General features: G+C 67.1%; 56 protein-coding genes (2 of these 56 running past the window's edge). 39 read left to right on the top strand and 17 right to left on the bottom strand.

The window, feature by feature from the left end; genetic code table 11:
• The 8 genes from BDK89_RS14625 to BDK89_RS14590 all read left to right on the top strand — a co-directional run.
• On the top strand, positions 1-65 hold the 3' portion of the coding sequence (locus BDK89_RS14625) for a VOC family protein (RefSeq protein WP_133869649.1). Its footprint begins 406 nt before the window's first position; only the last 65 of its 471 coding nucleotides appear in the window; its start codon lies beyond the left edge, outside the window; it ends in the stop codon at positions 63-65.
• An 86-nt stretch (positions 66-151) separates the two neighbouring features.
• Positions 152-472, top strand: a complete 321-nt coding sequence (locus BDK89_RS14620) for a ferredoxin (protein ID WP_133869648.1) — start codon at positions 152-154, stop codon at positions 470-472.
• A 132-nt stretch (positions 473-604) separates the two neighbouring features.
• Positions 605-2,005 (top strand): Fe-S cluster assembly protein SufB, encoded by a 1,401-nt coding sequence (sufB, locus tag BDK89_RS14615; RefSeq protein WP_133869647.1) that lies wholly within the window; start codon positions 605-607, stop codon positions 2,003-2,005.
• Positions 2,006-2,115: 110 nt separating this feature from the next.
• Positions 2,116-2,475: a hypothetical protein gene (locus BDK89_RS14610; protein ID WP_133869646.1), complete on the top strand. Its 360-nt coding sequence runs from the start codon at positions 2,116-2,118 to the stop codon at positions 2,473-2,475.
• Positions 2,476-2,542: 67 nt separating this feature from the next.
• A complete protein-coding gene (gene sufD, locus BDK89_RS14605; RefSeq protein ID WP_133869645.1) occupies positions 2,543-3,637 on the top strand; it encodes a Fe-S cluster assembly protein SufD in 1,095 nt (364 codons plus the stop codon).
• On the top strand, positions 3,634-3,966 hold the full coding sequence (locus BDK89_RS14600; RefSeq protein WP_133869644.1) for a non-heme iron oxygenase ferredoxin subunit: 333 nt from the start codon (positions 3,634-3,636) through the stop codon (positions 3,964-3,966). The genes sufD and BDK89_RS14600 overlap by 4 nt, the downstream gene beginning before the upstream one ends.
• Positions 3,963-4,778, top strand: a complete 816-nt coding sequence (gene sufC / locus BDK89_RS14595; RefSeq protein ID WP_133869643.1) for a Fe-S cluster assembly ATPase SufC — start codon at positions 3,963-3,965, stop codon at positions 4,776-4,778. Before BDK89_RS14600 ends, sufC (BDK89_RS14595) begins: the two co-directional genes overlap by 4 nt.
• Positions 4,779-4,932: 154 nt before the next feature.
• Positions 4,933-6,216 (top strand): acyl-CoA dehydrogenase family protein, encoded by a 1,284-nt coding sequence (locus BDK89_RS14590; protein ID WP_133869642.1) that lies wholly within the window; start codon positions 4,933-4,935, stop codon positions 6,214-6,216.
• Between the two features lie 136 nt (positions 6,217-6,352).
• Here BDK89_RS14590 and BDK89_RS14585 read toward each other — a convergent pair whose 3' ends face one another.
• Positions 6,353-7,231: a zinc metalloprotease HtpX gene (locus BDK89_RS14585; protein ID WP_133869641.1), complete on the bottom strand. Its 879-nt coding sequence runs from the start codon at positions 7,229-7,231 to the stop codon at positions 6,353-6,355.
• A gap of 44 nt (positions 7,232-7,275) precedes the next feature.
• Between BDK89_RS14585 and BDK89_RS14580 the strand changes: the two genes are divergently transcribed.
• Genes BDK89_RS14580 through BDK89_RS14570 form a run of 3 tightly spaced genes read left to right on the top strand, consistent with a single transcriptional unit; the run spans position 7,276 to position 10,435 of the window.
• Positions 7,276-8,544 carry an MFS transporter gene (locus BDK89_RS14580; RefSeq protein ID WP_133869640.1) on the top strand — a complete coding sequence of 423 codons (1,269 nt, stop codon included), beginning with the start codon at positions 7,276-7,278 and terminating at the stop codon, positions 8,542-8,544.
• On the top strand, positions 8,541-9,962 hold the full coding sequence (locus tag BDK89_RS14575) for an amidase (protein ID WP_133869639.1): 1,422 nt from the start codon (positions 8,541-8,543) through the stop codon (positions 9,960-9,962). The genes BDK89_RS14580 and BDK89_RS14575 overlap by 4 nt, the downstream gene beginning before the upstream one ends.
• Positions 9,959-10,435 (top strand): YbaK/EbsC family protein, encoded by a 477-nt coding sequence (locus BDK89_RS14570; protein ID WP_133869638.1) that lies wholly within the window; start codon positions 9,959-9,961, stop codon positions 10,433-10,435. The genes BDK89_RS14575 and BDK89_RS14570 overlap by 4 nt, the downstream gene beginning before the upstream one ends.
• Positions 10,436-10,463: 28 nt before the next feature.
• Here the strand turns inward: BDK89_RS14570 and BDK89_RS14565 are convergent, their stop codons facing one another.
• On the bottom strand, positions 10,464-11,147 hold the full coding sequence (locus tag BDK89_RS14565) for a DNA alkylation repair protein (protein ID WP_166657593.1): 684 nt from the start codon (positions 11,145-11,147) through the stop codon (positions 10,464-10,466).
• A 55-nt stretch (positions 11,148-11,202) separates the two neighbouring features.
• Here BDK89_RS14565 and ilvA point away from each other — a divergent pair, with 55 nt between their 5' ends.
• Entirely contained in the window at positions 11,203-12,732 is a 1,530-nt protein-coding gene (ilvA, locus tag BDK89_RS14560) for a threonine ammonia-lyase, biosynthetic (protein ID WP_133869636.1), read from the top strand.
• A 45-nt stretch (positions 12,733-12,777) separates the two neighbouring features.
• Here the strand turns inward: ilvA and BDK89_RS14555 are convergent, their stop codons facing one another.
• On the bottom strand, positions 12,778-13,836 hold the full coding sequence (locus BDK89_RS14555; RefSeq protein ID WP_133869635.1) for a DNA adenine methylase: 1,059 nt from the start codon (positions 13,834-13,836) through the stop codon (positions 12,778-12,780).
• Positions 13,833-14,534 carry a PaaI family thioesterase gene (locus BDK89_RS14550; protein WP_166657592.1) on the bottom strand — a complete coding sequence of 234 codons (702 nt, stop codon included), beginning with the start codon at positions 14,532-14,534 and terminating at the stop codon, positions 13,833-13,835. Before BDK89_RS14550 ends, BDK89_RS14555 begins: the two co-directional genes overlap by 4 nt.
• A gap of 182 nt (positions 14,535-14,716) precedes the next feature.
• Between BDK89_RS14550 and BDK89_RS14545 the strand changes: the two genes are divergently transcribed.
• From BDK89_RS14545 to BDK89_RS14520, 6 genes are read left to right on the top strand one after another with little or no spacing between them, the layout of a single operon-like run.
• Positions 14,717-15,367 carry a class I SAM-dependent methyltransferase gene (locus BDK89_RS14545; RefSeq protein ID WP_166657591.1) on the top strand — a complete coding sequence of 217 codons (651 nt, stop codon included), beginning with the start codon at positions 14,717-14,719 and terminating at the stop codon, positions 15,365-15,367.
• Positions 15,364-16,668 (top strand): DUF6716 putative glycosyltransferase, encoded by a 1,305-nt coding sequence (locus tag BDK89_RS14540; RefSeq protein ID WP_133869632.1) that lies wholly within the window; start codon positions 15,364-15,366, stop codon positions 16,666-16,668. The genes BDK89_RS14545 and BDK89_RS14540 overlap by 4 nt, the downstream gene beginning before the upstream one ends.
• Positions 16,653-17,864, top strand: a complete 1,212-nt coding sequence (locus BDK89_RS14535) for an acylneuraminate cytidylyltransferase (RefSeq protein WP_208294082.1) — start codon at positions 16,653-16,655, stop codon at positions 17,862-17,864. The genes BDK89_RS14540 and BDK89_RS14535 overlap by 16 nt, the downstream gene beginning before the upstream one ends.
• Positions 17,848-18,750: an N-acetylneuraminate synthase family protein gene (locus BDK89_RS14530; protein WP_133869631.1), complete on the top strand. Its 903-nt coding sequence runs from the start codon at positions 17,848-17,850 to the stop codon at positions 18,748-18,750. Before BDK89_RS14535 ends, BDK89_RS14530 begins: the two co-directional genes overlap by 17 nt.
• The gene (locus BDK89_RS14525) at positions 18,747-19,889 is read left to right on the top strand and encodes a DUF6716 putative glycosyltransferase (protein ID WP_133869630.1); all 1,143 of its coding nucleotides are present in this window, start codon (positions 18,747-18,749) and stop codon (positions 19,887-19,889) included. The genes BDK89_RS14530 and BDK89_RS14525 overlap by 4 nt, the downstream gene beginning before the upstream one ends.
• On the top strand, positions 19,870-20,904 hold the full coding sequence (locus BDK89_RS14520; RefSeq protein WP_133869629.1) for a hypothetical protein: 1,035 nt from the start codon (positions 19,870-19,872) through the stop codon (positions 20,902-20,904). Before BDK89_RS14525 ends, BDK89_RS14520 begins: the two co-directional genes overlap by 20 nt.
• On the opposite strand, the gene sufU is transcribed toward BDK89_RS14520, so the two are convergent.
• The 3 genes from sufU to sufC (BDK89_RS14505) are packed head-to-tail and all read right to left on the bottom strand — an operon-like array spanning position 20,901 to position 23,372.
• Positions 20,901-21,353, bottom strand: a complete 453-nt coding sequence (gene sufU, locus BDK89_RS14515; RefSeq protein ID WP_133869628.1) for a Fe-S cluster assembly sulfur transfer protein SufU — start codon at positions 21,351-21,353, stop codon at positions 20,901-20,903. The two genes, BDK89_RS14520 and sufU, sit on opposite strands and share 4 nt — an antisense overlap.
• A gap of 27 nt (positions 21,354-21,380) precedes the next feature.
• Positions 21,381-22,637: a SufS family cysteine desulfurase gene (locus BDK89_RS14510; RefSeq protein WP_133869627.1), complete on the bottom strand. Its 1,257-nt coding sequence runs from the start codon at positions 22,635-22,637 to the stop codon at positions 21,381-21,383.
• Between the two features lie 21 nt (positions 22,638-22,658).
• The gene (gene sufC, locus BDK89_RS14505) at positions 22,659-23,372 is read right to left on the bottom strand and encodes a Fe-S cluster assembly ATPase SufC (RefSeq protein WP_341785682.1); all 714 of its coding nucleotides are present in this window, start codon (positions 23,370-23,372) and stop codon (positions 22,659-22,661) included.
• A 110-nt stretch (positions 23,373-23,482) separates the two neighbouring features.
• Here sufC (BDK89_RS14505) and BDK89_RS14500 point away from each other — a divergent pair, with 110 nt between their 5' ends.
• From BDK89_RS14500 to BDK89_RS14490, 3 genes are read left to right on the top strand one after another with little or no spacing between them, the layout of a single operon-like run.
• Positions 23,483-24,937, top strand: coding sequence for an LCP family protein (locus tag BDK89_RS14500; RefSeq protein ID WP_133869625.1), 1,455 nt, complete (start codon positions 23,483-23,485; stop codon positions 24,935-24,937).
• A 31-nt stretch (positions 24,938-24,968) separates the two neighbouring features.
• Positions 24,969-25,724 carry a class I SAM-dependent methyltransferase gene (locus BDK89_RS14495; protein WP_133869624.1) on the top strand — a complete coding sequence of 252 codons (756 nt, stop codon included), beginning with the start codon at positions 24,969-24,971 and terminating at the stop codon, positions 25,722-25,724.
• 13 nt (positions 25,725-25,737) lie between these two features.
• The gene (locus BDK89_RS14490; RefSeq protein WP_133869623.1) at positions 25,738-26,709 is read left to right on the top strand and encodes a glycosyltransferase family 2 protein; all 972 of its coding nucleotides are present in this window, start codon (positions 25,738-25,740) and stop codon (positions 26,707-26,709) included.
• 9 nt (positions 26,710-26,718) lie between these two features.
• On the opposite strand, the gene BDK89_RS14485 is transcribed toward BDK89_RS14490, so the two are convergent.
• Genes BDK89_RS14485 through BDK89_RS14470 form a run of 4 tightly spaced genes read right to left on the bottom strand, consistent with a single transcriptional unit; the run spans position 26,719 to position 28,410 of the window.
• The gene (locus tag BDK89_RS14485; protein WP_133869622.1) at positions 26,719-27,348 is read right to left on the bottom strand and encodes an MBL fold metallo-hydrolase; all 630 of its coding nucleotides are present in this window, start codon (positions 27,346-27,348) and stop codon (positions 26,719-26,721) included.
• 12 nt (positions 27,349-27,360) lie between these two features.
• On the bottom strand, positions 27,361-27,729 hold the full coding sequence (locus tag BDK89_RS14480) for a nuclear transport factor 2 family protein (RefSeq protein ID WP_133869621.1): 369 nt from the start codon (positions 27,727-27,729) through the stop codon (positions 27,361-27,363).
• Between the two features lie 13 nt (positions 27,730-27,742).
• A complete protein-coding gene (locus BDK89_RS14475; RefSeq protein ID WP_133869620.1) occupies positions 27,743-28,147 on the bottom strand; it encodes a type II toxin-antitoxin system VapC family toxin in 405 nt (134 codons plus the stop codon).
• Positions 28,144-28,410: a type II toxin-antitoxin system Phd/YefM family antitoxin gene (locus tag BDK89_RS14470; protein WP_133869619.1), complete on the bottom strand. Its 267-nt coding sequence runs from the start codon at positions 28,408-28,410 to the stop codon at positions 28,144-28,146. Before BDK89_RS14470 ends, BDK89_RS14475 begins: the two co-directional genes overlap by 4 nt.
• Positions 28,411-28,465: 55 nt before the next feature.
• On the opposite strand from BDK89_RS14470, the gene BDK89_RS14465 reads away from it, so the two are divergent.
• Positions 28,466-29,581: an acyl-CoA dehydrogenase family protein gene (locus BDK89_RS14465; RefSeq protein ID WP_133869618.1), complete on the top strand. Its 1,116-nt coding sequence runs from the start codon at positions 28,466-28,468 to the stop codon at positions 29,579-29,581.
• 207 nt (positions 29,582-29,788) lie between these two features.
• Positions 29,789-30,241, top strand: a complete 453-nt coding sequence (locus tag BDK89_RS14460) for a hypothetical protein (protein WP_133869617.1) — start codon at positions 29,789-29,791, stop codon at positions 30,239-30,241.
• A gap of 3 nt (positions 30,242-30,244) precedes the next feature.
• Here BDK89_RS14460 and BDK89_RS14455 read toward each other — a convergent pair whose 3' ends face one another.
• The gene (locus tag BDK89_RS14455) at positions 30,245-31,576 is read right to left on the bottom strand and encodes a UDP-glucose dehydrogenase family protein (protein ID WP_133869616.1); all 1,332 of its coding nucleotides are present in this window, start codon (positions 31,574-31,576) and stop codon (positions 30,245-30,247) included.
• A gap of 88 nt (positions 31,577-31,664) precedes the next feature.
• Between BDK89_RS14455 and BDK89_RS14450 the strand changes: the two genes are divergently transcribed.
• A complete protein-coding gene (locus BDK89_RS14450) occupies positions 31,665-32,486 on the top strand; it encodes a maleylpyruvate isomerase N-terminal domain-containing protein (RefSeq protein ID WP_133869615.1) in 822 nt (273 codons plus the stop codon).
• 27 nt (positions 32,487-32,513) lie between these two features.
• On the opposite strand, the gene BDK89_RS14445 is transcribed toward BDK89_RS14450, so the two are convergent.
• Positions 32,514-33,665 (bottom strand): DUF4185 domain-containing protein, encoded by a 1,152-nt coding sequence (locus tag BDK89_RS14445; protein ID WP_166657590.1) that lies wholly within the window; start codon positions 33,663-33,665, stop codon positions 32,514-32,516.
• A 598-nt stretch (positions 33,666-34,263) separates the two neighbouring features.
• Here BDK89_RS14445 and BDK89_RS14440 point away from each other — a divergent pair.
• On the top strand, positions 34,264-34,488 hold the full coding sequence (locus BDK89_RS14440; RefSeq protein ID WP_133869613.1) for a hypothetical protein: 225 nt from the start codon (positions 34,264-34,266) through the stop codon (positions 34,486-34,488).
• Between the two features lie 9 nt (positions 34,489-34,497).
• Positions 34,498-35,259, top strand: coding sequence for an alpha/beta hydrolase (locus BDK89_RS14435; RefSeq protein WP_133869612.1), 762 nt, complete (start codon positions 34,498-34,500; stop codon positions 35,257-35,259).
• 14 nt (positions 35,260-35,273) lie between these two features.
• Here BDK89_RS14435 and BDK89_RS14430 read toward each other — a convergent pair whose 3' ends face one another.
• A complete protein-coding gene (locus tag BDK89_RS14430) occupies positions 35,274-36,011 on the bottom strand; it encodes a glycosyltransferase family 2 protein (RefSeq protein WP_166657589.1) in 738 nt (245 codons plus the stop codon).
• Between the two features lie 157 nt (positions 36,012-36,168).
• Here BDK89_RS14430 and BDK89_RS14425 point away from each other — a divergent pair, with 157 nt between their 5' ends.
• The 6 genes from BDK89_RS14425 to BDK89_RS22775 all read left to right on the top strand — a co-directional run bounded on the left by BDK89_RS14425 (position 36,169) and on the right by BDK89_RS22775 (position 44,031).
• Positions 36,169-37,017, top strand: coding sequence for an ABC transporter permease (locus BDK89_RS14425; protein WP_133869610.1), 849 nt, complete (start codon positions 36,169-36,171; stop codon positions 37,015-37,017).
• The gene (locus BDK89_RS14420) at positions 37,004-37,777 is read left to right on the top strand and encodes an ABC transporter ATP-binding protein (RefSeq protein ID WP_133869609.1); all 774 of its coding nucleotides are present in this window, start codon (positions 37,004-37,006) and stop codon (positions 37,775-37,777) included. Before BDK89_RS14425 ends, BDK89_RS14420 begins: the two co-directional genes overlap by 14 nt.
• 52 nt (positions 37,778-37,829) lie before the next feature.
• Positions 37,830-40,367: a hypothetical protein gene (locus tag BDK89_RS14415; protein ID WP_133869608.1), complete on the top strand. Its 2,538-nt coding sequence runs from the start codon at positions 37,830-37,832 to the stop codon at positions 40,365-40,367.
• 66 nt (positions 40,368-40,433) lie between these two features.
• Positions 40,434-41,744, top strand: coding sequence for a phosphoenolpyruvate mutase (gene aepX / locus BDK89_RS14410; protein ID WP_133869607.1), 1,311 nt, complete (start codon positions 40,434-40,436; stop codon positions 41,742-41,744).
• Positions 41,741-42,874, top strand: coding sequence for a phosphonopyruvate decarboxylase (gene aepY / locus BDK89_RS14405; RefSeq protein WP_133869606.1), 1,134 nt, complete (start codon positions 41,741-41,743; stop codon positions 42,872-42,874). The genes aepX and aepY overlap by 4 nt, the downstream gene beginning before the upstream one ends.
• Entirely contained in the window at positions 42,874-44,031 is a 1,158-nt protein-coding gene (locus tag BDK89_RS22775) for a phosphonoacetaldehyde reductase (protein ID WP_133869605.1), read from the top strand. The genes aepY and BDK89_RS22775 overlap by 1 nt, the downstream gene beginning before the upstream one ends.
• 34 nt (positions 44,032-44,065) lie before the next feature.
• On the opposite strand, the gene BDK89_RS14395 is transcribed toward BDK89_RS22775, so the two are convergent.
• Positions 44,066-45,397 (bottom strand): hypothetical protein, encoded by a 1,332-nt coding sequence (locus BDK89_RS14395; protein WP_133869604.1) that lies wholly within the window; start codon positions 45,395-45,397, stop codon positions 44,066-44,068.
• 352 nt (positions 45,398-45,749) lie between these two features.
• On the opposite strand from BDK89_RS14395, the gene BDK89_RS22590 reads away from it, so the two are divergent.
• The 5 genes from BDK89_RS22590 (at position 45,750) to BDK89_RS14370 (ending at position 52,569) form a co-directional block, all read left to right on the top strand.
• Positions 45,750-48,203: a glycosyltransferase gene (locus BDK89_RS22590; protein ID WP_133869603.1), complete on the top strand. Its 2,454-nt coding sequence runs from the start codon at positions 45,750-45,752 to the stop codon at positions 48,201-48,203.
• Complete coding sequence (locus BDK89_RS14385; RefSeq protein ID WP_133869602.1) at positions 48,200-49,003, top strand: sulfotransferase family protein; 804 nt, start codon at positions 48,200-48,202, stop codon at positions 49,001-49,003. The genes BDK89_RS22590 and BDK89_RS14385 overlap by 4 nt, the downstream gene beginning before the upstream one ends.
• A gap of 325 nt (positions 49,004-49,328) precedes the next feature.
• Positions 49,329-50,750, top strand: a complete 1,422-nt coding sequence (locus BDK89_RS22685) for a stealth family protein (RefSeq protein ID WP_133869601.1) — start codon at positions 49,329-49,331, stop codon at positions 50,748-50,750.
• A 3-nt stretch (positions 50,751-50,753) separates the two neighbouring features.
• Entirely contained in the window at positions 50,754-51,623 is an 870-nt protein-coding gene (locus tag BDK89_RS14375; protein ID WP_133869600.1) for a glycosyltransferase family 2 protein, read from the top strand.
• Positions 51,624-51,636: 13 nt separating this feature from the next.
• The gene (locus tag BDK89_RS14370) at positions 51,637-52,569 is read left to right on the top strand and encodes an FkbM family methyltransferase (RefSeq protein WP_133869599.1); all 933 of its coding nucleotides are present in this window, start codon (positions 51,637-51,639) and stop codon (positions 52,567-52,569) included.
• Here the strand turns inward: BDK89_RS14370 and BDK89_RS14365 are convergent.
• Both BDK89_RS14365 and BDK89_RS14360 read right to left on the bottom strand, forming a co-directional pair.
• Positions 52,539-53,522, bottom strand: coding sequence for a glycosyltransferase family 2 protein (locus BDK89_RS14365; protein WP_133869598.1), 984 nt, complete (start codon positions 53,520-53,522; stop codon positions 52,539-52,541). The two genes, BDK89_RS14370 and BDK89_RS14365, sit on opposite strands and share 31 nt — an antisense overlap.
• Position 53,523: 1 nt before the next feature.
• The gene (locus tag BDK89_RS14360) at positions 53,524-54,930 is read right to left on the bottom strand and encodes an exopolysaccharide biosynthesis polyprenyl glycosylphosphotransferase (RefSeq protein ID WP_133869597.1); all 1,407 of its coding nucleotides are present in this window, start codon (positions 54,928-54,930) and stop codon (positions 53,524-53,526) included.
• 77 nt (positions 54,931-55,007) lie between these two features.
• Between BDK89_RS14360 and BDK89_RS14355 the strand changes: the two genes are divergently transcribed.
• Both BDK89_RS14355 and BDK89_RS14350 read left to right on the top strand, forming a co-directional pair.
• Positions 55,008-55,325, top strand: a complete 318-nt coding sequence (locus BDK89_RS14355; RefSeq protein ID WP_133869596.1) for a hypothetical protein — start codon at positions 55,008-55,010, stop codon at positions 55,323-55,325.
• Positions 55,325-56,548: the 5' portion of a glycosyltransferase gene (locus BDK89_RS14350; protein ID WP_133869595.1), read on the top strand. 1,332 nt of this gene lie beyond the right edge of the window; the window shows 1,224 of its 2,556 coding nt (coding positions 1-1,224); it begins with the start codon at positions 55,325-55,327; the stop codon falls past the right edge of the window. The genes BDK89_RS14355 and BDK89_RS14350 overlap by 1 nt, the downstream gene beginning before the upstream one ends.

Genomic DNA, 56,548 nt, shown 5'->3' with positions numbered 1-56,548 from the left:
GCAACATGATCGAGTTCTCGTACGACCAGGGCGTCTACGAGACCGCTCGCGACAAGTGGAGCTGAGTTCCTCCTGAACGCACTCTGAGAACGCCACCGACACCGGGCGCCGACGTGGGAACGGAACGGCGCCCGGTTAGGTTGGCTCGAACATGCGTGTCTGGATCGACCAAGACCTCTGCACCGGCGACGGTCTCTGCGTCGACCACTGTCACGACGTGTTCACCCTGCTCGAAGACGGCATTGCGTACGTCGTCGAGGACGGCGAGGCCCAGAACGACCCGGGCGGGTCGGGCAGTCTGGCCGCCGTCGCACCCAAGCACGTCGAGTCGGTGATCAAGGCCGCCGAGGTGTGCCCCGGCGAGTGCATCTTCATCGAGATCGACGCACCGGTCGATGCCGACATCGACTACGACGTCGACGTGCGCATGGCCGGGCGCATCGACGTGCGCGACGACGAAGCCGCTGCGTGATCGCAGCGTCGAGGACGTCCCGAAACCCTGCGTCGCCCGTCGTCAAACGGGCCGCCGGATTGTTACTATGGCCGTAGTGGAAATCCACCAGACCCCCTCGTCCGCCACGGACGACACGGAACGGAGTGACCGATGACGACGTTCGATCTCGACTTGTCCAAGTACGACCTCGGTTGGAGCGATGAGGTCGAGTACGCCTTCACGCCCGAGAAGGGCATCAACCAAGGCGTCGTCGAGCAGATCTCGTGGTGGAAGGGCGAACCCCGCTGGATGACCGACATGCGGTTGCGTTCGCTGCGGTTGTTCGACCGCAAGCCGATGGCCGAATGGTTCGCGGTCAACATGCCCGACATCGATTTCCAGGACATCTACTACTACCTGCGCCCCAAGGGCGACCAGGTCTCCGAGTGGGACGAGCTCCCCGAGGAGATGATGAAGACGTACGAGAAGCTCGGTATCCCCGAAGCCGAGCGTCAGTACCTCGCCGGCGTCACGGCGCAGTACGAGTCCGAGGTCGTGTACCACAAGAACCGCGAAGACCTCGAGGCCCAGGGGATCCTCTTCTGCGACATGGACACCGCCCTGCGCGAGTACCCGCACCTGGTGAAGGAGTACTTCGGCACGGTCATCCCGCCGGGCGACAACAAGTTCGCCGCGCTCAACACGTCGGTCTGGTCGGGTGGCTCGTTCATCTACGTGCCGCCGGGCGTCGAATGCGAGATGCCGCTGCAGGCGTACTTCCGCATCAACTCCGAGAACGCCGGCCAGTTCGAGCGCACCCTGATCATCGCCGACGAAGGCTCCAAGGTGCACTACATCGAGGGCTGCTCGGCGCCGGTCTACTCGAGCGACTCGCTGCACTCGGCTGTCGTCGAGATCGTCGTCAAGCCGCACGCCCGTGTCACCTACACCACGATCCAGAACTGGTCGCCGAACGTCTACAACCTGGTCACCAAGCGGGCCAAGGTCGAAGCGCACGGCCACATGGAATGGATCGACGGCAACATCGGGTCGAAGCTCACCATGAAGTACCCGGCCGTCTACCTGGTCGGCGAGGGTGCCACCGGTGAGGTGCTCTCCGTCGCCTACGCAGGCGAGGGTCAGCACCAGGACGCCGGGGCCAAGATGGTCCACGCCGCGCCGAACACCTCGTCGAAGATCGTGTCGAAGTCGATCAGCAAGGACGGCGGCATCACCACCTACCGCGGACTCGTCCGGGTCGACGAGGGTGCCCACGGCTGCAAGAGCCACGTCGAGTGCGACGCCCTGTTGCTCGACGAGGACTCGGTGAGCAAGACGCTGCCCTACATGGAGGTCGGCGAACGCGACGCCCAGATCGGCCACGAGGCGACCGTCTCGAAGATCGCCGACGAGCAGATCTTCTACCTCACGAGCCGCGGCCTCTCCGAGGAGCAGGCGATGAGCATGGTGGTGAACGGCTTCATCGAGCCGATCACCCGCACCCTGCCGATGGAGTACGCCGTCGAATGGTCACGGTTGATCGAGCTCCAGATGGAAGGTTCCGTGGGCTAGATCGGGTCGGGTGTCGTAGCGGACGGCGACGGAGTCGACGTTCAGGGAGATCTTCCGACCCCGGATGCGGTGCTCACCGCGTCGCCTCACGCGTCGCTAGCCTGACCCGCATGCCGATGCGGACGGAGTGCAAGAACTTCGAATCACGGACGTACCCCAACGGCGACACGGTCCGGAAGTGCAACCTCGACCTGGCGCCCGACGCGCCGTGGCGGTGCCCCGAGAACTGTCCCAAGTACGAACGGCGTCTCGCCGACGTCGCCTGGACCCACGGATCGCTCGTCGTGCCGCCGACCCCGCCCGAGCCGAGCAGCCTCGACGACGGCACCGCCGCCGCCTTGCTCGACGAGGCGGAGGACATCCTCAACCAGGCCGGCGACCGCATCAAGGCCGAGGTCGACGCCGAGCGCGAAGCGGCGTCCAAGAAGCGCAAGGGACTGAAGCGCTTCTTCCGTCGCCGCGGCTCCTGACGCGGGTCGATCCGGCGCCCGATTCGACCGACCTATTTCCACTATCCCGATAGTAGAATTGGGTCCGATGTCTGTTGCTGCTCCGTCCCTCGACCTGAGCCGGCTCGACCAGATCGAGCTGCCGACGACCGACCAGGAGATCTGGCGCTACAGCCGGATCGGCGACCTCGACCTCGCCCGCTTCACGCCGGGTGATCACGAGGTGTCGATCCGCAACGGCGACGGTTACGTCGCCGACGACGGCGTCGTGTCCCTGTTCGACGGTCCGCCTGACGTGTTCGCCGAGATCAGCGCCGCTCGCGGTCAGGCCGTTCACCTCGTCATCCCGGCAGGCACCGTCGTGCCCGAGCCGATCGTCGTCACCCACTCGATCCCGGGCGGCGGCGCCCTGACGACGCCCCGTCTCCTGATCGACGCAGGCGCCGACAGCGAGGTCACCGTCATCGAGATCTTCCGGTCGGCGAGCGGCGGAGCGGCGCTCACCCTGCCGGTGCTCCACACCCGGGTCGGCGCCGCCGCGCGGGTGAAGTACCTGACCGTCAACGAGTTGAACGACGAAGCCTGGTCGATCGGACACCAGCGTGCGGAGAGCGACCGCGACTCCACGCTGCTGCTGTCGACGGTGTCGCTCGGCGGCGACTACGCACGCGTTCGCACCGAAGCCCGCTCGATCGGACGCGGCGCCTCCACCAAGCAGGTTGCGCTCTACTTCGCCGACGGCACCCAGATGCACGACTTCCGCGTGATCCAGGATCACGTCGCACCGCACACGAACAGCGATCTGCTGTTCAAGGGCGCCGTGCAGGACCGGTCGGCAAGCGTGTACACCGGCCTGATCGCGATCGGCGAGGAGGCGCGCGGCACCGCCGCCTACCAGACCAACCGGACGCTGACCCTGAGCGAGGGTGCGTGGGCCGAGAGCGTGCCCAACCTCGACATCCGCACCAACGACGTCAAGTGCGCCCACGCGTCCGCCGTCGGCCCGATCGACGAGGACCAGCGCTTCTACCTCGAGAGCCGTGGCGTGCAGCCCGAGATCGCCGAGCGCCTCGTCGTGCTCGGCTTCTTCGACGAGGTCATCTCGCAGCTGCCGTCGGCCGAACTGGCCGCCGACCTGCGGGCCCGTGTCGCCGCCAAGCTCAAGATCGGAGACGACTCATGACGACCAGCCACGCCCTGTTCGAACTCGACGACCTCGAGCCCGGCACCGCCCGCAAGGCCGACATCGGCGGCGTCAAGGTCGCCATCGTCCGCATCGGCGACGACGTCTACGCCATCGGCGACACGTGCACCCATGCCGACGTCTCGCTGTCGGAGGGTGAGGTCTGGTGCGACGAGCTCGAGATCGAATGCCCGAAGCACAGCAGCGCGTTCAGCCTCACCACCGGTGAGCCGCAGACGTTGCCGGCGACCCAACCCGTGCCCGTGTACGACGCGACCGTGATCGACGGTCACGTCCACGTGACGATCACCCAGGAGGCCGTACAGTGAGCACCCTGACCATCTCCGGCCTGTCGGCCACCGTCGCCGGCAAGCAGATCCTGAACGGCATCGACCTCACCGTTTCCTCCGGCGAGGTGCACGCCATCATGGGCCCGAACGGCGCCGGCAAGAGCACCTTGTCGGCCGTGCTCATGGGCAAGCCGGGTTATGAGGTCACCGGTGGCTCGGTCGACCTCGACGGCACCGACGTGCTCTCGCTGCCGGCATGGCGGCGTGCCGCTGCCGGACTCCACCTCGTGATGCAGTACCCGACCGAGGTCCCGGGCGTCATGCTCGACGACATGCTCGGCGAAGCGCTCACCACGCGTGGCCGCACCACCGACGGCCTCCGCGATGCACTGGCGGCCGAGGCCGCGAAGATCGGTTTCGAGGAGCGATTCCTGCACCGTCCGCTCAACGTCGACCTGTCGGGCGGCGAGAAGAAGCGCAACGAGACGTTGCAGCTCGCGGTGCTCCGACCGACGTTCGCGATCCTCGACGAACTCGACTCCGGCCTCGACATCGACGCGCTCCGCGACTGCTCGCGCCGCGTCGAGGAGATGTCGAACGACGCCGAGTCGCCGCTCGGCGTGATCGCCATCACCCACTACAACCGCCTGCTCGAAGAGCTGAAGCCCGACCACGTGCACATCCTGGTCAAGGGCCGCATCGTCGAGTCGGGTGGCCCCGAACTGGCCGAGGTCCTCGAACGCGACGGCTACGCAGCCTTCGCCCCCGAAGCCGATCTCGCCGACGACGCCGACGAACCCGCCGGCCCCCGAGCCCAACCCGGCTCCCTCGACGACCTCTTCTCGATGTAACCCGTCGGTTGGGGTCAGACCAGAAGGGGTCAGGCACCTTCTGGCGATGCAGTGCATGGTCGCCGTGACCCGTCGGCCAGAAGGTGCCTGACCCCTTCTGGCCCGCAACCCTTCGACTCTTGACCGGCGGGTCAGGTCTGGCACGATGCGTCGCATGGCTGACGTCATCGACGAACTGAAGAGCTGGCTCGACGAGAACTGGGATCCCGACCTGACGGTCGCGGAGTGGTGGGAACGCCTGGGTCTCGCCGGCTGGGCCGCACCGGCCCTGCCGACCAACGCCTACGGGCGCGACCTCTCCCGCAACGACGCCGTCAAGGTCGCCGAGACGATCGGCGAACACGGTGCGCTCGGTGCACCCGGTGGCCTTGGCCTGCTGCTCGCGGCACCGACGATCGCGATGCACGGCACCCAGGAACAGATCGATCGGTACGTCCGCGACATCGTCACCGGGCAGAAGGCCTGGTGCCAGCTGTTCTCCGAGCCGGTCGCCGGTTCCGACCTCGCCGGCCTCCAGACCCGCGCCGTCCAGGACGGCGACGAGTGGATCGTCAACGGCCAGAAGGTGTGGACCTCCGGTGGCCACTACGCCGACCTCGGCATGTTGATCGCCCGCACCAACTCAGACGTGCCCAAGCATCAGGGCATCACCTACTTCGCGCTCGACATGCACCAGGACGGCGTCGACATCCGACCGCTCAAGGAGATGACCGGCCGAGCACTCTTCAACGAGGTGTTCATGTCCGACGCCGTCACCACGACCGATGCCATGATCGGCGGCCAGAACAACGGGTGGGCCGTCACCAACACGACCCTGGCCTTCGAACGCGCCGGTCTCGGGGCGGGCGGTGGCAGCGCCGCCTCGAGCGCGGCGATCCGGGGCACGGTCGCGGGGCACCTCGACAAGCGAGCCGGCGACTTCGTCCAGAGCCGCCGCTCGGGCGGTGGCGGTGCTCAGTTCCGCGGCGCCGGCAAGATGCTGATCGAACTCGCCAAGCAGACCGGTGCGATCGACGACCCGACCATCCGCCAAGACCTGATGCGGCTGCACACCCTCGCCGAGATCGGTCGGATGCAGACCCTCCGGCTCAAGGCGCTCAAGGCGTCGGGTGGCGACATCCCCGGCTTCGGCAACATCGGCAAGCTGTCGATGTCGGACATGATGCGGCTCCAGCGCGACCTGGGTCTGCGCATCCTCGGACCGGAGGGCATGCTGCACGCCTACGAGAGCGACGCGAAGGCCGTGCTCGACGAAGCCGTCGGCAAGCCGATGAACGGGTTCGTCACCGAACTGGCCCTGTTCGCGCAGGCCCCGCCGATCTACGGGGGCACCGACCAGGTCCAACGCAACATCATCGGCGAACGGGTCCTCGGCCTCCCGAAGGAACCCGGGCCGGAGAAGAACACCCCCTTCAAAGACCTCCCCAAAAACGGCTGAGTCGGTTGATGTCAGACATCAACCGACCGACCGGATCCTGAAGCGTCGAGCCGAGCTGTCGGTTGATGTCTGACATCAACCGACCTCTGGAGGCTTCGAGCATGCTCGTCGGTTGGGGTCTGACCCCAACCGACGGCTACACGATGGGGCTCGGGTTCATCTCTCTCAGGCGGCGGATGCGTTCGGCGGTCGGGGGGTGGGTGCTGAACATCTTCGACATGTTCGGACCGCCCTGGCTCGACCGGGCCTCGGCGAGCGGGTTGTGGATGTACATCGACGCCTGAGCGGGCTGCACGGCCATCGGTCGCTGCTTGGCCAGCACCTCGATCTTCTCGAGCGCACTCGCGAGCGGCTCGCCCGTGCCGATCAACTCGGCGGCGCCACGGTCGGCCTCGTACTCGCGAGAACGCGAGACCGCCATCTGGATCAGCGTCGCAGCAACCGGGGCGAGGATCGCCACGGCGAGCATCGCGACCGGGTTGCTGTCTCGACGGTCTCGGCCGCCGAACATCTGCGAGAACATCGCCATCTGCGCCATGTACGAGATCGCCGTCGCGATCGCAGCGGCGACGGATCCGATCAGGATGTCGCGGTGCTTGACGTGCATCAGCTCGTGCGCCATGACACCCTCGACCTCGTCGCGGCTGAGCGACGACAGCAGGCCCTGGGTGGCGCACACGACGGCGTGATTCGGGTTGCGGCCCGTGGCGAAGGCGTTGGGTTGCGGGTTGTCGGCGATGGCGACGGTCGGCATCGGGAGGTCGGCCCGCTCGGCGAGGCGGGCGATCATGTCGTAGAACTCGGGGGCTTGTTCGCGGGTGATCGGGCGCGCACCGCCCGCCTTGAGGGCGAGCTTGTCGCTGAACCAGTACGACCCGCCGACCATCACGAGCGCCAGAACGACGCCGATGGTGAGCGAGGCACTGCTCCCGCCGCCGAGGATGCCGGCGACGGCCACGATCAGACCGCCCATGCCAGCGAGGAGGACTCCGGTCTTGAGCGTGTTGGTGAACATCGTACGACTCACGATATCGACGCCCCGATCGGTACCGTTCGGGCGTGGGCGGGACTGCTGAACCAGAACTGAGAAGCGAGCGCTTCCCCGGCTGGTGGGTGGTCACCGGCGCCTTCCTCGTCCTGATGACGTCCTCGGGCCTGGGCTTCTACGGATTGGCCGTCTACCTCAACGCACTCAGCAAGGAACGAGGCTGGGAGGTCTCGTCGATCTCGCTCGCGACGACGTTCTTCTTCTTCGTCGGCGGCATGGTCGGGGTGCTGGCCGCACGCCTGATCGGTCGCTACGACGTCCGCCACGTCATCGCGGCCGGCGGTGTCATCGGCAGCGTGGCGTTGTTCGGCCTCGGACGGGTCACGGCCCCCTGGCAACTGTTCGTCGTCTACGGCGTCTTTGCGTTCGGGTTCGCCTTCGCCGGGCTCGTCCCGGTCACGACCGTGGTGACCCGCTGGTTCCACCAACGCCGCGGTGTCGCCCTGTCGGTGGCCTCGACCGGGTTGTCGGCCGGCGGCATCGTCATCACACCGGCCGCCAAGTGGCTCCTCGATCGGGAGGGCCTCGAAGCCGGCACGCCATGGCTCGCGATCGTGTGGGCCGTCGGGATCATCCCGGTCGCGTACTGGCTCATCAAGCCCGACCCCGCAGCACTCGGCTGGCTGCCCGACGGGCTTCGAGCGACGCCCGGCGTCGCCGCAGCTGCGCCGGCCGGCACCCCGTTCCACGAAGCGGTGCGATCGCGCTTCTTCATCGCCGTCACCGCCGCCTACGTCCTCGCCCTGGGTTCGCAGGTCGGCGGCATCCAGCAGCTCGTGAAGCTGGTGGAAGAACGCACCACCGCCGACACGGCAGCATTGGCGACGCTGGTGCTGGCGGCCACGTCGGTCGTCGCCCGTCTGGTCGGTGGGCGCGTGGTCACCTCGGTGCCCATGACCGGCTTCACTGCCGTACTCGCCGGGCTGCAGGGCGTCGCTATGTTCTTCCTCGCGTTCGCCGACACGACGACCGCCATCTTCATGGCGATCATCCTGTTCGGCGCAACGGTGGGCAACATCTTGATGCTGCAGCCGCTGCTGATCGCCGAACGCTTCGGGGTCCGCGACTATCCCCGCATCTACAGCCGTGCCCAGCTCTACGTCTTGATCGGTACGGCCGGTGGGCCGTTGCTGCTCGGCTGGCTCCACGACCTGTCCGGCGACTACGAGCTGTCGTACATGATCGCCGGACTCTGCTCCGCCCTTGCACTGTTCGTCTTCCTGATGGCCGGACCGGCGAACGAGCCCGAGCCGGCTCCCGCCGAACCCGAGTACGCATGAGCGACCTCTGCGATCACTCGGCCGTCGAGCTGGCTTCGATGATCCGGCAGCGGGAGGTATCGGCACGCGAGCTGCTCGACGCATGTCTGGCACGCATCGACGCCGTGAACCCTCGGCTCAACGCCGTCGTCACCCTCGTCCCCGACCGGGCCGCCGAGCGGGCCGACGAGGCCGACGAAGCGGTCGCACGCGGCGACGAGCTCGGTCCGCTGCACGGCCTGCCGATCGCCCACAAAGACCTCGAGCCGACCGCCGGGATCCGGACCACGATGGGGTCGCCGATCTTCGCCGACTGGGTTCCCGACATCGACGGGCTGGTCGTCGAGCGGCTGCGAGCCGCCGGCGCGGTCACGATCGGCAAGACGAACACGCCCGAGTTCGGCGCCGGATCGAACACGTTCAACCCGGTCTTCGGCGCCACCCGCAACCCGTACGACCCGTCTCTCACGTGCGGCGGCTCGAGCGGAGGAGCGGCGGTCGCGCTCGCGACCGGCATGGTGCCGATCGCCGATGGGTCCGACATGGGCGGTTCGTTGCGCAACCCGGCGTCGTTCTGCAACGTCGTGGGCCTCCGGCCGTCGGCCGGACGGGTGCCGTCGTGGCCGAACCGTGCGCCCTGGTCGCCGCTCGCCACGGCCGGGGCGATGGCTCGTTCGGTCGACGACCTGGCGTTGCAGATGCAGGCGCTCGCCGGGCCCGACCATCGCATCCCGATCTCGCTGCCGCAGTCGGGCGACTCGTTCGCCGAGGTGCTCACGCAGCAGCCCGCCGACCTGACCGGGCTCCGCGTCGCTTGGACGCCCGACCTCGGCCTGCCGGTCGATCGTGCCGTTCGCGACGCGCTCGCATTCGTGCCCGACCGACTGGGCGAACTGGGGTGCGACGTCGTGGACGACGCACCCGACCTCGGCGACGCCGGCGAGATCTTCCAGGTGCTTCGGGCCTGGCACTTCGAACTGGCGGCCGGCGAGCTGTACGACCGGGTGTCCGAGCAGCTGAAGGAGACGGTTCGCTGGAACGTCGAACTCGGTCGCTCGTTCACCCTCACCGATCACGCCCGTGCCGCCGCCGGCCACGCCGACCTCGTCGAACGAGCTCGCCGGTTCTTCGGGTGCTACGACGTGCTGGCGTTGCCCGCCGTCCAGGTCGTGCCGTTCCCGGTCGAGACCGAGTGGCCCACCGAGATCGACGGCACGACCATGCCGACCTACGTCGACTGGATGCGCTCGTGCTCCGACATCACGCTCACGGGCTGTCCGGCGATGTCGATGCCGGCCGCCTTCACACCGGACGGGCTGCCGGTGGGCGTCCAGTTCGTGGGGCCACCCCGGAGCGACGTCGAGTTGATGCGTTTCGCCAAGGCCTGGGAACTGGCTGTCCCGGCGGGCGAGCGGCGGGCTACGTTCGGCGCGATATGAGCGAGTGGCACAAGAACGTCCAGCGGGTCGTCGAAGCGGGCGAACAGCTCGGGATCGAGGTCGTCCCGCATCATCAGCCAGACGGTGCCAAGACCGCCGCCGATGCTGCGGCGGCGATCGGCTGCGATGTCGGCCAGATCGTGAAGAGCCTGATCTTCGGTGTCGACGGTGAGATCGTGCTGGCGTACGTGAGCGGCTCGAACCAGCTCGACGAGAAGAAGCTCGCCGCTGCCGCCGGCGGGGCGAAGTGCGGGCGTGTCGACGCCGACGCGGTGCGGGCCGCCACCGGCTATCCGATCGGTGGTGTGCCGCCGTTCGGTCACACCAGCGAGCTGCCCGTGTTCGTCGATCCCGACCTGCTCCAGTACGAGGAGGTGTGGGCAGCCGCCGGCACCTGGCACGACGTGTTCCCCCTGACACCCGACGACCTGGTCCGCGTCAGCAACGGCACCGTCACCGACCTCAAGAAGTAAAGAATCCGACCCAGGTCGAGCCAGCGGGTCAGGTTCGGGCCAGGCCTCGTTCGGCTTCTCTGACCGCGACTCGGTTGGGTTCCGGATGCGTGTCGAGGAACCGGCGGACCGCCGGTGGGTCGAGGCGAGTCAGGTCACGCAGGGCCCAGCCGATCGCCTTCGCGACGAAGAACTCGCGGTTCGACCAGTGTCGATCGCACAGTTCGAGGGCCCGAACGATGTCGGTGTCGTCCTTCCAACCCCGTTGGTGTTGGATCGCCGAGCGCACCAGCCAGATGTCGCCCGACTCCGACCACCGATCGATCGTCGCCGTCACGTCGTGGTCGCGTCCGAACGGGCACACGATCGAACTGCCGAACCCGTCGACGGTGTCCCACCACGGCTTCGTGGTCAGCAGGCGCTCGGCCCATCGATCGAGGAAGTCGGCGTCGGCAGCGCGTCGAAATCGTGCCGTCAGGTCGGTCGCCGCATAGTGGAACTCGCGTTCGTCGAACGTCATCAGCTGCGTCGACGCATCACCGAGCTCGTCGCTCGTCGGCGTGCCGAGGCCGGCCCACGCTGCTCGGAGCAGCGAGCGTCGCTCGCCGGCCGTCAGACCCAGGAACGGAGCGACGCCCTTCATGTAGTGCTCGGCACCCGCCGCCCGTTCAGGATCGCCCTGCCCGTCGAGCGCGGCCTCGGTGCGCTCGATCACGTCGTCGACCCAACCCACGATCGTCACTGTACGGGGCGAGGTGTCAGCGGTGCTGATCTGCCAGCATGCAGACATGTCCGACGGCCACGACGCCACCGACTACCTCAAGCGCATTCTGACCTCTCGTGTATACGACGTCGTCGACGAGACCCCACTCGAACCCGCACCGACGTTGTCGGAACGGATCGGGAACCGGGTGCTGTTGAAGCGCGAAGATCTCCAACCGGTCTTCTCGTTCAAGATCCGAGGCGCCTACAACAAGATGGCGAACCTCACCGAGGAGCAGCGGAGCCGCGGCGTGATCGCCGCGTCGGCCGGCAACCACGCGCAGGGCGTCGCGTTGGCGGCGAACGAGCTGGGCTGCCGAGCCGTGATCGTCATGCCGACCACGACGCCCGAGGTGAAGATCGACGCCGTGCGAGCCGCCGGCGCCGAGGTGGTGCTGGCCGGTGAGTCGTACACCGACAGCCAGGCCCGTGCCTCGGAGCTGATGGAGGAGCGTGGCCTCACGTTCGTCCACCCGTTCGACGACCCCGACGTCATCGCCGGTCAGGGCACGATCGCCATGGAGATCCTGCGACAGCACACGGGCGCGCTCGATGCGGTGTTCGTCGCGATCGGCGGAGGCGGACTGATCTCGGGTGTCGCCTCCTATGTGAAGGCGCTCCGCCCCGAGGTCCGGGTGATCGGTGTCCAGACCGAAGACTCCGATGCGATGGCCCGATCGGTCGAGGCCGGTGAGCGGGTCGAGCTCGACAACGTCGGCTTGTTCTCCGACGGCACCGCTGTGCGGCTGGTCGGTGAGCAGACGTTCCCCATCGTGCAGCGCTACGTCGACGAGATCATCCGGGTCGACACCGACGCCGTGTGCGCAGCGATCAAGGACGTCTTCACCGACACCCGGGCGATCCTCGAGCCGGCCGGAGCGCTCGCCGTCGCCGGCCTGAAGGAGTACGTCGCTCGGACCGGCGCACACGATCAGACGTTCGTCGCCGTCGCATGCGGGGCGAACATGAACTTCGACCGCTTGCGGTTCGTGTCGGAGCGGGCCGAGATCGGTGAGCAGCGTGAGGCGGTGTTCGCCGTGACGATCCCCGAGGAGCGGGGGAGCTTCCGCCGCTTCATCGAGATCATCGGGCCCGACCGATCGGTGACCGAGTTCAACTACCGGATCGGCGACAGCGCCGAGGCGCATGTCTTCGTCGGGATCCAGGTCGCCGACCGTGGCGAGGCCGATGCTCTGGCCGCCGAGTTCCGCCGTGCCGGCCTCGACACGCTCGACCTGACCGACGACGAGCTCGCCAAGCTGCACATCCGGCATCTCGTCGGCGGCCATTCACCGCTGGCGCACGACGAGCGGCTGTACCGCTTCGAGTTCCCCGAGCGGCCGGGTGCCCTCACTCGGTTCCTGACGAGCATGTCGCCCGACTGGAACATCTCGTTGTTCCACTACCGCAATCACGGGTCCGACGTCGGCCGCGTCCTCGTCGGCATGCAGGTGCCCGACGACGACCACGACGCGTTCACCGCCTTCCTCGCCGATCTCGGCTACCGCCACTGGGACGAGACCGCCCACCCCGCCTACCAACTCTTCCTCGCCTAGGGGGCGGAGACGTTTCGTCGCGACCGACGAAACGTCTCCGACCCTTCAGGTCACGCGATTGGCGGCGAAGGGGTGGGTCATGTGGGCGACCTGGTCGGTCGGACCAGCGACGAGGACGTACTCCTGGTTGCGCAGTTTGCCGACCTGGCCGACCCGTTCGCCGGTCGGCCCGTGGATGCCGATCTGGGCGCCGACGTAGCGTTTCGAGTCGAACGCCAAGGCGACGACATCACCGTGGACGGAGCACATGTCTCGCAGGTCGTCGAGCGATACCCACGACTCGTCGTTGTACGACACGACGACGACGTCGGCGTCGACCGACGCGATCGTTCGGCGCAGGGCGTCGGGCATCTCTCGCTTGCGATTGAACACCGACTTAGTGTCGTCGTCACGGCTGTCGACGCGCTTGCACGCCACGCCGTAGTGCTCCGGGTGATCCCACGCGACGAGCGTCTCCCACACGTGGTAGTTCGTGAAGTAGCGGTGCTGGTTGTACGGCGGGTCGAGGTAGGCCAGATCGAACCGGCCGAGTTCGGCGGCGATGGTCGAGGCGTCGCCTCGCACCGCACGGCCGGTGCCGGGCAACAGCGCCGGCACCTGCAGCTCGAGTGGCTTGTAGGAGCGTGGCGCCCACTCCTTCACGTACGCCATCTGGAGCCCGGTCGTGGAGTCGACGCGATCGGCGGCCAGCAACAGGCTCGTCAGCAGGATCGGTTCGAGCACCGTGCCGGCGTGTTCGTCGGCGATCGCCTGTCGGATGGCGTCGATCCGCTCACCGTTGAACGGCTGGAAGAAGCGCGACGACCGGCAGAACGTGTCGGTCACGTAGCCGTCGAGGCCCGGGAGGGCGTTCAGCCGGTCGATCTCGGCGGACAGTGCGTCGAGATCGAACGACTCGCCGTCGGTCTCGATCCAGGTCCGGGCGAACACCTCGCTGTAGCGGGCGGCGTCGACCGCCGTGATCTCGCCGCCGGCCGCTTTGAACGCCTGCGCGACCCGGGTCGTGCCGGTGAACAGGTCGAGTGCCGTGCGTGCCTGCGAGCGTTCGAACAGCTCGGTCAGCGCCGGGACGAGCCGCCGCTTCGAGCCGAGGTACTTGATCACGCCGTCGGCGAGGACGATTCGTCGGGCGGCGGCGGCCGCTCGGCGGTGAGGCGGGCGAACATCTCCGGATCGACGGCGATGAACGTCGCCTTGGCAGTGGCGATCAGGTTGCCCGACGACCGCTCGGTCAGCTCGCCGACGAGATAGATCTTGCGCCCGTCCTGGTGGTCGAACCGGACGCGGCACGCCAACTCGCTGAACAGCGGGGTCGCAGCGTGGTAGCGAATCGTGAGCTCGCCGGTGAAGGCCGATTGCTTGATCACACCGAGCACGAATCCGAACACGTCGTCGAACAACGCCGCGACGACTCCGCCGTGGCTCCGACCGGGTGCGCCCTCGTGGGCGGAACGGAGGGTGACGAGGGCCTCGATCTCGTCGCCGACCCGATGGAGCTCGAGATCGAGCCCGTACGGCGAGGCCGTGCCCGACACGGGACGGTCGTCGAAGTCGTGGGTGAACCGACCCTGCGGGTAGTCGATGTCTCGTTCCCGGTCGAACGCGTCGAAGCGCGAGCGGTGGTCCTGCGGCCAGAGTTCGGCGGTGATTCCCTCGAGCACCTCCGACAACCGGTCGATCTGTTCGACGGACGCGTGTCGTCCGATGAACGCGTGGCTGAGGTCGCGGATCGCGCGTCCGGCGCGTTGGCGTGATTCGCGGACGTCGTCGGACGATGGCGGGGGGTCGGCAGTCTCCGTCACGAACCCGACTGTTTCACGCCGGGTCTCGGTTCGCTGAATCGTGCGTGCAAGGGTCGCGGAGATGGACGTTCGGTGAACCGCTCATGGCCGTCGAAGACAACTCGGCGGACGACATCTGAACGGTGGCGGAACAGTCGCCGACATCCCTTGCGGCGATCGCACGGCGGCCGCAACCTGAGGCCGTGCACGCTGCGCGAACCGCCGCCCAACCGCTCGAACCCGCCGCCAGGATCCGAGAACTCGAGTTGCTCGAGCAGGAGTGGAAGCGAGGTCCGCGGCGTAACGACCGCATCAACGCCCACATTCGCGCCGTCCTGGCCGCGGCCGGACTCTCGGCGGGCGATGTGCTCGAGATCGGGGCTCGCGAGCACCCACGAACCGACGTGTTCGCAGCGTCGGCCTGGAACTACTCCGTGATGGACATCGAGGCCGGTTCGTCGTCGGTCCCCGTCGTGGTCGGCGACATCACATCGTGCCCTGAGCTCCCTGACGAGTCGTTCGACGTCGCGGTGAGTGTCGATGTCTTCGAGCACGTGAATCGCCCCTGGTTGGCGGCCGAGGAGATCAGCCGTCTGCTCCGCCCCGGCGGCATCTCGTACACGTCGACGCTCTTCGCTTGGCGCTATCACCCGGTGCCGATCGACTTCTGGCGCTTCACGCCTGACTGTCTGGACTTCTTGTTCGCCGACCTCGATCGAGTCGACTCCGGGTTCGACACGACGGAGCGGCGGCGGGACATCCGAGGCCGCGGCCGTCGCGATCAGGTACCCATCGACGGGCTCGGAGGCTTTCGCGAGAACTGGCGTGTCTTCCACGTCGGGAGGAAGCCATGACGCTGACCACCACGTCGGGTTCGGATCTCAGGACCTCGACGACGACGGTGTTGTGCATCTCGGACTCCGACACCCGGTTGAAATGGACGCAGACCACGGCGCGAGCGCTGTCCGACTCGCTCGTCGCCGACACGCCCGTGTCGATCACACTGGTGTCGCTCGCCGACGGCGCCGTTCCGAGCGAGCGGCAGCTGACCGAGAACGCAGTGACGACCGCGCATCTGGTCGTCGACGAAGACGGGCTCGACGACTTGCTCGATGTCGAGATCCTCGTCGTCAACACGGTCGGATCGCGGCTCGCCCGTCTGCTCTCGCTCGTGGCCGATCGTCAGCAGCGGACCGGCCGCCGACCGATCGTCGTGACCGGCTACGCCGGACTGGTCTACGAGAAGCACGTCGAAGGGCTCGTCTGGCGTCTCGGCGCGGACGTCGTCTGCTGCAACTCGGCGCTCGATCGTGAGCAGTTCGGCGCAATCGCCGAGCAGCTCGGTGCCGACCCGTCGTGCCTCGTCCGGACCGGAGCGAGTGTCGTCACTGCCGCTGCGAAGGTCGAGCGCGATCGGCCGGTGTGGCCGCCGCATACGGTCGTCTTCGCCGTCCAGCCCGATGTGCCGCGCCACCGGAGTGACCGGCTCTACCTGCTCGAACGATTGGTCGGCTACGCACGGGCGTTCCCCGATCGTGACGTGATCGTCAAGCTCCGATCGCACCCCGACGAGGCGACGACACACCGCGAGCGGCACCACTATGGCGAGTTGTACGAGCGCAGCGTCGTCGACCGGCCGCCGAATCTCCGGATCGAGTACGGCCACATGTCGACCTACCTCGCCGTCGCCGACCTCCTCCTCACCGTGAGCTCGACCGCTGCGTTGGAAGCGGCTGCCATGGGCGTACCGGCCGGTGTCTTGACCGACGTCGGTCTCGGTGAGTCGCTCGGCAATCACGCCTTCATCGGGTCGGGGTTGTTGGTGAGCATGAACGACGTCGATGCGGACGTTCGTCCTGATCTCGATCCCGGGTGGGCGGCCACGAACGGTCTCGACGACGATGACGATCCGGCCAATCTCGCCGTCCGAGTTCGTCAGCTGCTCGAGCAGCGATCCGAGGGGTCGTTGCCGCTGCCGTCCCCGTACGTCGCAGAGCGGTCGACCCCCAGACTCCACGCTCGGTCGATCGCTCCGACTGGCGCGTCCGGTGAGTCGGACCGCCGGGTCGGCCGTGGGAAGACGCTGCTCCGGTCCGTTCTTCGCGGTCCGGCGCGACGTTGGTATCGACGAGTCGATCGGTGGGCGCGGTCGTGAGAGCCGTTGCCGTCATTCCGGCTCGCGGCGGTTCGAAGGGTCTTCCCGGCAAGAACCTCCAGCGCGTGGGTGGTCGAACGCTCGTCGCCAGAGCCGTCGACGCATGCCGAGCGAGTGGAGCGATCGACCTGATCGTTGTCTCATCCGACGACGAGGCGATCCTCGCGGAGGCCGAGTCGGCAGGCGCTCGGCCGATTCGCCGTCCAGCGTCGATTTCCGGCGACACCGCATCCTCCGAGTCCGCCGTCGTGCACGCCCTGAGCGAGGTCGACGACGACGACGTCGATGTCGTCGTACTGGTCCAGTGCACCAGCCCGTTCATCGACGCATCTGCGCTCGCCGACTCGATCGGTCGAGTGCGAGGCGGTGCGGTCGACGTCGTGTTCGCTGCCGCTCCGTTCCATCGGTTCGTCTGGCAGTTCGACGCCGATCTGGGGGCAGTCGGAGTGAACCACGACTCGAGTGAGCGGCAGCGCCGTCAGGACCGGCCGGCGGAGTTCGTGGAGACGGGGGCCTTCTACGCAATGCGTCGGGAGGGCTTCGGGCGGCTGGGCCACCGTTTCTTCGGCCACATCGTCCCGGCGATCTGCGAGTCGCCGACCATCGAGATCGACGAGCAGTTCGACCTCGATGTCGCTCGGCGCCTGGTCGAGCCGGTCGGCGCCGAGTACGAGTCGCCGGTGAGAGCGGTCGTGACCGACTTCGACGGTGTCCACACCGACAACCGCGCGACGGTCGATCAAGACGGCCGCGAAGCGGTCTCGGTGCACCGGGGAGACGGCTGGGGTATTGCCTCGCTGCGGCGCGCCGGGGTGCCTGTTCTCGTGCTCTCGACCGAACGAAATCCGGTGGTCGCGCGCCGGGCCGAGAAGTTGGGAGTCGACTGTGTCTCGGGCTGCGAGGACAAGCCGACCGCGCTCACCGAGTGGCTACGCGAAAACGGCGTCGACCCAGCCGACACCGTCTACGTCGGCAACGACGAGAACGACGCCGGCTGCCTCGAGATCGTCGGATGGCCGACGATCGTCGCCGACGCCCATCCGAGTGTCCGGCACCTCGCTCGAGCGGTGACCAGCGCGGTCGGCGGCGCCGGGGCTGTGCGAGAGGTTGCCGATGCCGTCCTGCGATCGATTCGAGCGACCGGACCCGATCCGGCCGCCAACAAGGAGGAATCCCCCCATGCAGTCAACGTCTGAACGACGCGTCCCCATCGGTGACCGACTGGTCGGCCCGAACACCCCGGCTTACGTCATCGGGGAGATCGGCATCAATCACAACGCCGAAGTCGCGATCGCCCGAGCCTTGATCGACGTCGCTGCCGAGGCGGGCTGCGATGCGGTCAAGTTCCAGAAGCGGACGCCGAGTATCTGCGTTCCGGTCGACCAGCGCGAACGAATCCGCTCGACACCGTGGGGCGACATGACCTATCTCGAGTACAAGGAACGGATGGAGTTCGACGCCGACGCCTACGCGGCGATCGGTCGGCACGCGACGGCGCGAGGGCTCGACTGGTTCGCGTCGCCCTGGGACATCCCGTCGGTCGAGTTCCTCGAACAGTTCGATGTGGTGTGCCACAAGGTGGCGAGCGCGTCCATCACCGACGTGCCGTTGCTCGAAGCGATTCGCGACACTGGTCGGCCGGTCATCCTGTCGACCGGCATGTCGACGCTCGACGAGATCGATCGCGCCGTCGACGTCGTCGGTTCCGAGCGACTGATCCTGCTGCACACGACGTCCACCTATCCGTGTCCGCCGGAGGAGGCGAACCTCCTCGGCATCCGCACGCTCGGAGAGCGGTACGGCGTACCGGTGGGGTACTCGGGCCATGAGCGGGGTCTTCAGATTTCGGTCGCTGCGGTTGCGATGGGAGCCTGCGTCGTCGAACGGCACATCACCCTCGACCGGACCATGTGGGGTTCGGATCACGCGGCGTCGCTCGAGCCGCAGGGGCTTCGGCAGCTCGTGCGCGACATCCGCGTCGTCGAGACGGCGTTCGGGGACGGTGTGATGCGCGTCTATCCCGGCGAGGAAGAGCCTCGTCGCCGCCTGCGTCCCGATGTGGAGACGCTCACGTCCGCATGAGGGTCGTGGCGGTCGCGAGCTCCGACTCACATCTCAAGTGGCTGAGTCATCTCGCCTCCGGCGCGCCTCCGGAATGGTCGTTCGAGAACTACGTGCTCGGCGGCACCGTGTCCGCACGTCAGATCGTGGCTGCGACCGAGGGAACGGGCGTCGACGCCCCGACCACGGTCGGGATACGAGCGTTCGCCGCAGTTCTCCAGATGACGGCGCCCGACGTCGTGGTGCTCGCCTGCGACGGCCCGACGCTCGTCGCCTTGCACTACGGGGCGATCCGGCAGGCGCCGCCGACGGTCACGGTGGCGGCGACGCCGGGTATCGCGCTCCCGGCCCGTGCCCGCGCTGCGGAAGCGAGGGCGGGTATCGACGTGTTCATCGTCCACTCGCTGGCCGAGCAGGCCGCGTATCGATCACTGTTCGACACACGGGGAGCCGCCACCCGTGTCGCCTTGGCACACCTGCCGTCGTGTCGGGCGCAACCCCGCGACGCAGATGCTGACGAGTTGGTGTTCGCGACCCAGGCAGCCGTGCCTCGCTCGTCGGCGGAGCGGGCCTGGCTGCTCGAACGGCTCGCCGCCTCGTCCGCGCCACAGATCGTCGTGCACGAGCGGACGATCGGCTCGGAAACGACCGCGCACGCCGAGGAACATCCGTATCGCCCCCTGTGGGACGGCCTGGTCTCGGCCGGTCGTTTCGATGCCGACCGACTGTCCTTTCGGCACGGTCCGATGTCGGCTTCGCTGCGTCGGGCGTCCGGCCTGGTGACGATCAGCTCGACGGCGGCACTCGAGGCCGTCGCGGCCGATGTCCCGATCGGCATCGTTGCCGACTTCGGCGTTGACGACACCCACCTCAATCGGGTGTTCGAGTCGTCGGGGTGCCTCGTGAGGCTGGCGGACGGGTCGTTCTCCGACCCGAAGATGCCCCATGCTGCGTGGCGCCGCTCGAACTACTTCCATCCGGCCGAGCTGGACGACTGGGCAGCGGTGATCGCAGACACCGCGCCGACACCCGGTTCGGCCCGTCCCGGTCCGTCACGACGAGCGTGGTGGTCGGCGACGAAGGCAGCGGTGCGTCGTTCGGCACGGGCGGCACATGTTCTCGACGAGCGGGGAGGTTCGGATGTCGTCAACACGTCATGACGTCGGCACGATCGCATGGGTCGAGTCGCCGTTCCAGCTGCTCTCGGCGATCGAAGCGACGTTCGCCGGGGCGCTCGTTCCGCCGGTCGAGGTCCACCTGCGCGGACCGACATCGACGTACCGACCCCTGCTCGACCTCGTTGCCCGTCATCCCGTTCCGAGCCTGCGGATTTGGGCTGCGTCGGAACCGTCGGTTGCGGCAGACGCCGGGCAATGGGCCACGGAGTTGGCGATCGGCGACCTGTTCTCCGGCCAGGCGGCAGCGATCCTCGCCCGATGCCGCGACCTCGATCTCGTCGTCCTCGACGACGGTTCGTCGACGCACCGGGCGCTCGAGTTGGTCGGGCGTCGCACGGCCTCGCTGGTCCGCCCACGGTCATCGGATGCGCCGGCACGCTGGGCTGCCGGCCTGATCGCCCACCGACTCGTTCGCGCCCGGTCGAGGGGACGGATGCGAGCCGTCAGCGGTCTCCCCATCCTCCCGGGGTCGCAGATCGCAGTCCGCGTCGACGGCCACGATTTCGAGTGGTCGCGCTCGGTACGGGTCGACGTGGGTTTCCCCGACACCGATCTCGTCGTCCTCGGGACCGCGCTGGCCGCTGACGGACTCATCGGTCGACAGCACTACGACGAGTGGCTGCGGAGACAGTTCGACGGCTCGCGAGGGCGGGCGGTGTATCTGCCGCATCGACGCGATGCGACGCATCGGAGCCGTCAGATCCGTCGGCTGGGCGGCACGGTCGGGTCGGCGGGCGGCCTGCCGGTCGAGTTGGTCGCACGCAACCTGGCTCCCGGAACCCGTGTGGTCACGCTGCCGTCGACGACCGTGATGACCGTTCCGCTCGTGGCACCCGACGTCCGGCTCGAGTGCTGGGATGTTCCAGCCTACTGGTGGGCACCGAGCGCTTCGCCTGCCGTCAGGCGTCTCGTCGATGGCATCGCTTCGAGCAGTTCGTCCACGTTCGACCTGTTCATCGAGTCGGCGCTCCGGCCGGTCGGGTCGACAGGTCGCTAGTCGTTCGCTTCGAGCGCTTCGATCAGGGTGTTCCAGGCGAGGGTCGCGCACTTGATGCGGACCGGGAACTTGACGACGCCCTGCAGTGCCTCGAGGTCGCCGAGCGGCACGTCGACGGACGGCTCGCCCTCGACGTCGATCGACATCATGCCCTTGAACTTGTGGACGAGGGCCCTGACCTCGCCGACCGATTTGCCCTTCACCGCGGCGCTCATCATCGAGGCGGACGACTGCGAGATCGAGCAGCCCTGGCCACCGATCTTGATGTCGTTCACGACGGCGTCGTCACCGTCGCCGGTCACGTCGAGGTAGACGGTCATCTCGTCACCGCACAGCGGGTTGTGGCCCTCGGCGTGGCGTGCCGGGGGCACCGGGAGCTCGCCGCGGTTCCGGGGCGTGCGGTAGTGGTCGAGGATGATCTCTCGGTACAGGTCTTCGAGGCCTGGCATTGGTGTCCTCCCGGCGGGCTGGGCTCGTCAGAACCCGAAGATATCGGTGGCGCCGTCGAGCGCATCGGCCAGCGCGTCGACGTCGGAGCGGTCGTTGTACAGATACAGGCTCGCACGTGCCGTCGCGTTGGCCCCGAGCAGTCGCATGAGGGGCTTGGCGCAGTGGTGGCCGGCGCGGACGCAGACGTTGCGTTCGTCGAGCACCTGGCTGACGTCGTGGGGGTGGATGCCGCGGAATGCGAAGCTGAGCACGCCGCCGCGCACCTCGACGTTGTCGGGGCCGTGGATGGTGATCTCGTCGCCGTAGCGCTCGGTCAGCGTGTCGAGGGCGTAGCGGGTGAGATCCATCTCGTGGCGACGGATCTCGGCCATGCCGATCGACTCGAGGTACTCGACCGCCGCGCCGAACCCGACGGCTTCGACGATCGGTGGGGTGCCTGCCTCGAACTTGGCCGGCACCGGCGCGGTGGTGAATCCGTCGAGCTTGACGTCGGCGATCATGTTGCCGCCACCGATGTACGGGGGCATTTCGTCGAGCAGTTCCATCCGGCCCCAGAGCGCTCCGATGCCGGACGGGCCGCACATCTTGTGGCTGGAGAACGCCACGAAGTCGGCGTCCCACGCCTGAATGTCGGTGACGTTGTGGGGCACGTATTGGCAGGCGTCGACGATCGCGAGTGCGCCGGCGTCGTGCGCCCGTCGGCAGAGTTCGGCGACCGGCGTAATCGTGCCGAGTACATTGCTCATCGCCGTGAACGAGAACGCCTTCGCGCCGTCGAGCAGGTTGTCGAGGTCGGTCAGGTCGAGCTGGCCGTCGTCGGTGAGCGGTACCCAGCGGATCTCGACACCGGCACGCTCGGCGAGCATCTGCCACGGGACGATGTTGGCGTGGTGCTCCATGTGTGTGAGTACCACGGCGTCTCCGGCAGACAGGTTGGCGCCGCCCCACGACGAGGCGATCAGGTTGAGTGCCTCCGTCGCGTTCTTGGTGAACACGACCTCGTCGGCGTGCGGCGCGTTGACCAGACGGGCGACGGCGGAGCGGCCGCCCTCGTACCGGTCGGTGGCGGCCGCAGCGAGTCGATAGGCACTCCGGTTGATCGGCGCGTACTCGTTGCGCAGGAACTCGTCCATCGCGTCGATCACCTGACGGGGCTTCTGCGACGTGTTGCCCGAGTCGAGGTAGACGATCGGTGCGCCGTCGATCTCGCGCTGGAGGACCGGGAAGTCGGCCCGGACGGCGCTCCAGTCCGTCGTGGTGTTGCTCGCCGTGTCGGTGCTCATCGAACGCTCCTCATCGAAACGTCAGGCGGTCGCGCGGAAGGCCTCGTAGCCGTCGCGTTCGAGCTGTTCGGCGAGTTCCATACCGCCCGATTGCACGATGCGACCGTCGACCAGGATGTGGACGTGATCGGGCTGCAGCTCGTCGAGCAAGCGCTGGTAGTGGGTGATCAGCACGACGCCCATGTTCGGGCGCTCGGTACGGACCTCCTGGATGCCCTTGGCGACGATGCGGAGCGCATCGATGTCGAGACCCGAGTCGGTCTCGTCGAGGATCGCCAGCTCGGGTTCGAGGATGGCCATCTGCATGATCTCGTTGCGCTTCTTCTCGCCGCCCGAGAACCCCTCGTTGAGGTAGCGATCGACGAAGCCGGAGTCCATCCCGAGGCGGCCCATCCACTCCATCGTGGCGAGTCGGAGTTCGAGGACGCTCAAGTCGATGCCCTTGCGGGCCGACAGTGCCTGTCGGAGGAACTGGATGACCGAGACCCCGGCGATCTCCTGCGGGTACTGGAAGGCGAGGAACATGCCGGCCTTGGCGCGTTCGTCGGTCGGCCATTCGGTGACGTCGTCACCGAGGAAGCTGATCGACCCGGCCGTGACCTCGTACTCGGGCGAGCCGAGCAGGGTGGTGCCGAGCGTGCTCTTGCCCGAGCCGTTCGGGCCCATGATCGCGTGCACCTCGCCCTGCTGGACCGTCAGGTCGATGCCACGAAGGATCTCGTCGCCCGGGGTCACCCCCGGCTCGGTCGCGGGGCGTGCATGAAGTCCGTCAACACGGAACAGCTCCGACATAGGCTCGAGTCTACGAGGCCCGCTGCGGCATTAACACTACGCGGATAGGAGAAATGGAACTGGTCCGTGAACTCGCGACGGCGCTCGTGCTGCCCGGTTGGTCGCAACGCCGCGCGCGCCTCCCGCTCGCGATCGCCCTGCTCGTCGTCGGCGTCGCGTTCCCGCTGGTGGTGGCCGTCTGGGCGGTCGTCTCGGGGCGGAACTGGGTGGCGCTCAGCCTCGACCGTACCTTCCTCGCCTGGGTCCTGGCGGCGTTCGTCGCCGCGCTTGCGGCGCGGCTGGTCGCGCTCGCGATGTGGTTCGCCGCCGGGTCGCGTTCCCGGGAGCGGACCGTCGCCGGAGCACTCGCAGCGCTCGTCGCCGTTGTGCCGTTGAGTGTCGGCATCGTCGACGTGGCCCAGGCCCGCTCCGACATCGCGCCCGTCTTCACCCCCACGGCCGACGGGGGAGCGGTGTTCGACCCCGACGGCGATGGCGACGATGATGACCCAACGGGAACCACCTTGCCGACGGTCGACGTCGAGCCCGTCACGTCGGTCGATGCCGTCGAGCGGCCGTGGGAACGTGGACCGCTGCCGACGATCGAGATGGGCAGCACCACGACCACGCAGCCCCGTGTGAAGCCGGCCCGCCCCCGCTCGGGGGTCGATCCGGCAGTGGTCGCGGACGTTCGCAACATCTTGCTGCTCGGCGGCGACGCCGGACCCGGCCGCAGCGGGTTGCGCACCGACACGATGATGCTGCTCAGCGTGCACACGCCGTCGGGTCGAGCCAGCCTCGTCTCACTGCCTCGCGACATGGAGGGGTTGTTGTTCCCACCGGGTTCGGCACTCGAGGCCCGCTACCCGTACGGGTTCACCGAACTCGCGAACGCCGTGTACCCGATCGTGTCGGCGAGCAGCAGCCTGCGCTCGGCGTACGAGACCGACGGCGACATCCGACCCGGCATCGTGGCGACGGCGCAGGCCATCGGCTACTCCCTCGACGTGCCGATCCACGACTACGTGCTCGTCGACATGCAGGGCTTCCTCGATCTGGTCGATGCGCTCGGTGGTGTCACGGTCCGCGTGACCAAGCAGATCCCGATGCCGGGCAACGTGCCCGGCGCGAAGTACGACTATCCGCCGACGATCGGTCCCGGCACGATCGAGATGGACGGCACGCTGGCGCTCGGCTACGTCCGCAGCCGGTACGCCGACTCCGACTACCAGCGAACCCGACGCCAGCGAGACCTCCTCGCCGCGATGGCGCAGCAGATCTCCGCCGTCGAGGTGCTCTCGCGGTACGACCAGGTGCTCGACGCCGTGGGCGGCACGCTGCGCACCTCGCTCACCCCCGACGAGCTCGCCGACACGGTCGCCCTCATCGGCGGTGAGACGGCGATCGTCGAATCGGTCGGTCTGGTGCCGCCGCTGATCAACGTGAAGCGCCCCGACGTGCAGCGCATGGCCGAGATCGTCGGCGAGGTGCGCGTGGCCATCGCCCAGGGAACGGCGAGCGGGTACTGAGCGGGCTCGACGCCAGGCATACTCCGGACCCATGAATGCGGTCAGCACGGTGAAGTCGGCCTACGCGGCGGGTGCACGCGGCGTCGGGCGCGGCCTGCGACGCGTCGGCGTGCTGGGTGACGAGCCGCCACCGCGCGAGCATCGTCGACGGCACTGGGCCTACAGCCTGTTCTGCGCGCACGACTCGCTGGCGATCGCCCAGCTCGATGTGCCCTGGTGGACCTACGGAGCGATCGACGCCGTCGAACAATGGCTCGACGCACGTGATGCACCCGTCCGGTCGTTCGAATGGGGATCGGGGGCGAGCACGATCTGGCTCGCCAAGCGGGTCGACTCGGTCGACTCGGTCGAGCACCATCGAGGGTTCGGCGAGATGATGCAGGCCGAACTGGGCGACCTCGACGTCGCCAGGGCCTCGCACGTCGAGTTGACGGTGATCGAACCCGTCGAGTCCGACGCCCCGGAGGTGGGTTCGAAGAAAGAGGGGATGTCGGGTCTCGACTTCTCCGACTACGTCGGCCGCATCGACGACGTCGGCGGCTCGTTCGACCTGATCGTGATCGACGGGCGCGCCCGCGAAGCGTGCCTCACCGCCGCCCTGCCGCATCTGGCCGACGGCGGGATCGTCGTGTTCGACAACACCCACCGTCGCCGGTACCGCGACGCGATCGACGCGGCCGGGGTCACGAGCGACCGGTACCGCGGACTCACGCCGACGCTGCCGTACCCGGACGAGACGTCACTGATCACCCTGCCGGTGTACGGCGGGCGAGATCAGCAGGCGTAGGGTGACCGCCGACATGGGCGTCAAGCTGGTCATCCAGATCCCGTGCCTCGACGAGGAGGCGACTCTGCCCGAGACCCTGGCTGATCTGCCGCGGGAGGTGCCGGGCGTCGACGTGGTCGAGTGGCTGGTGATCGACGACGGCAGCACCGATCGCACCGTCGAGGTCGCACGCGAGCTCGGCGTCGATCACGTCGTGTCGCACCGCGGCAACCGAGGTCTCGCTGCGGCGTTCCTGACCGGGCTCGACGCAGCGTTGGCAGCCGGTGCCGACATCGTGGTGAACACCGACGCCGACAACCAGTACGACGGCTCGTGCATCCCCGATCTCATCCAGCCGATCCTCGCCGGTGCCGACATGGTGATCGGTGAACGTCCGATCGAGGACACCCCGGAGTTCTCGGGTACGAAGAAGCGACTCCAGCGCACCGGGTCGTGGGTCGTCCGCAAGTTCTCCGGCACGTCGGTCCGTGACGCCGCCAGCGGGTTCCGGGCGTTCAGCCGAGACGCCGCGCTGCGCCTGCAGGTGTACGGCCGGTACAGCTACACGATGGAGACCTTGGTGCAGGCCAACGCAGAAGGACTGCGCGTGACGGGTGTGCCGATCCGCACCAATCCGCAGACCCGGCCGTCGCGGCTCGTCAAGAGTTCGATGCAGTACGTGCGACGTTCGGCGCAGACGATCGTGCGCAGCTTCGCGATCTACTACCCGTTCCGGTTCTTCCTGGTGGTCGGCCTGGTGCCGTTCCTGCTCGGGATGGCGTTGCTCGTGCGCTGGCTCGCGCTGTACCTCGTCGAGGACGTGTACTCGCCGCGGCTGCCGAGCCTGATCATGGGTGCCGTGCTCACCATCGTGGGTGTGCAGCTCTGGGTCGTCGGCTTCCTCGGCGACCTCCAGGCTGCGACCCGGCGACTCCTCGCCGAAGCCCGTGTGCGCGAACGCCGTCGCGCGTTCGACGAACGTCGGATCACCGACGGCGACGCCTGACGGCTGCGCCTACCAGCCCCGGTCGACCCACTCCTGCAGGTGCGGGCGCTCGGCACCGATCGTGGTGTCGACGCCGTGGCCCGGTAACACGACCGTGTCGGGCGGGAAGGTGAAGAGCCGGTTGTCGATCGAGTCGATGATCGTCGTGAAGTCGCCGCCCTCGAACGAGGTGTTGCCGGGGCCGCCCGGGAACAGGGTGTCGCCCGTGAACAACAGGGGGGTGCCGGCGAGATCGAACGAGATCGAACCGGGGGTGTGGCCGGGATTGTGGATCGCGTGGAGGCGGAGCCGGCCGACCTCGATCACCTCGGCGTCGTCCAAGAAGACGTCGTAGCCGCAGTCTTTCAGCATTGGGGCGTCGGCCGACGTGACGCCGACCTCGTAGCCGGCCTCGCGGATCTGAGACACGGCGCCGATGTGGTCCCAGTGGCCGTGTGTCTCGAGCACGCGTCGGACGCCGAGGCGATGACACAGTTCGAGCAGCAACTCGTGCTCGTTGGCGGCGTCGATCAGCACCGCCTCGCCGGTTCGGCGACAGCGGACGATGAACACGTTGTTGTCGAACGATCCGACGACCACGCGGTGGACCTCGACGTCGCCGTTCGCCCAGTGCAGTGTCGTCGACGGGATGTCAGCCATGCCTGCATGCTCTCACGTGGCAGCCGGGGTGTCCTGGCTGAACGTATTGACCCACCGCCCGTCGATCCGCTGCCACAGCGACGACACGTACATCCGGTGCAGCTCGTCGGAGCCCGGCCGTCGGAACCGGGCTTCGTAGCACAGCAGGTGGGCGTCGTCGCCGAGTTCGATCCAGCGCGGGCGGTTGACCGAGAACGTCGACACGGTCGGTTCGCTGGCGAACTGGTCGACGTGTTCGTCGAGTCCGGCGAAGCCGTCCGGGTAGACGCCGAGGAAGTCGTCGGCGAGCAGCGACCGATCGGCCTCGGCGTCGCCGTCGACGAGCGCCTGCCACACCTGTTGCTCGAGGTGGATGAAGTACTGGGGTCGCGGCCGTTCCATGGCTCGCAGCTTGTCAGGCCGACACGACGTCGAAGCCGAGGCCGAGGGCGACGGTGATCTGGGTCGGGTCGAACGTGAGGAAGCGCACCGGACGGGGGAGGCGTTCGGCGGCGGCGAGATGGATCGCGTCCGTGAGTCGAACCGGTTGTTCCCGTGAGAGCGCGGCGGCCCGGTCGAGGCAGCGCTGATCGACCGGCACGACGTGCACGCGGTCCCAGGTGAGCCGGAGCGCGTCCTCGAGGTCGGCACGGATGATCCGTTCGTCCGACAGCCGGTCGATGGTCGGCAGTGCCTCGGTGAGCGCCAACGCTGACGCACACCACGTGGGGTCGTCGTCGAGCGCTTCGAGCGCGACCGAGCGCTGGTCGCCGTCGACGACGATCGCCAGCAGTGCGCTGGTGTCGAGGGCGAGCGTCATCCGCGCAGCTCCCGCAGCGCCCGGTCGATTCGGACACCCGACCACACCGGCACCGCCTCGGGCGGTCGCCAGTCGGTCCGGCGCGGTGGGATCAAGGCGCCCGCCGCGATCAGCCGGTCGATGTCGGGTGCCGCCTCGTCGAGTGGTGCGAGCTGGGCGACCGGGCGGCCGTGGGCCGTGATGACGGTGCGTTCGCCGCTCGTGGCCCGGCGGATGGCGTCGGGGAGCGACGCACGCAGATCGCGGACTCCGGATGTGTGCACACGTGTACACAACTCGATTTGCGGCGAGATGTCAACGCCGACGACGATGCTCGACATGAACTTCGCCTTCACCGAGGAACAAGAAGAACTCCGCTCGACGATTCGTGCGTTCATGGAGGCCAAGAGCCCCGAGAGCGACGTCCGAGAGCAGATGGAGACCGAGCAGGGGTACGACTCCGCCGTCTGGAGCCAGATGGCCGAGCAGATGGGCCTCCAGGGCCTGCACATCCCCGAGGAGTACGGCGGCTCGGGCTTCGGCTACGTCGAGCTCGGCATCGTGCTCGAGGAGATGGGCCGCGCGCTCCTGTGCGCCCCGTACTTCTCGACCGTCGTGCTCGCCGCCAACACGCTCCTGCAGTCGGGCGACGACGCCGCCAAGCAGGCGCACCTGCCCGGCATCGCCTCGGGCGAGACGATCGCCACCCTCGCCTTCACCGAGCCCTCGGGCAAGTGGGACGAGGCCGGCATCACCATGGAGGCCACCGCCTCCGGTGACGGCTACACCCTGTCGGGCACGAAGAGCTTCGTGATCGACGGCCACGTGGCCAACCTCATCATCGTCGCCGCCCGCACGAGCGCCGGCGTCAGCCTGTTCGCCGTCGACGGCGATGCCAGCGGCCTCACCAAGACCGCCCTGTCGACCATGGACCAGACGCGCAAGCAGGCCAAGCTCGACTTCGACAACACGCCGGCCACGCTGATCGGCGAGGACGGCAAGGGCTGGGACACGCTCTCGACCGTGCTCGACCTCGCCGCCGTCGGCCTCGCTGCCGAGCAGGTCGGTGGTGCACAGTTCGTGCTCGAGATGGCCGTCCAGTACGCCAAGGACCGCGTCCAGTTCGGCCGCCCGATCGGCTCGTTCCAGGCCATCAAGCACAAGTGCGCCGACATGCTGCTCGAGGTCGAGTCGGCCAAGTCGGCCGCCTACTACGGCCTGTGGTGCGCCAGCGAGATGAACGACGAACTGCCGTCGGTCGCCTCGCTCGCCAAGGCGTACTGCTCGGAGGCGTACTTCCACGCCACCGCCGAGAACATCCAGATCCACGGTGGCATCGGCTTCACCTGGGAGCACCCGGCGCACCTGTACTTCAAGCGTGCCAAGTCGAGCGAACTGCTCTTCGGCGACCCGACCTACCACCGCGAGCAACTCGCCACCCGCATCGGCATCTGAGCCGTCGGGCCGATCGCCCGATCTGATCCGCTGGACGAACACCAGGAGGTGGGTTCTGCACGACTTGTCGTGGAGGGCCCACCTTCTGCGCGGTCGGGGTGTCGGTTGAGGTCAGACCCCAACCGACCGTCCCGGCGACTGGGACCCGTCGCCAACCAGTCGGTTGGGGTCTGACCTCAACCGACCGGTGGTTCGTAGACTCTCCCTGTGATCTGGGTTTTCATGGTCGTGGCGGCGCTGCTGGTCTTTGCGATCGCGGCCGGCACGATCGGGCGGGAGGCGCATCGACTCGATGCGATCGCGCCTCGGGCCGTCTATCAGCTCGACGAGGCGGTCGACTTCGTCGCGGACCGGCTCCCCGAGGCCAGCCAGGCGCGGCTCACCCCGGCCGAGGTCCAGACGCTGTTGGTGGCCCACCTTCGCTGGATGCACGACAACGGGCTCCAACCCGACAAGGCCGTCGACGCGAAGCAAGTGATCGACGACGACGTCGTGGTGACCGAGGATGCCTTGGTGGCGTATCTGCTCGCCGAGGCCGAAGCGGGCGACGTCGACCTGCTCGACGACGTCGACGCTGTCAACGTCGTCGAGGCGCACCTCGCCTACTTCGAGGCGATCGGCGCAGTCGGCCCACAGGCCCCGCTCGACGACCTGCTCTGACCGTCAGAGGTTCGGTCGGCCGATGCCCGAGTAGTGCAGTCCGGCGGCGCGCACCGTGGCCGGGTCGAGGGTGTTGCGGCAGTCGACGATGGTGTCGCCTGCGAGTGACTCCTTCACCTTCGCCAAGTCGAGGGTGGAGAACTCGGGCCACTCGGTGAGCACCACCACGACGTCGGCACCGTCGACCGCGTCGAGCGCCGTCGTCGCCAGGTCGAAGTTCTGCACTTGCCCGGCGCGATACGGGTCGAGGTCGCCCTGCACGGTCGGGTCGTACGCACGGATCGCGGCACCACGCTGCTGCGCCTTCCTCAGGATGCGGAGCGCCGGCGAGTCGCGGAGGTCGTCGGTGCCTGCCTTGAACGTGAGCCCGAGCGCGGCGACCGTCACGCCATCGAGGCGGTCGCCGTCGTTGCGGCCGACGGCAGCGGTGATCTTGTGCACCATGCGCTGGTGCTGCTGCTCGTTCACCTCGATCACGTAGCGCATCAGCGAGAAGTCGTAGCCGTGGTCGAGTGCGATGCTGACGAGGGCCCGCGAGTCCTTCGGGAAGCAGCTGCCACCCCAACCCGGTCCGGGCTTCAGGAACTTCGGACCGATCCGATCGTCGGTGCCGATGCCCCTGGCGACCGCCTCGATGTCGGCGCCGACCGACTCGCACAGCGCTGCGACGCTGTTGATGAACGAGATCTTCATGGCGAGGAAGCCGTTCGAGGCGTACTTGATCGCCTCGGCCGAGGCGGCGTCGGTTTCGATCATCTCGGTGTCGAGTGACGAGTACAGCGCGCTGACGCGTTCACGCGCGTCGGGGACGTCGGCGCCGACCACGACGCGGTCCGGGTGGAGGAAGTCGTGCACGGCCGAGCCCTCCCGGAGGAACTCCGGGTTCGAGACGACGGCGATGTCGTCACGACCGAGCGCCGCCTTCACGACCTTGTGCGAACCGACCGGGACGGTCGACTTGTTGACGACGACCGCGTCAGAGGGGAGCAGCGGGCCGATCTCACGGGCGGCGCTGGTGACATAGGTGAGGTCGGCGGAGCCGTCATCACCCTGTGGGGTGGGCAGGCAGAGAAAGACGACGTCCGCGGTCCGAACCGCCGGGTCGTTCCCGAGTGCGAACTCGAGGTTGCCGGCGGCGACAGCGTCGGCCATCAGGTCTTCGAGGCCGGCCTCGACGATCGGTGCCGTGCCGGCTCGCAGCAGGTCGACCTTGCGCTGGTCGATGTCGCAGCAGATCACGTCGTGGCCGAGGTGGGCGAGACAGACCCCGGTGGTCAGTCCGACGTAGCCGGTGCCGATGACGGCGATGCGAGGGGCGGTGCTGGGGGTGCTCATCGTGCCTCCGTGCGGGACGCTCCCGCTTCGCCCCGGAGGCTAACCGAGCCACCGACCGTGTCGTCGTGACCGGTCGCCGTCTGGTGTCATGGAGGACATGTCAGATCTCGGCAAGGAACGGATCGTCGGCGCGTTGCGCGACGAGTGGGCATCGATCGACGACCTCGTCTCGGGGCTCGACGACGAGCAGTGGTCGTGGCCCTCGCCGCTCCCGGGGTGGGACGTTCGGGCCAACGTCGTGCACATGTTCGGCACCGAGGCGATGCTCCTCGGCCGGTCGCCGTCGGTCGATCCCGACGACTCGCCCGATCACGTCACCAATCCGATCGGAGCGGCGAACGAGGCCTGGATCGCGACGTACTCGAACGCTTCACCGTCCGACCTGCTGGCGGAGTTCCGCTCGCTGACCACCGAGCGACTCGCGGCGCTCGAGGCGATGTCGGACGACGAGTGGAACACGGTCGGGTTCACCCCCGCCGGCCAGGCACCGTACGGACGATTCATGCAGATCCGTGTGTTCGACTGCTGGATGCACGAACAGGACATCCGCTACGCGATCCGCATGCCCGGTCACGAGCAGGGCGCCCCCGTCGACGTGTCACTCGACGAGATGTCGAACGCCATGGGGTACGTCGTCGGCAAGAAGGCCGGTGCCCCGGCGGGATCGTCGGTCACGTTCGACCTGCGAGGAGCCACGTCGCGGCAGATCCATGTGCAGGTGGGGGAACGGGCACAGGTCGTCGACGACCTCGACGGGCTGGCGACGGCGCGGCTCGTGATGCCCGTGATCTCGTTCGCTCACATCGCGGGAGGGCGACTCGATCGAGAGCTGCACATGACGCACTGCGAGATCGAGGGGGACGAGGAACTCGGCCGACGAGTTCTCGAGAACCTGCCCTACACCATCTGACCGCTGCGACCTGACCGAGGCGACTCATCACGGTTCCGGCCACGGTCGGTGTATGACAGCCGGCCGATACATCGGTGGATCGGCGACAGCGTGCTCCCAGAACTCGGCGTTCTCCGAGATCGCGATTGCCAAGCCATCGGTCGGGTTGCTCCACGGCAGGATGATCGGTTGGTACGACAGTTTCCCCGTCGATCCGGGACGGTGTTCGTAGACGAAACGGTCGACCGTCCGCCACGGGCCCCACGGTTCTTCGGCGACGTCGATCAACACCTCGTCGCCCCAGAAGCCGTCTTCCTTCGTCACGGCGATCCATCGGCCGTCGAGGTACCTCGGTTGCATGGTGTTCTCGGCCCAGAATCGCTCTGAGATCGGCGCGGCCTCGTATGCACGGCGCGACCAGCCGTCGGCGGTTCTGTACTCCGGCCGCTCATCGATCTCGCCGAGCGGGACGCGAGCGAGAAACATCTGCGTCGCCGAGTGGAAAGCATCCCGACCACCCTCCCGAGCCAGGTTCAACAGGTTCGAGTTGCCGAACAGATACGTGTGATGCTCGTCCGACGCGATCGCGAAACCGTAGCCGGGGAAGACACCGGGGTCGGGAGCCGGCTCGAACGATCGACGTGCGAGTGTCTCGGGGTCGTACTCAGCGAGCCAGATCCCGACCGGGTGACGAATGATGCCTTCCCATGGCCCCGGAGGTGGATCGGACAGCACCATCTCGGACCAGAAGATCCACAACGAGTCGCCGTGTCGTTCTCCGCCCAGTGGCCAGAAGAAGCGGGTCCAGTCCGTCCAGACGTCGCCCAGTTCGAAGTTGTGTCGGGCGTCGGGCGCACCTCGGTAGATCAGGTCGAGGCAGGATCCGCGCTGGTCGATGGCGAAGTTCTGAATCTGCCGACCGTCGTGGTAGAGATCGTTCGCATTCCCGGTGTAGTCGAAGTACGCGTCCTGGCCGATCCAGATCCACCGGTCGTCGTCGAGCGTGATCACATGCGGATTGTCCCAGCCGATCAACGGCCCGACGCGTCCCGAAAAGGCATCGTCGAGCGTTTCCGGCTCGAGATCGGGGAGACATCCGATCGGGTTGTGAACCAGGTCGTCGCCGTCGAGGTGGACCGGCCCGGGGCCGTTGGTGAGGAGTGCGACGGTCGTGGGCGGGATGGACGTCTGCGCTGACATCATCGGAGCGGCCGTTTCAGTGACGAGGTCGTCCGCCCCGGTGGGCTCTGCGAATGCACGAGCGTCCGTGGCTGATGTCTCGGATCGCAGCGGGCTGGCGTCGGCGCTCGCGCACGCCGTTACGGCACATCCGGCCACTGTTGCGATCAAGGGCCGCCGGATCGGTCCGAGACGGTGCTGTCGTTTCGGCATTGGAGCCAACTCGTTCCCCCTGGCGGGCGTCCCCCTGACCCCGACCTAGATCACAGTTATATCCCCGGCGGTCGTCCGGCGGAAACCCGAACCACGGGGCAGCGTGAGTTGGGCTAACATCTCGCATACCAGAGAGAGGAGGTGGTCCAACACAATGAATGACAGTCTTTTCGGGACCCTGGAGGTGGTTGGCCGCTAGGTCAATCAGGCTGGACTGCCTGGCGAATCTTCGCCAACCCCCGCTGAGCGCTCTGCCGGAGCTCGTCCCACCGGCCTACAAGGGAGCGTTCGGTCTCTACAGTCAACGTGAACGAGGGAGTGCCTCCGGGCGCTCCCTCGTTCCGCGTTCAGGACTGAGTGGCCATCGTTGCGGCGGAACGGCATCACAGCGAATATCGTGTTCGGCATGGAGCGACCCATCCGGTTCGAGCACGCCCGTTTCCTCGGCGACAAGCGCACCCAGCTGGTGTACGACCTCGACGAGTGGGAGGACGAGGCGATCATCGACGAAATCGTCGAGCAGGGTGTCGGTCTCCAGTTCGGTCCCGACACCCTCGTCGAGGCTCGCAACCGCGGCTACACCCTCGCGACGCCGGGCAAGCACCGCCTGCACCGCAAGCCCCGGGCCTGATCGGCACACATGGACGGCACGTTCCACAACGCCGGCTACACGCTGTCCTGTCACGTCAAGCTGCCCCCTCACGCCGACGACGACGCCCACGGCGAGATCGCCGGCATGATCCTGTGTCACGGCTTCCCGATCGGTCCGCTCGACGCCCGGAGGAGTGCCGGGACCTTCCCACAGCTCGTCGACCGGGTTGCGATCGAAGTCGGTATGCCGGCGATGACGTTCAACTTCCGTGGCACCGGAGAGAGCACCGGCGACTTCTCGCTCCAGGGATGGATCGACGACCTCCGCGCCGCGATCGGACACCTGTGCTCGGTCTCGGGGGTCACGAAGGTCGTCCTGGTCGGTACGAACACCGGCGGCTCGATCGCCGTCTGCGTCGGGGCCGACGACCCACGTGTGTCCGCGGCCGCCCTGCTCTCGCCGCGTGCCGATTTCGACGACTGGGCGGACCATCCGCGCCGTTTCCTCGACCACGCCCGCGAGATCGGAGCGGTCCGAACGCCCGGCTTCCCGCGCTCGATGGACGATTGGTCGCGAGCGTTCAGGCGGTTCCGACCGGTGGCGGCTGCCCAACGTTTCGCTCCGCGCCCGCTCATGGTGATGCACGGCGACGATGACGAGAGCGTCCCGACGAGCGATGCGAGGCAGCTGGCTGCAGCACACGGTGCTGCCGAACTCAGTCTGCTTCCTGGTGCGGGCCATCGTTTGCGACACGACCCCCGGGCCGTTGCGATCCTGCTGGGGTGGCTGGAGCGGGTCAAGGCTGCCTAGCCGAGCCCCGATTCTCAGACGACGGGCGGCCTTCCAAGACGACTGAGTCTCCAGACGGTGCTCCACGCGATCGGGGATCGATCGACCGGCCGCCGCCAACCCTGGCGCCAGCCGGAGACGTACGCCGATCGTTGGGAGCGCCCCGGTGCACGGGCGAGGCCGATCAGGAGCCAAGCGGTCGTGTGAGCGACGGCAACGGTCCAGGGCAGAGTGCGACGAGCAATCATCACCCGGTTTCGGCCGGTCAGTCGCCAGCCGTCCGGATGTCGGCCGATGTCGGTCCTTGGGTGGAAGACACAGGCATCGGGGAGATACATGATCCGCCACCCGCGATCGATCAATCGCCAGGCGAGCTCGACCTCCTCATGACCATAGAACAGTTCGCCCCAGTAGCCGCCCGCATCGAGGTATGCGTCACGTCGGATCGCACATGCACCACCGAGAAACAGCGTCACCGGGCCGCCGATCTCGGCCCGCCGGCCGCCGAGACGCGGAACGTGCCGGCGCGCCGTTGCCTGGTGCTCATCGACAATTCGCAGCGCGACGGCCCCGATCGTCGGGTCGGCTGCGAATGCCCGACGGATCAGGTCGCCGATCCCATCGCCGGCTACAGCGTCGTCATCGAGAAACCCCACGGCATCGCTGTTGGTTTGCCGGAGGGCCCAGTCGCGCCCGGCCGGGATGCCGAGGTTCTGGCCCGTGCTGATCACCTCGGCTCCCGGAGCGTTCACCTCGGCGTCGCCGTTGACCAACACGGTCGTGGGCGCATCGACCGATCGAACCGCCGCAGCGAGTTCGGCCGGACGGTCACCCCGCGTCAGGATGATCCAATGAAGAGGCGACACCGGCGTGAGGCTATCCGTCCGGCTTTCCGACCGGCCCTGACCCTCAATCGGTAGGCTCGCCTCGATGCAAGGCGCCGTGAGTGACCAAGGGCTGCCGGAGCTGCACGATGCACACGCGTCGGCCAGATTGCCCGTGTATCTCCGAGAGATCGTTCAGCGGCGGAGCTATATGTGGCACGTCGCTACGAATGAGCTGCGCCACCGACAGATCACGAGCGTGTTGGGCAATGTCTGGCACCTTCTCAACCCAGCTCTGAGCATCGGCGTCTACTATCTGATCTTCGGTGTCATCCTGAAGTCCGACCGCGGCGTCGACAACTTCATCTTGTTTCTGACCGTCGGGCTGTTCGTGTTTCAGTTCACGCAGAAGGGGACGATGTCCGGCGCGAAATCGATCGTCACGAACAAGGGAGTCATCAAGGCGGTGCGGTTCCCGCGAGCGATGCTGCCGATGAGTACGACGCTGACGGAGTCGCTCGCCTTCGTACCGAACTTCGTGGTCATCGTCTTCGTAGCGGTGGTGACGAACGAGCCACCGTCGATTCGGTGGCTGGCGGTCGTCCCCTTGTTCGCCGTACAGGTCTTCTTCACGCTCGGCGCAGCGATGATCGCGGCCCGCCTGGCGAACCACTTCGTCGACACGATTCAGCTCCTTCCGTTCTTCTTCCGACTCCTGCTGTACGCCTCGGGTGTGCTCTTCAGTGTGGACGCCTATGTGGCCAGCGACAGCGCGTACCGCTACCTCTTCACGGCGAACCCGATGTACTCGTTCATCACGCTGCAACGGTGGGCCATCATGGGCGGCACCTTCCGGTCCGACCAGCTCGTCTACGCGATCTTGTGGGCACTTGCGATCGTGTTCGTCGGCTTCGTGTGGTTCCGACGCGGAGAGGAACGGTATGGCCGAGACTGAACCGACCGCAGTGTCCGAGTCGAAGCAGACGCTCGGTCCCGTCGCGATCGCCGTGGACGGGGCGCACGTGCGATACAAGGTGTACGAAGAACCGAAACTCACGGCGCGCGGGTTGTTCAATCGGGCGATGCGGGGCCGGCGATCGACGGAGGTGCACGCCGTCCGAGGCGTATCGGTCGAGGTGAACGTCGGAGAAGCAGTAGGAATCGTCGGCTCGAACGGGTCGGGCAAATCGACGCTGCTGCGTGCGATCGCCGGGCTGCAGACCCTCTCCGCCGGTTCGATTCAGGTGCGGGGGGAGGTTGGCCTGCTCGGCGTCGGAGCTGCTCTGAAGCCGACCCTTTCCGGCTATCGGAACGTGATGCTCGGCGGGCTTGCGCTGGGGCTCAGCAAAGACGAGGTGAACGAGCGACTCGACGAGGTGGCAGAGTTCTCTGGACTTGGGTCCGCGATGGGGCGTCCGATGAACACCTACTCATCGGGAATGCGAGCACGCTTGGCCTTCTCGATTGCCACCCTCCGGGTACCGGACATCCTGCTGATCGATGAGGCGCTCGCAGTCGGCGACAAGGACTTCCGCGAGAGAAGCCTGGCTCGGCTCGATGAGATCCGCGAGGCTGCGGGCACCATCGTGATGGTGACCCACAACTTGTCGGAGATTCGAAAGACCTGTTCGCGATCGATCTGGTTCGATCAGGGTGAGATTCGCATGGACGGGGAAACCGAGGCCGTGCTGTCCGAGTACTCGGATGAGCGATGATGGCGGCGTGACGGCGGCACTGGCCGTCAGAGCCCGTCGGGAGTAGCCCCTCATGAACGACATCGCGTTCTTGCTCAGCAATCAGTATCAGGCCCATCACTACGCGCCCATCGCTCGGCACCTCGGTGATGTCACCGTGATCGTCGACCGACGTGAGCAGGATTTCGGTGTCGATGACCAGTTCCTCGCCGGACACTTTCCAGGTGCGGCCGTGACCTGGGTCGACCATCGCGACTTGGCATTGCTCGACGGAAGGTTTCGGCTCATCGTGTGCCAGACGCCGGTCTTGCCTCAGCGGCTGCTCCGGCGAACACTCGTGGTGGCCCAGCAGTACAGCGTCGCCAAGGAGGCATACCAGTTCGGTGCGTGGCGATCGTTGCCGGACCTGAACCTGCTCTACGGGCCGGCATCCGAATCGCTGGTCTCCGGGTTCGCAGTGACGCGCACCTGTGGCAACCCGGCGCTCGACGCCGTGTTCGGAAAGGATGGCGATCGACCGAGAAGACCGGCCTCGAAACCGATCCGGGCCTTGTACATGCCCACGTACGGTGATCTGTCGTCGATCGACTCGGTGCTCCCCGGCTTCCGTGAGTTCGAGGGGAGCGTCACGATCAAGCTGCATCACGCCGACCGTGGACGGTTGGGTCGCGGCGATGTTCCCGACGGCTGCGAGATCGTCGGAGCCGAGGCCTCGGTCGCAGACTTGTTCGAGTCGCACGACTTCGTGCTGAGCGACGTCTCGGGGGCGGCATTCGATGCGGCGTGTGCCGGCCTCCCGCTGGTCGTGGTCGACCGACCGTCGGTAGCCCGCGATCGTCACCGGCAACTCAGCCCCGCCGAGTGGAGCCAGAGTTCGGTCTCGACTCGGAGCGTCGGCTGGCAGCCTGGTGGTGACCTCGAACGGGCGGCGATCGACGCTGCGGCGATCGCCGCCGACCGTTCGGCGTACGAAACGTGGGTCGGTACGCAGCTCGTGGAGCGCGGTACGGCGGGGGAGGCGTGCGCGCGAGCGATCATCGAACTCCTCGAGCGTGGTCCTGACCGCCACTTCGGCCGCGAGCGAGTCGCGGAGTCGCAGCGTGCGCTGCTCCGTCAGACAACAGAACTCAGCGGGGACCTCCGTCGAACTCGTCGTCGGCTCGCTACCGCCCGTGCCTCGCGCTTCGGGGCGATGGTGCAGCTCCGCGACGGTGCCACCGACGCCGTTCGTCGAGCCGCGGCCCGCTCGCCCCGGATCGAGCGTGCACTTGTCGAGACGAGCCATCGCCTCGGAAAGGCGGCCCAGGTCGGTGTCGCCGCTCGCTCATCGGTTGTTTCGGTCAGAGAACCGCCGTCGACGTGGCGCGGCACGTTGGTCGACGAGCTCTCGAGATCGGTACCTGGGCTGCTGGTCGCGCCGGCTCGCGGCAAGCTCTCGGTCGGTGTCGAGCAGTCTCGCCGGCTGGAGTTGCTCGAAGGGCTGCGCTCGACGGGACCCAGGTTGGGCGGATTCATGATCTGCTGCCGACTCGATGACACACTCGTCGTGATCGGCGACGTCGGTGCGCTCGACGCCGACGTCCTGAGACGAGCCACTGCGATTCGAGTCGGACCGGCGGGCAGCGAGGCACCCGAGTCCTCCCTCGAGATCGAGTTGCTGGCGCCGTCTGCGTCGGGTTTGGTGGCGATCGACCCTCGGGCAAGTCGGGCCGATTGGGGCGCCCTTGGCGATGTCGGTGCCGGGTCCGACGTTCGAGGCGGCACTCTCTGGCCGGGCCACCGAGCATCAGTTGTCGACGTGGCGTATCTCCTGCCCGGGTCGGTCGACCGGTCACCGTCGAGCCGGCTGCATGCCGACTGCCGTCTTCGCTACAGCATGCGGTCGCTGGCACTCCTTGCGCCATTCGTGCGGAACGTCTACCTCGTGACAGCAGAGCCGCGGCCGTCGTGGGCGTCGGACGAGTCAGCGCTGATCGTCGTCGGCCCGCGCGAACTCGTTCCGGAAGGTGCTCTGGCATCTCCCGATCCCCGCCTCATCGGATCAGCCGTCCGCCGGATACCCGGGTTGTCGGAACACTTCATCCTGGTCACACACCACACATACTTCGGTCGTGAAACGTTCGTCGATGACTTCTTCGGCGTCGGCGGGCTACCGAAGCTCCGTTTGACCGCAGACCGCCGTTTCGGAGCCTGCCTGACATCGTCTTCACCTGGTGCGCACGACGGAGTCGTGCGCTTCGCTGGCGAGCGCTGGGGGCGTGGCCCCGACCGTCCGCTCGCACGCGTCGCTCAGCCGATGACTCGATCGATTCTCGAAGAGATGGACGACCGCTATCCAGGCGAGCCATCCGCACTCCGACTCGACGCTGCTCCGTACTGGGCACTCGCACACGCCCGTGCGGTCGAACGAACCGAGTGCGATGAGTTCTTCGTCGATGTCGGGCGGGCGGCCGACCTGGACCGTCTCCAAGCGACCGTGTCGGGAAGACCTTCGATGTTCGGCATCGGGGAGACCGATCGTGACGAGGTGGGCCGCGATATCGCCGACGACCGCGTCGGTCGCGTCCTGGAGGCGATGTATCCCGTCCCGACCGTTCTCGACGGAGCGTGACAGCGGAGCCGATGGCGGCAACCGACGGGATAACCTGTCGCGTTCGAACCCCGAGGAGAACATCGAATGTCCGAACGCGCTCGCGTGTACGTCGGTATGAGCGCCGACTTGGTACACCCCGGCCACATCAACGTCCTGCAACAGGCGGCCGAACTCGGTGACGTCACCGTCGGCCTCCTGACCGACCAGGCGATCGCCAGCTACAAGCGATTGCCGCACATGACTTTCGAGCAGCGCAAGACCGTGATCGAGAATCTGAAGGCGGTGTCTTCGGTCGTTGCACAAGACACGCTCGACTATGTGCCCAACCTCGAAAAGATCCGTCCGGACATCGTCGTGCACGGCGACGACTGGCGAACCGGTGTGCAGCAGCAGACCCGGCAGCGTGTGATCGACACGCTGTCGGGCTGGGGCGGGCGACTCGTCGAGGTTCCCTACACCGAGGGAATCTCGTCGACCCAGCTGAACACCTCGTTGAAGCAGATCGGGACGACCCCGAACGTACGTCTGAGTCGACTCGGCCGGCTCCTGGCCAATAAGCCGATCGTGCGCGTCATGGAGGCACACAGTGGTCTGTCGAGCCTCGTCGTGGAGAGCACGGTGGTCGAACGGGGTGGCCGCAAGGTTGAGTTCGATGCCATGTGGTCGAGTTCGCTCACCGACTCGACCTCTCGGGGGAAGCCTGACATCGAGGCGGTCGACATCAGTTCTCGTCTGCAGATGGTGAACGAGATCTTCGAGGTCACGACCAAACCCCTCATCTTCGACGGCGACACCGGTGGGAAGCCCGAGCACTTCCCCTTCACGGTCCGGTCGCTCGAACGGCTGGGTGTGTCGGCCGTCATCATCGAGGACAAGGAGGGCCTGAAGCGGAACTCTCTCTTCGGGACGGACGTCTCACAAACACAGTCCTCGATCGACGACTTCAGCGCTCGAATCCAGATCGGCAAGCAGGCTCAGATCACGGACGACTTCATGGTGATCGCCCGTATCGAGAGCCTGATTCTCGAGGCCGGTATGCAGGACGCCGTCGAACGTGCCGAGGCGTACATCGATGCAGGCGCCGACGCCATCATGATCCACAGTCGGCAGAAGTCACCCGACGAGGTGCTGGAGTTCTGCGATCACGCCAGCCGCTTCTCGAAGCAAGTGCCGATCGTGGCTGTCCCGACCTCGTACAACGAGATCACCGAAGAGCGGCTTGCGGACGCAGGAGTTCGTGTCGTCATCTACGCGAATCACATGCTTCGAGCGTCCTACCCCCAGATGCAGCGTGTCGCCCAGACGATCCTCGAGCACGGACGATCCTTCGAGGCCGAGTCCATGCTCGCGTCGATCGCCGACGTCCTCCAGATCGTTCCGGAGAACATGGGATGATCTCGCCACAACGATTCGTCGAGACCGTCGGAGAAGCGGGCGTCGACCTTTTCGTCGGTGTGCCGGACAGCCTGCTGAAGGCCTTCAGTCAGCACGTGATGGCCGAGTTGCCTCGCGAGTCACACCTCATCACCGCCAACGAAGGGGCTGCGGTCGGTGTCGCGATGGGCCACTTCCTGGCGTCTGGCCGACCGGCGCTGGTCTACCTGCAGAACTCCGGTGTCGGCAACGCTGTCAACCCGCTCTTGTCGCTCGCTGATCCGGAGGTGTACGGCGTCCCGATGGTGGTCCTCGTCGGGTGGCGTGGACAACCGGGCGTCAAGGACGAACCCCAGCACGTCAAACAAGGGCGTGTCATGGTTCCGATGCTGGAGGCAATGGAAGTCCCGCACACGGTCCTTCCGAGCGACCCCGCCGAGGCCGAGTCCGTCGTCAAATCGGCCGTGTCCACGGCGCTCGAACGCCGGTCGCCCTTCGTTCTGCTGGTCGAGAAGGGAACATTCGAGCCGGCCGGGGGCACCCTCGATTTCGGGCTCGAGGGAGCGGAGCGACTCCCGACTCGGGAGGACGCCTTGGGTGCCGTCGTCGCCCACGTTCCTGTTGGCGCAGCGATCGTGTCGACGACCGGAATGCTCAGCCGAGAGTTGTTCGAGCTCCGCGTCGCCGCTGGAGAGCGTGGCGACCAGGACTTCCTCACCGTGGGCGGGATGGGGCACGCATCGGCCATCGCACTCGGACTCGCCCACCAGCGCGACGGTGACGTCTGGTGCCTCGACGGAGACGGGGCTCTCTTGATGCATACGGGGACGCTGGCGACGATCGGAGACATCGCGCCGACCAACTACCGGCACGTCGTGTTCAACAACGGTGTGCACGACAGCGTCGGCGGCCAGCCGACGTCGATCGGATCGGTCGACATCCCAGCGCTTGCCGCAGCAGTCGGATATCGGTGGGCGGCAACGGTCGACGATGTCGAACGTGTCGGAGAATCGATCAGCGAGATGCTGGCCGTTGAAGGACCGACATTGTTGGAGGTGCAGGTGCGTCCCGGAGCTCGTGGCGATCTGGGTCGGCCGACTCGAACGCCGCGCGAGAGTCTCGACCTGTTCGTCGCTGCACTGCGGAACTGATGGCGTCGACCGCCCATTACTACGGACAGCGGGCGCTGAACGCGCTGGTCGACCGTGCTCGGGACGAACGCTTTTCGCGTGTCTTGCTGGTGACGGGTCGCTCGTCGTATGAACGATGCGGCGCCGCTGCTCGGTTGGCCGAGCTCGAGATGTTCGCATCGGTCCGCCGGTGGTCGGACTTCGATCCCAACCCATCGGTCGACGACTTGCGCCGCGGCCTGGCGATTCTCCGAGATCACGACCCCGAATTGATTGTCGGGGTCGGCGGTGGCAGCCCGATGGACATGGCGAAGTTGCTGTGCGCGTTCGACGGCGTTGGGGAACGCGCTGTCGAATCCGCCATTGTCGCCGGCAGTCCGGTCGAGTTCAGCTCTCGAACGCTGTTCCTGGTGCCGACGACGTCGGGATCGGGCAGCGAAGCGACCCACTTCGCGGTGGTCTACATCGGGAGCGACAAGTACTCGGTAGCCGGGGATGGTCTCCGCCCAGCTGCTGTTGCGCTCGACCCGGGGCTGACCCTGAGCGGAAGTGCTCACCAACGTGCCACGTCGGGAGTGGACGCGATCTGCCAAGCAACGGAGAGCTTGTGGGCAGTGGGCGCAACCGACCGGAGTCGCCGCTCGGCACGCCACGCGCTCGGCCTGCTGCTCCCGGCGATCGAACCATTCGTGGACGATCCGACGCCGCAGACGGCACGATGCATGGCGCTCGGAAGTCATCTGGCCGGGCGTGCCATCGACGTCTCCAAGACGACCGCGGCGCACGCGCTGTCGTACGGCATCACCAAGCGGTACGGCATCGACCACGGGAACGCCGTCGCGTTGACGCTCGGGCAGTTCGTCTCGGATCACGCTGTGCTCGTCGACCGGCTCCAGCCCGGCCTCGACAGGGCCAGCCACGAGCGAGCAATGGCTCAGATCGTCGACGCATATGGTCGGGCCCTCGGCACGAGTGACGCGGCATCGGTCGGACGAGAGATCAACCAGTTACTCGGACGGCTCGGGCTGACATCGACCCTCATGGAGGCCGGCGTCCGGTCCGAGTCGGAGCTGACCGAGCTGGCCGCGACGGTGAACGTCGAACGCCTGGGTAACAATCCTGTGGTCTATTCGACCGACGAGCTGGTCGGCGTTCTGGCCCGCAGCCTCGGTCGTTGAGCGGTACTCGCCCGCCAACCGCAGAGAGCTGCCATCAGCTGCGCCGACGAGTCAGGCGCCGGACGGATGCGCTGAGGGCGCCCGTGTACGCGGCCCACGACCTCGGCCTCCAGAACTGGAGCAAGTCGAGGCGTCGTCGCAGTGACGCCCGCTCGGCAGTGGTCTCCTGGAGGCGAGCCTGGACGGCCTGGAGGCGATCGAGCGCTTGGGTGAGCTGCGCCTTCGTGTCGTCCAGCGAGTGCTGCGTCTCTTCCGCCAGTGCCTGCGTTCTCGTCAACTGGGCGCGCGTGTCTGTCAACGTGTCCTCGAGCCTGTTGATTCGTTCGGTCTTGCGACCGAGCCGCTCGCGAGCCGCTTGCAGACGTTCGACGTTCCGCTTGGCTTCGACCACGCGCCGATGCTGCTCCCGCGCCCGCTCTTCGGTTCGTGTCTGGTGAGCTGCCCGTTCGGCGCGCAGTCGGTCGAGTACCGCCCGTCGGTGGTCTGCGTCGAAGAACTGCTCGTCGCGGGGTTCTTCTGCTCGGAGCGAACGCAAGTCAGGGTTCTCACCGTAGCGCTCCAACAGTGAACGGAACTGGGGCACCGCGCGCTTTTCGAGCTCTGCGATATCAGCATCCGACAGAAGGCGGCCTTGGTGGCCGTCGGCGTTGTCCAGCGCCCGAGCCGCACGGTCACCGGTCGGAACGCCCGAGAGCCGCAGCCGGTTCGCAAGAAGTTTGGCAAGCGTGTACTCGTTCGATGGCCCCGGGTTGCTCTGCGCGCTCGGTTCGAGTTCCGGGGTGGGACCCGGGACGAGATCGAAGAGTGCCTCGATGATGCCGCTCGGCTGAGCCAAGCCATCGTAGGACCGGATGTACAGCCGTTCGGCGCCGAACTCGGCTGCCCATTCGTCCGCTCGATCCACGACGTCGAGAAATGGCCACTGCCAGTCGAGGAATCGATCGATATCGCGAGTGTCGTTCAGCAGGCGTACCCACTCGCGGTACTTCGACTCGATGTAGTCGACCGGGTGCCGGAGAACCAGCATCAGCGTCGGGTCGAACTCCTCGAACGCACTCCGGAGATCCGCAGCGTCGGTATCGGGAGTGAAGAAGCCTTCGTACGACACGATCACGGTGTGGAAGTCGCCCGCCGCGATCTCGTCACGGAGCGATCGCATCGCGAAACACTCGGGTCCCTCCTGAGCCAGACTCCGACGCAGCCCGAGGTGGCGATAACCCGCTTGAGGTGAGTCGAGATGCAGCCCAGCGTCTGGGTACAGGATCCCCACGTCGGCCAGCCGGTCGCGGTTCGAGTGCAGGGTGTTCTGAAGGTAAGAACTCCCGGTCTTGTGCATTCCTACGTGCAGTATCGCCCTGGTCGTCATGTTCGCAGCTCCACCTGTGTCATCCGGTCGGCCGCATCGGTCGATCGAACCGGCTGGCCGGTAGATCGGCGCGCCTGGATCGTAGCCGTGCGGCCCGGACGCGACGGTACGGATCGAACGGCTTGCGATCGTGCACCGCGCCGAGTCGCTCCGGACGGCGCTCGACGACGTCTCCCCGGCGAACCCGTGGCGTACCGGTTGAGTCGGGTGACCAGCTGGTACCCTCCGCTGGGACCCAACCCTCCGAAGCGCTGGCGGTACCTCGACTGGTACGTCGGCGGCGCCAGACCACGAGATGCCGGAAGCGGGCGGCGGATCTCGACTCGTCGAAGCGAATGTCAAGTGAGTGAACATGCACCCTGAACACAGCGACACACCGGCCGTGTCGGTGATCGTGGCGGCGTACAACGTCGAGTCGTACATCCAGCAATGCCTCGTCTCCTTGAAGGAGCAGACGCTGCAGTCGATCGAGATCATCGTCGTCGACGACGGCTCGACCGACTCGACCCCTGACCTGATCGCCGAGCTCGCAGGTGGCGACGGCCATCCGATCTCCTGCATCCGCCGCGAGAACGGTGGTCTGTCCGCCGCCCGGAACACGGGTATGGCGGCGGCATCGGGCAGATATGTCGGGTTCGTCGATGCTGACGACTGGGTCGTTCCGGAGATGTTCGAAAAGCTGTACGCGCGGGCTCTCGAGACATCGAGCGAAGTCGTGGTCTGCGCAGCAATCAAACGATCCGGGAACAAGAAGCGCGGTCGAGTCCGGTTGCGGATCCCTGTCGAGGAGTTCGGCGTGTCGGTGTCCGAGAACCCCGAGATCCTCTGGGGCTCGCACAGCTACGCCTGGAACAAGATCTACGCTCGTCCTCTCCTCGAACGCGAGTCGTTCGAATTCCCGCCCGGCAAGCTCTTCGAAGACAGCTCGGCCGTGTACGGCCTCATCGCACGGGCCAACCGTGTCGAGGCGGTCGACGAGGGGCTCTACCAGTATCGCGTCGGACGCCCCGATGCGATCACCCGGCGCGCCGATCCGAGAATCTACGATATTTTCGACTCGTGTGAGTCGTTCCGGGTGTCGTTGAGCAGCATCGAAAGCGTCGCCGAGTCGGACGTGATGGAGCGCCTGGCGCGTACGCACTTGTTGGCTCGGTTGCCGGTCATGCGGACGTCGAAGAGTCCGCTTCGGTCGGCGCGCTTCACACGAGACGTATTCGCGTATCTCGACGAGCACTATCCGGGTTGGGGGTCGCGGTACGACCGCGGTCGACAGTCGCGGCGCCGCTACTGGGCTCGGCGGAGTTCCGGCATCGCCGTTGCCGTCTCGTTCGCTCGGCCGGTCCAACGGGTCATTCGCAGCGGATACCGCAGATTGACGTCGCCGATTCGACGGCGATCCGACTCGATGCGCGCCGACCTTCGCACCGCCGCAGCGCTGCGGCGGGTCGATCGGGCTCTCCGAGCTGCATCGATCCCGTACACACTGGATCTCTCCTCGCTCGAGCAGGCGAACGAGCACCAGCGTCTCAGCGGCCGCCTCGAGATCGCAGTGCTGCCGGGCGAGTACGAGCTCGGCGATGTGTCGATCGCTCTTCGTCAACAGCGTTTCCGGCTCATTCGCAGCTATGTCCACGACGACCGGTGCTTCGCTCAGAGGTGGCGGGTCCGCCGACGCTTCCTCGGCGCCACGCTGGTCGAGGTGCGATACCTCGCGACCGAGCCCGACGGCTCGACGAAGACTCGGTTCTTCTTTCGGGACAGCGGTGGCAATGATGGTGTCGCAGCGAACGAGGGAGCGGTCGCCGAGTTGCACTCGGTCGCGCCACGGCCTGTCGTCGACCGTCGAGTCGCGCTCGCCGGCCCGGTTCGGGCGGTTGAGCCGAGTGATCCTTTCGCTGCGACGCGAACGGCTCCTGACTTCGCACGCCCGCGCGACTTCGAGCAGCTGGCAACCACACTGCCCGATGTCGTCATCGCGGACGAACCAGGTTGCTTCTACGATGGGATGCCGCCGATCGATCCGTCGCTCGCTGATCGGGCGCGCGTTGAGCAGATGTCGATCTTGCGGCGGCTCCTGGAGTTCTGCGAGTCGGAGGGTCTGCAGCCGATGCTGGGCGATGGGAGCCTGCTCGGAGCCGTGCGCCACGGGGGCTATATCCCGTGGGACGACGATATCGATCTCTGGATGACGCGTCCGGACTTCGAGCGGCTCGTCACGAGCCAGATGCCCGACGGCCTTGCTGTGCTGCACCACACGACGAACCGTCGTTTCCATCTTCCGTTTGCGAAGGTAGTTCATCTCGATTCGGTGTTCGAGTGGAGTTTCCCGGCCGATCTCGATCCTGCTGGTGCGAACGTCGACATCTTCCCGCTCGATTCGTCCGCATCGCCGGAGTATCTGCAGGAACGCCTTCGCGCCCGCGCCGTTCGGTTCCTCAGGCAGGTGCTCCGGGCCAAGTACCGATTCCCCGAGGCGAATCGTCGTCTGAGCCGCATACTCATCGGTCGGCTCCTGCCGGGCTACTGCTGGCACCGAATACTGAACGCAGTCGTCACGGCGCGCCTGCCGCGACGGCCGACGAACGTGACGTCATGGTTCTCCGCCTACCCCCCGAGGCGCGCGTCGTATCCGGTCGCTTGGATGCTGCCGCCGACGACGCTGCAGTTCGAGAGCGTCGAGGTTGCGGCGCCGCGTGACCCGCGACGGGTGTTGACGAGAACGTACAACGACTACGAGGGGTTGCCGCCGGCGGCAAAACGGACCACCGCAAACCACTTCCTGAAGATTCGAGGAGATCGACGATGAACGGACTCAAGCGGTATGCCCGAGGAGCGCGAGCGCTCGTGAGCGATCCGCGGACCGGTCTCGAAGTGGTTCGACCCAAGCGCTACATCTTCATCCAGAGCCACATGCGCAGCTACTCGAGCCTGCTGTGTCACATCCTCAACTCCAATCCTGAGGTCGCTGGATACGTCGAGACCCATCGCAGCTACAAAGGCACGAGCGACCTCTGGCGGTTGAAGCAAACCGTGTTCGATACAGCAGCAGCTGAAACCGGCGGTCGATACGTTCTCGACAAAGTGCTGCATAATCGGTCGACGATCGATCCGGTCCTGCTCCGTCGCGACAACGTGTACGTCGTCTTCAGTCTGCGCGAGCCGGTTCGAACGGTGCAGAGCACCGTCGCAATGGCTCGGTCGCTCGATCCTGACGACTGGAAAGTCGATCCGCTTCGCGTCGTGCGCTACTACATCAAGCGGGTCGACCATCTTCGTCGTCTCGCGCTCCTCGAGTACAGCCATGCCACGTACATCGATGCTCAGGACCTCATCGACGACACACCCCGTGTCCTGTCCGAGCTCACTGCATTCCTCGACCTGTCCGAACCCCTGAGAGAGGAATACCAGACGTCGAAGCTCACTGGCGTGCCGACGTACGGCGACCCGAGCGAGTACATCAAGTCGGGCAATATCGTTCGGACCCGACAGGACTACTCCGACATCGAGGTGCCCGCCGCCGAACTCGCTGAAGCGGTCGAAGCCTATGAGCGGGCGGTCGAGGTCCTGAGCGAACTGCGCTCCGGTCCGCTCGATCCTGCGAGTTGAGTGGAGCGAGAGGGACGGCGCCTCTTGTTCGGGATGGACGGACGGGAGCGAGTCCCGACCCGGCGCAACGAGATCCGACCGGCCCGGGACCGGTACCGGTACCATCCGCTGGGTGCACGAGAGCTTGGCGAGGGCGGCCGGTTTGGTCGATCGATATCGAGTCGACCGTCGCCTCCCGCCTTCGACGCGTGAGCTGTACCAGACGACGCTGCGATTGAGGCAGCGAGACGCGGTCGAGCGTCGGACGGCGTCAGCCCGTCCTGCTCTCGGAACCGGTCGAGGGCCGGTCGCACGATTGGGCGGCCGGAGAATCGTGACCGATGGAATGCTGGACACCTCGATCCGCGAGCTCGCCTTTGCGACGGCGCTGGATGTGGTCGGAGTCTTCCAGAGCGCAGGGCTCGAGCCGTTCGTCGTCGACTTGTCCGAGGGCCGTGTCGTGCTCGGGTTGCTGGCTGACGACCGACCTGCGGCACTGCGAGCACTGGCGGCGAACGCGCCGGGTTTGCTCGTCGAGTGGACCGATCGAGGTCGGACGGGGCTGGATGCAGCGATGCGAGCGACCCGACGAGTCGCAGTTGCTCGCCGATGGTGCATCTTTCGCCCGCTTGCCGTCGGTGAGCGATCGACGGGGCCCGAATCAGGGGTCGTCGTGACCTTCTGGGCGCTCGGACCCTCCGGCCACCACGAGCTGGTCGGAACACGTGGCCACGAGCGTTTCGACGAACGCAGCGCTCGAACAACCGAAGAGCTGGACGGTTGCGAGTTTCCCGGGCTTGTGGCCTTCCCCGTCGCATCTGACCTGCGTCGCCTCCACGAGCCCGTCGATCTCGTCTATACGTGGGTCGACGGTGCCGACCCCGAATGGCGTGCTGCCTTTCGTCGGACTGCTCGAGAGTGCGGACGTGAGCGGAGCGATCCCGCGCTCGATCCGGCTCGCTACCGGTCGCGCGACGAGCTCAAGTATTCGCTCCGGTCCGTCTGGATGAACTGTGGGTGGGTTCGCCAGGTCTATGTCGTAACCGCCGGCCAGCGCCCGGACTGGCTCGCCGACCACGAGAAGGTCACCGTCGTCGATCATCGAGCGATCATGCCCGAGACGGCCCTGCCCACCTTCAACTCCCACGCGATCGAGGCCTCGCTGCACCACATCCCGGGTCTGAGCGAGCACTTCGTCTACCTCAACGACGACATGTTCGTCACGAGGCCCACGACCGCCGAGACGTTCTTCCACCCGAACGGGCTGGCTCGCGTGTTCATGAGCGGGGCACGCGTCCCTGGCCACGAGGACGAGGGAATGCAGGCGGTCGACACCGCAGCACGACGAGGTCGGGAGCTGCTCCGAGCGAGGTTCGGGCGCGTCGTTGCCGACAAGCAGCTGCACAGTCCGTACCCGCTTCGTCGTTCGGCCATGGCGGAGATGGACGAGGAGTTCTCCGAAGCCATCGAGCGGACACGACACAGCCGGTTCAGATCGTCGACCGATGTGAGCACGGCGTCGTCGTTCGCGCAGCACTACGCCATTGCAACGCAGCGAGCAACCTTCGACGAGATCGCAAGTGAGTATGTGCACGTCGAGTCGAAACGGCTCGGTTGGCACCTGGACCGCATCCGACTCGGCGACGACATCGTCACGTGCTGCGTCAACGAGACCGCTGACGACGGAGCCGACTCGGTCGAGCGCGAACGTCGTCTCGCCGAGTTCTTCGAGGCGATGTTCCCCGTTCCGGCGCCCTGGGAGCGTTGACCGATGGCATCTTCCCGCGCGCTCTCGGGACGTGGCCTGCGGACGTACGCGGACCTGCGGCGCCGACTTGCCCGCGGCGGTTCGGCGCGTGATGCGCACCGTGTGTTCTCGGTCGCTCCGGACCATCCCGACTGGCCGACGCGGTCGTTCGAAGAGTTCGATGACTACCGATCGAGCATCCCGCCTGCAGCGCACGAGGTATCGGTCGTGTGCGTCACACACCGTCCCTCCATGATCACCGCCGTGGCCGACAACGTTGCTCGGCAATGCGGCATCGACGTCGAGCTCGTCGTGGTGACCAACGCCGATGGTTTCGATCCCGCGGCTGTGGAGTCGGCGACGGCGACGCTCGAACGTTGCACCGTGCTGTCGGAGCCGGGCGCGACCTCGCTCGGTGCGTGCCTGAACCGCGGTATGGCCGCATGCTCGAACCGATTCGTGGCCAAGATGGACGACGACGACTACTACACCGAGCACTACCTGGTCGATTCGCTCCGGGCGCACTCGTACGCCGGTGCCGCGGTGGTCGGCAAGCACTCGTATTATGCAGACGTCGCAGCCACGGGGGCGCGCTACCTTCGTTTCCCCGGCAACGAGTTCCGCTACTCGGGGACGCTCGCCGGTGGGACGCTCGTCGTCGATCGCGATCGAACGGGTGACCTCACCTTCGAGGACCGTTCGCTCGGAGAGGATCGTGCGTTCCTGCGGGCGTGCCACCGCCGTGGCCTGTCAACATTTGCGGCCGATCGGTTCGGTTTCGTTCAGCACCGCGGCGGCGACAACACGTGGCACCTTCCTGTCGACCACTTCCTCGTGGGGGCGGTGGAGGTCGCGCTGACGGCGGCCGAGCATGCCGTCGACGGACCGGGCTGATTGACTGACCACAGTGTCGTACCGAGTTCCGCTGCCTCCCGGCGGTCGCTGTTCCACACTCGATCTGATCGAGCCCCACTCGACAGCCGTTCAGCGGTACATCCGACGACACGGCCTCGGCAACTACGAGCCCTCGACGGTCGCGGCCGTCCTTGCGCTCGTGGAGCGTCACGACCCCGGTTTCGTGTTCTTCGACATCGGCGCCAACATGGGCCTCTACGGCTCGCTCGCAGCGAGCATGTTTGCACCTGCCGCCGTGCACTGTTTCGAGCCGACACCGCTGACCGCCGAGGTGGCGAGCGAGATTGCGCTGCGGAACCGGTTACCGGTCGAAGTGCATCAGACCGCGCTCTCCGACCACGACGGTGAAGCCGAGCTGTTCCTTTCGCCCGTGTCGGATGCTTCGAACTCACTGGTGGCCGGGTTTCGCGACACCGACCGATCGGTCACGGTCCCGACCCTCAGGATGGACTCGTTCGTGGAGGAACAGGGCATCGTCCCCCACCTCATGAAGCTCGACGTGGAGACTCACGAGCGAGCCGTCCTCGACGGAGCACGGGCGACGATCGAGCGTGCCCGTCCGTCTGTCGTCATCGAGGTACTGCGACGAAAGGGTCGGGACCACGGCGTCGAGATCCAGGAGTTCTTCGACGGTCTCGGCTACTCGTACTACGAGCTGTCGGCCGACCCCACATGGGAAGCCCGGAGCGACATCCGAGGCAGCGGCACGACCGATCGCGATTGGCTGCTCGCCCCGAGCCCACTCGACCGCGACTTTGCCGACCGTTGGTCCCACTGGTCCCGGGAACTCAAACGGTGCGATTCGTCGACGAATCCAAGGCCGCCGGTGGTCGCGAGCGTGCGAGCGGCGCAGCGACGGGGCGGTTGGAGCGAGGTCGCCGCGACCGCCGCCCGCTACCTCCGTAGCGTCCGTCGCAACGACTGATGCGCAGCACCGGCGCCCCACGCGAGATGAGACACCGCAGCGACACCGGCGACGAAGGGCGAGCGGGCGACCGCCAGGACCGCGGCGGCGTATCCGCCGATCGGTAACCAGTATCTCCGCCGGCCGAACCCGGCAAGGGCCGATGCGACCAGAACGACCGGCAGGAGCGCCGGAGCGAGCTGTCTGACGCGAAGCGACTCGGGGTGTCGGCGGAGCACTTCGGCTTTCCAGTAGCCGTACTCGTAGTACTGCTTGGCGAGGGCTCGCCACGTGCGGCGCGGTCGATAGCCGACGGAGAGCTCCGGGTCGAACCACACGGTTCCGCCCTGCTGTCGGAGGCGGATGTTGAGTTCGTAATCCTGGTTGCGGATCAGGTCGGGTGCGAACCAGCCGGCGGCGTCGCCCGCCGCCCGGTCGAAGACACCCAGGTAGACCGTGTCGACGGGGCCTTCGTCGCCGCCGACCCGGTAGCTGGCACCGCCGGTGCCGAGCCACGACGTGGTCGCTACGGAAACCGCCTCCTCGAACGGCGTCTCGGGCGTCGGCACCTGCATGCCGCCGACGTTGACGGCGCCGGTGCGGATCATCGTCTCGACCGCTCGCCGGATGTATCCGTCGGACAGGGCAGCGTGTCCGTCGACCCGCACGACCACCTCGCCGCTCGTCGCGGCGATCGCCGTGTTGAGCGCAACCGGGGTGACGCCCGCCGGGTTCGGCACCACCAGCACTCGGGATTCGCGCTCGGCCAACTGTGCGGCGACTGACTCGGTGTCGTCGTCGGACGGTCCGACGGCGAGGCACACGTCGAATGGGATGGGGTAGTTCTGAGCGAGTACCGAAGCGACCGCCGTCTCGAGGTGCTCGGCTTCGTTCCGGATCGGCATGATCACCGACACCGACGGCCATCCGTCTCGCTCGACGTCGTGGCCGAAGCACGCTGCGGTCAGGGCCATGTCAGACGCGACGAGTGACGACGACCAGGATCGTGCGCAGCAGGATCTGCACGTCGAGGATCAGCGACCAGTTGACGATGTACTGCAGGTCGTAGCCGAGCTTGTACGCAGGATCGGTCTCGTAGCGGCCGTTGATCTGGGCGAACCCCGTGATGCCGGGCGGCAACTCGTGACGTCGGGCGTAACCGGCGACGTCGTTCTCGAACTCGGCGATCATCTCGGGACGCTCGGGGCGCGGACCGACGAGCGACATCTCGCCCTTGAGCACGTTCCAGAGCTGAGGCAGTTCGTCCATTCGGGTGCCCCGCATCCATCCGAGTCCCTTGACGACACGCCCGTCTTCCTTGCCCGAGAGTTGCGGGCCTGCCTGCTCGGCGTCGTGCACCATCGTGCGGAACTTGACGACCTCGAAGCGGCGTCCGCGCCAGCCGACACGCGTCTGGCGGTACAGGACCGGCGACCCGGCGCGTACGCGTACCCACAGCGCGAACGCGGCGAGCGCGATGAGCGCGAACGGCGCCAGCAACACCACGACGATCACGTCGAACAGCCGCTTGAGGCGCAGCTGGTGCGCCGCCATGGCGTGGGTGCGCATGCGCGTGAACGGCATACCGGCGATCTCGCGTACCGACTGCAACCCGAGCAAGGTCTCGCGGGCGGAGACTCGCTGGTGCACGCCGACGCCCTCACGGTCGAGCGCGGTGAGCGGTTCGGGGAACGCAGCGGCGAATGCCGACAGATCGAGCAGCAACACGTCGGTGGCGCCCGTCGTGTTCACCACGTCGAACAGCTCGGTGGCGTGTTCGACCTGGCCGACCACTTCGGCGTCGGCGTCGCCGGCGAAGTGGCGCTGGGCCAGCGCAACCGCCTCACCGTGGCCGACGAGCAGCACTCGAGATGGTCCGCGACGGCGGTTCGCGAAGTGGCGACTCACCGTCCGGTTGGCGCTCAACCACAGCGATGCGACGACGAACAGCACGAACAGGTTGGCGCGCGGCATCAGGTAGCGGTCGGTGAGCACCGCCGCGAGACCGTCGAACGCGATGCCGACCGCCATGGCGACGGCGATGCGGGGGAGCCACGGCCGGTAGCCGAGGCGCGGCTCGCGCTCGTAGAGGCCGGCGAAGTAGTTGACGCCGAGGTGGATGAGCGTGGCGATCGAGAAACCGATCCAGTAGTGGCTGCGCGGGTAGGTGGGCCACGTCCAGCCGAAGCGGGCCAGGTTGATCAGCACCATCGAGCCGAACAGGGCGATCGCGTCGAGCACGAACAGGAACCGGAAACCGCGATCCCACATCCAGCCGAGGGGACGACCGAAGGTGCCGACGGCGCGTTCGAGCATCGGCGGGAACGACAGCTGCGTTCCGTCGGACGACGTGTCGTCGCTGGGCTTGGTCATCTCCCGCATGGCGTCGCCCAAGCCTACGCCGCCCGACGCCCCGGGAGTCCGACACCCCGCACGGCTCCGCCCGTACACTCGCGGCCATGTCCGGCACCGACCCCGTCGACCGCGCCGCCGAGGTCCCCGTCGGTCCGTCCGATCTGGCGGCGGCCGAGGCCGAGATCGCCCGTCTGCGTCGCCTCGTCGGCCCGCACGAGCACGCCTACGACGACCTCAAGGCCGAGCTCGATGCCGCTGAGCAGGCAGTTCGCGCCGCCGAGGCCGCCAACGGCGAGCTGCGGGCCGAGATCACCGAGCTGCGCGTCGACCTCCGCCGGGCTCGCCAGGATCAGTACCACCTGTGGAAGCTGGTCGCCCGACCCCAGCGCCTGCTGCGGGCACTGCGCCAGAGCGCCGAGTGATGGCACCGACCGTCTCGGTGCTGACGGCGGTGTTCAATCCGACCCGAGCCGATCTCGACGCCTGCATCGCCTCGGTGCGGCACCAGACACTGGGGGAGTGGCAGCACGTCCTGGTCGACGACGCCTCGACCGAACCCCACGTCGCCGATGCGCTCGCCGCCGCTGCCGCGGCCGACGACCGTGTCGTCGTGATCCGGCGTCGCGAGCAGGGCGGCATCGTCGCTGCGAGCACCGATGCGCTGGCGGCGGCGACGGGGGAGTTCGTCGCCCTCCTCGACCACGACGACGTCATCGAGCCGACGGCGCTCGCCGACATGGTGACGGCACTCACGGCCGGCGACGGCGCCGACCTGGCCTACAGCGATCACGACATCCTCCGAGCCGACGGGATGTTCGCCACCCCGGCGCTCAAGCCCGACTTCTCGCCCGAGCAGCTCCGCAATCAGAACTACATCCTCCACTTCGTGGTCGCCCGCCGATCGGTCGTCGAGGCGGCCGGCGGCTTCCGGCCCGGCTTCGACGGCGCCCAGGACCACGACCTCCTCCTCCGGATCAGCGAGCGGACCGATCGCATCGTGCACGTGCCCGACGTGCTCTACCACTGGCGCCAGGCGGCGACGAGCGTCGCGGCCGACCCGTCGGCCAAGACGTGGGCGTACGACGCCGGCGTGCGGGCGGTGCAGGAGCACTGCGACCGCGTCGGGATCGACGCCGAGGTGACGGCTGGCCGGCTTCCCGGGACGTATCGCGTCCGTCGCCGCCTCGCCGAGACCCCGACGGTGAGCGTGATCATCCCGACGCGTGGCGGCTCCCGTCGTGTCCTCGGTGTCGATCACTGTTTCGTCGCCGAGGCGGTGCGGAGCATGGTCGAGACCTCGTCCTACCCCGACCTCGAGTTCGTCGTCGTCTACGACACGGCCACGCCGCAGCCGGTGCTCGACTACCTCCGGGCGATCGCCGGCGACCGACTCGTCCTCACCGAGTACACCAAGCCGTTCAACTTCTCGGAGAAGATCAACGTCGGCGTGGAGGCGTCGTCGGGCGAGCTGCTGCTCCTGCTCAACGACGACACCGAACTGATCACCCCCGATGCGGTCGAGACGATGGCGGCGCTGCTCACCGATCCGACGGTGGGGATGGTCGGCCCGAAGCTGCTCTTCCCCGACGGCACCGTGCAGGACGGCGGGCACGTGTACCACGAACATGTCCTGGCCGGCCTGGTC

Source organism: Ilumatobacter fluminis (assembly GCF_004364865.1).
GTDB classification, from domain to species: domain Bacteria; phylum Actinomycetota; class Acidimicrobiia; order Acidimicrobiales; family Ilumatobacteraceae; genus Ilumatobacter; species Ilumatobacter fluminis.
The sequence above is the reverse complement of the archived record's forward strand: the minus strand, read 5'-3'. Positions and strand labels throughout refer to the sequence as shown.

Coding starts and splice junctions, on each gene's coding strand:
- BDK89_RS14620 (WP_133869648.1), top strand. CDS start 152: ATGCGTGTCTGGATCGACCAAGACCTCTGCACCGGCGACGGTCTCTGC.
- sufB (WP_133869647.1), top strand. CDS start 605: ATGACGACGTTCGATCTCGACTTGTCCAAGTACGACCTCGGTTGGAGC.
- BDK89_RS14610 (WP_133869646.1), top strand. CDS start 2,116: ATGCCGATGCGGACGGAGTGCAAGAACTTCGAATCACGGACGTACCCC.
- sufD (WP_133869645.1), top strand. CDS start 2,543: ATGTCTGTTGCTGCTCCGTCCCTCGACCTGAGCCGGCTCGACCAGATC.
- BDK89_RS14600 (WP_133869644.1), top strand. CDS start 3,634: ATGACGACCAGCCACGCCCTGTTCGAACTCGACGACCTCGAGCCCGGC.
- BDK89_RS14590 (WP_133869642.1), top strand. CDS start 4,933: ATGGCTGACGTCATCGACGAACTGAAGAGCTGGCTCGACGAGAACTGG.
- BDK89_RS14585 (WP_133869641.1), bottom strand. CDS start 7,231: ATGTTCACCAACACGCTCAAGACCGGAGTCCTCCTCGCTGGCATGGGC.
- BDK89_RS14575 (WP_133869639.1), top strand. CDS start 8,541: ATGAGCGACCTCTGCGATCACTCGGCCGTCGAGCTGGCTTCGATGATC.
- BDK89_RS14570 (WP_133869638.1), top strand. CDS start 9,959: ATGAGCGAGTGGCACAAGAACGTCCAGCGGGTCGTCGAAGCGGGCGAA.
- ilvA (WP_133869636.1), top strand. CDS start 11,203: ATGTCCGACGGCCACGACGCCACCGACTACCTCAAGCGCATTCTGACC.
- BDK89_RS14540 (WP_133869632.1), top strand. CDS start 15,364: ATGACGCTGACCACCACGTCGGGTTCGGATCTCAGGACCTCGACGACG.
- BDK89_RS14530 (WP_133869631.1), top strand. CDS start 17,848: ATGCAGTCAACGTCTGAACGACGCGTCCCCATCGGTGACCGACTGGTC.
- BDK89_RS14525 (WP_133869630.1), top strand. CDS start 18,747: ATGAGGGTCGTGGCGGTCGCGAGCTCCGACTCACATCTCAAGTGGCTG.
- BDK89_RS14520 (WP_133869629.1), top strand. CDS start 19,870: ATGTCGTCAACACGTCATGACGTCGGCACGATCGCATGGGTCGAGTCG.
- sufU (WP_133869628.1), bottom strand. CDS start 21,353: ATGCCAGGCCTCGAAGACCTGTACCGAGAGATCATCCTCGACCACTAC.
- BDK89_RS14510 (WP_133869627.1), bottom strand. CDS start 22,637: ATGAGCACCGACACGGCGAGCAACACCACGACGGACTGGAGCGCCGTC.
- BDK89_RS14500 (WP_133869625.1), top strand. CDS start 23,483: ATGGAACTGGTCCGTGAACTCGCGACGGCGCTCGTGCTGCCCGGTTGG.
- BDK89_RS14495 (WP_133869624.1), top strand. CDS start 24,969: ATGAATGCGGTCAGCACGGTGAAGTCGGCCTACGCGGCGGGTGCACGC.
- BDK89_RS14490 (WP_133869623.1), top strand. CDS start 25,738: ATGGGCGTCAAGCTGGTCATCCAGATCCCGTGCCTCGACGAGGAGGCG.
- BDK89_RS14485 (WP_133869622.1), bottom strand. CDS start 27,348: ATGGCTGACATCCCGTCGACGACACTGCACTGGGCGAACGGCGACGTC.
- BDK89_RS14480 (WP_133869621.1), bottom strand. CDS start 27,729: ATGGAACGGCCGCGACCCCAGTACTTCATCCACCTCGAGCAACAGGTG.
- BDK89_RS14475 (WP_133869620.1), bottom strand. CDS start 28,147: ATGACGCTCGCCCTCGACACCAGCGCACTGCTGGCGATCGTCGTCGAC.
- BDK89_RS14465 (WP_133869618.1), top strand. CDS start 28,466: ATGAACTTCGCCTTCACCGAGGAACAAGAAGAACTCCGCTCGACGATT.
- BDK89_RS14455 (WP_133869616.1), bottom strand. CDS start 31,576: ATGAGCACCCCCAGCACCGCCCCTCGCATCGCCGTCATCGGCACCGGC.
- BDK89_RS14450 (WP_133869615.1), top strand. CDS start 31,665: ATGGAGGACATGTCAGATCTCGGCAAGGAACGGATCGTCGGCGCGTTG.
- BDK89_RS14445 (WP_166657590.1), bottom strand. CDS start 33,665: ATGTCAGCGCAGACGTCCATCCCGCCCACGACCGTCGCACTCCTCACC.
- BDK89_RS14440 (WP_133869613.1), top strand. CDS start 34,264: ATGGAGCGACCCATCCGGTTCGAGCACGCCCGTTTCCTCGGCGACAAG.
- BDK89_RS14435 (WP_133869612.1), top strand. CDS start 34,498: ATGGACGGCACGTTCCACAACGCCGGCTACACGCTGTCCTGTCACGTC.
- BDK89_RS14425 (WP_133869610.1), top strand. CDS start 36,169: ATGCAAGGCGCCGTGAGTGACCAAGGGCTGCCGGAGCTGCACGATGCA.
- BDK89_RS14420 (WP_133869609.1), top strand. CDS start 37,004: ATGGCCGAGACTGAACCGACCGCAGTGTCCGAGTCGAAGCAGACGCTC.
- BDK89_RS14415 (WP_133869608.1), top strand. CDS start 37,830: ATGAACGACATCGCGTTCTTGCTCAGCAATCAGTATCAGGCCCATCAC.
- aepX (WP_133869607.1), top strand. CDS start 40,434: ATGTCCGAACGCGCTCGCGTGTACGTCGGTATGAGCGCCGACTTGGTA.
- aepY (WP_133869606.1), top strand. CDS start 41,741: ATGATCTCGCCACAACGATTCGTCGAGACCGTCGGAGAAGCGGGCGTC.
- BDK89_RS22775 (WP_133869605.1), top strand. CDS start 42,874: ATGGCGTCGACCGCCCATTACTACGGACAGCGGGCGCTGAACGCGCTG.
- BDK89_RS14395 (WP_133869604.1), bottom strand. CDS start 45,397: ATGACGACCAGGGCGATACTGCACGTAGGAATGCACAAGACCGGGAGT.
- BDK89_RS22590 (WP_133869603.1), top strand. CDS start 45,750: ATGCACCCTGAACACAGCGACACACCGGCCGTGTCGGTGATCGTGGCG.
- BDK89_RS14385 (WP_133869602.1), top strand. CDS start 48,200: ATGAACGGACTCAAGCGGTATGCCCGAGGAGCGCGAGCGCTCGTGAGC.
- BDK89_RS22685 (WP_133869601.1), top strand. CDS start 49,329: ATGCTGGACACCTCGATCCGCGAGCTCGCCTTTGCGACGGCGCTGGAT.
- BDK89_RS14375 (WP_133869600.1), top strand. CDS start 50,754: ATGGCATCTTCCCGCGCGCTCTCGGGACGTGGCCTGCGGACGTACGCG.
- BDK89_RS14365 (WP_133869598.1), bottom strand. CDS start 53,522: ATGGCCCTGACCGCAGCGTGCTTCGGCCACGACGTCGAGCGAGACGGA.
- BDK89_RS14360 (WP_133869597.1), bottom strand. CDS start 54,930: ATGCGGGAGATGACCAAGCCCAGCGACGACACGTCGTCCGACGGAACG.
- BDK89_RS14355 (WP_133869596.1), top strand. CDS start 55,008: ATGTCCGGCACCGACCCCGTCGACCGCGCCGCCGAGGTCCCCGTCGGT.